This is a genomic window from Anabaena sphaerica FACHB-251 (genome assembly GCF_014696825.1).
Classification (GTDB): Bacteria; Cyanobacteriota; Cyanobacteriia; order Cyanobacteriales; family Nostocaceae; genus RDYJ01.
The window spans coordinates 1-57,671 of the sequence record NZ_JACJQU010000010.1; the positions used below are offsets into that span (position 1 = coordinate 1).

General features: G+C 37.7%; 52 protein-coding genes, 1 tRNA gene, 2 pseudogenes and 1 other annotated feature (1 of these 56 running past the window's edge). Of the genes and pseudogenes, 30 read left to right on the plus strand and 25 right to left on the minus strand.

All coding sequences use genetic code 11. The features are described 5' to 3' along the window. Together H6G06_RS16480 and H6G06_RS16485 are read left to right on the plus strand one after the other, a co-directional pair. Nucleotides 1-140 (plus strand): four helix bundle protein (locus H6G06_RS16480; protein WP_190562039.1); only part of this gene is annotated, 140 nt, incomplete at its 5' end. Between the two features lie 88 nt (nucleotides 141-228). Further along, nucleotides 229-465: a PIN domain-containing protein gene (locus H6G06_RS16485; RefSeq protein ID WP_190562311.1), complete on the plus strand. Its 237-nt coding sequence runs from the start codon at nucleotides 229-231 to the stop codon at nucleotides 463-465. 104 nt (nucleotides 466-569) lie between these two features. On the opposite strand, the gene H6G06_RS16490 is transcribed toward H6G06_RS16485, so the two are convergent. The 3 genes from H6G06_RS16490 to H6G06_RS16500 form a co-directional block, all read right to left on the minus strand. Further along, nucleotides 570-1,298: a hypothetical protein gene (locus H6G06_RS16490; protein ID WP_190562041.1), complete on the minus strand. Its 729-nt coding sequence runs from the start codon at nucleotides 1,296-1,298 to the stop codon at nucleotides 570-572. A 212-nt stretch (nucleotides 1,299-1,510) separates the two neighbouring features. Next, on the minus strand, nucleotides 1,511-3,442 hold the full coding sequence (locus tag H6G06_RS16495; protein ID WP_199306757.1) for a M23 family peptidase: 1,932 nt from the start codon (nucleotides 3,440-3,442) through the stop codon (nucleotides 1,511-1,513). A gap of 196 nt (nucleotides 3,443-3,638) precedes the next feature. After that, entirely contained in the window at nucleotides 3,639-3,944 is a 306-nt protein-coding gene (locus tag H6G06_RS16500) for a hypothetical protein (protein WP_190562043.1), read from the minus strand. Between the two features lie 384 nt (nucleotides 3,945-4,328). Between H6G06_RS16500 and H6G06_RS16505 the strand changes: the two genes are divergently transcribed. Continuing rightward, nucleotides 4,329-5,024, plus strand: a complete 696-nt coding sequence (locus H6G06_RS16505) for a hypothetical protein (RefSeq protein WP_190562045.1) — start codon at nucleotides 4,329-4,331, stop codon at nucleotides 5,022-5,024. 103 nt (nucleotides 5,025-5,127) lie between these two features. Here the strand turns inward: H6G06_RS16505 and H6G06_RS16510 are convergent, their stop codons facing one another. Then, nucleotides 5,128-5,580, minus strand: a complete 453-nt coding sequence (locus H6G06_RS16510) for a hypothetical protein (protein ID WP_190562047.1) — start codon at nucleotides 5,578-5,580, stop codon at nucleotides 5,128-5,130. A gap of 246 nt (nucleotides 5,581-5,826) precedes the next feature. On the opposite strand from H6G06_RS16510, the gene H6G06_RS16515 reads away from it, so the two are divergent. Next, nucleotides 5,827-6,639 carry a hypothetical protein gene (locus H6G06_RS16515; RefSeq protein ID WP_190562049.1) on the plus strand — a complete coding sequence of 271 codons (813 nt, stop codon included), beginning with the start codon at nucleotides 5,827-5,829 and terminating at the stop codon, nucleotides 6,637-6,639. A 266-nt stretch (nucleotides 6,640-6,905) separates the two neighbouring features. Next, entirely contained in the window at nucleotides 6,906-8,714 is a 1,809-nt protein-coding gene (locus H6G06_RS16520) for a bifunctional 3'-5' exonuclease/DNA polymerase (protein WP_190562051.1), read from the plus strand. Between the two features lie 39 nt (nucleotides 8,715-8,753). On the opposite strand, the gene H6G06_RS16525 is transcribed toward H6G06_RS16520, so the two are convergent. From H6G06_RS16525 to H6G06_RS16535, 3 genes are all read right to left on the minus strand, one after another. Continuing rightward, nucleotides 8,754-9,578: a M90 family metallopeptidase gene (locus H6G06_RS16525; protein ID WP_190562053.1), complete on the minus strand. Its 825-nt coding sequence runs from the start codon at nucleotides 9,576-9,578 to the stop codon at nucleotides 8,754-8,756. 118 nt (nucleotides 9,579-9,696) lie between these two features. Then, nucleotides 9,697-10,335, minus strand: a complete 639-nt coding sequence (locus H6G06_RS16530; protein ID WP_190562055.1) for a HesA/MoeB/ThiF family protein — start codon at nucleotides 10,333-10,335, stop codon at nucleotides 9,697-9,699. A 46-nt stretch (nucleotides 10,336-10,381) separates the two neighbouring features. Beyond that, nucleotides 10,382-11,212 (minus strand): hypothetical protein, encoded by an 831-nt coding sequence (locus tag H6G06_RS16535; RefSeq protein ID WP_190562057.1) that lies wholly within the window; start codon nucleotides 11,210-11,212, stop codon nucleotides 10,382-10,384. Nucleotides 11,213-11,359: 147 nt separating this feature from the next. Continuing rightward, nucleotides 11,360-11,415: a sequence feature (23S ribosomal RNA rRNA prediction is too short), on the minus strand. Nucleotides 11,416-11,805: 390 nt separating this feature from the next. Here H6G06_RS16535 and H6G06_RS16540 point away from each other — a divergent pair. Further along, entirely contained in the window at nucleotides 11,806-12,033 is a 228-nt protein-coding gene (locus tag H6G06_RS16540; protein WP_190562059.1) for a hypothetical protein, read from the plus strand. Nucleotides 12,034-12,161: 128 nt separating this feature from the next. Here the strand turns inward: H6G06_RS16540 and H6G06_RS16545 are convergent, their stop codons facing one another. The 3 genes and pseudogenes from H6G06_RS16545 to H6G06_RS16555 form a co-directional block, all read right to left on the minus strand. After that, nucleotides 12,162-13,127 (minus strand): HEPN domain-containing protein, encoded by a 966-nt coding sequence (locus H6G06_RS16545; protein WP_190562060.1) that lies wholly within the window; start codon nucleotides 13,125-13,127, stop codon nucleotides 12,162-12,164. A gap of 74 nt (nucleotides 13,128-13,201) precedes the next feature. Then, a pseudogene (locus H6G06_RS16550) lies at nucleotides 13,202-14,640 on the minus strand (vWA domain-containing protein). A 511-nt stretch (nucleotides 14,641-15,151) separates the two neighbouring features. After that, nucleotides 15,152-15,877, minus strand: coding sequence for a hypothetical protein (locus H6G06_RS16555; protein WP_190562062.1), 726 nt, complete (start codon nucleotides 15,875-15,877; stop codon nucleotides 15,152-15,154). A gap of 119 nt (nucleotides 15,878-15,996) precedes the next feature. Between H6G06_RS16555 and H6G06_RS27120 the strand changes: the two genes are divergently transcribed. After that, nucleotides 15,997-16,299: a hypothetical protein gene (locus tag H6G06_RS27120; RefSeq protein WP_206754716.1), complete on the plus strand. Its 303-nt coding sequence runs from the start codon at nucleotides 15,997-15,999 to the stop codon at nucleotides 16,297-16,299. Nucleotides 16,300-16,346: 47 nt separating this feature from the next. Here H6G06_RS27120 and H6G06_RS16560 read toward each other — a convergent pair whose 3' ends face one another. The 3 genes from H6G06_RS16560 to H6G06_RS16570 form a co-directional block, all read right to left on the minus strand. Further along, complete coding sequence (locus tag H6G06_RS16560) at nucleotides 16,347-16,547, minus strand: hypothetical protein (protein WP_190562064.1); 201 nt, start codon at nucleotides 16,545-16,547, stop codon at nucleotides 16,347-16,349. A 112-nt stretch (nucleotides 16,548-16,659) separates the two neighbouring features. Then, nucleotides 16,660-16,731 (minus strand) — tRNA-Cys (locus H6G06_RS16565). A gap of 235 nt (nucleotides 16,732-16,966) precedes the next feature. Continuing rightward, nucleotides 16,967-18,625, minus strand: a complete 1,659-nt coding sequence (locus tag H6G06_RS16570) for an ATP-binding protein (protein WP_190562066.1) — start codon at nucleotides 18,623-18,625, stop codon at nucleotides 16,967-16,969. Nucleotides 18,626-19,049: 424 nt separating this feature from the next. Here H6G06_RS16570 and tumA point away from each other — a divergent pair, with 424 nt between their 5' ends. The 6 genes from tumA (at nucleotide 19,050) to H6G06_RS16600 (ending at nucleotide 23,580) form a co-directional block, all read left to right on the plus strand. Further along, entirely contained in the window at nucleotides 19,050-19,280 is a 231-nt protein-coding gene (gene tumA, locus H6G06_RS16575) for an antitoxin TumA (RefSeq protein WP_190562068.1), read from the plus strand. After that, a complete protein-coding gene (gene tumE, locus H6G06_RS16580) occupies nucleotides 19,270-19,653 on the plus strand; it encodes a toxin TumE (protein WP_190562070.1) in 384 nt (127 codons plus the stop codon). Before tumA ends, tumE begins: the two co-directional genes overlap by 11 nt. Nucleotides 19,654-19,856: 203 nt before the next feature. Next, nucleotides 19,857-20,495 (plus strand): primosomal protein, encoded by a 639-nt coding sequence (locus tag H6G06_RS16585; protein WP_190562072.1) that lies wholly within the window; start codon nucleotides 19,857-19,859, stop codon nucleotides 20,493-20,495. Between the two features lie 349 nt (nucleotides 20,496-20,844). Then, a complete protein-coding gene (locus tag H6G06_RS16590) occupies nucleotides 20,845-21,372 on the plus strand; it encodes a hypothetical protein (protein WP_242039723.1) in 528 nt (175 codons plus the stop codon). Nucleotides 21,373-21,574: 202 nt separating this feature from the next. Next, nucleotides 21,575-21,964: a hypothetical protein gene (locus tag H6G06_RS16595; RefSeq protein ID WP_190562074.1), complete on the plus strand. Its 390-nt coding sequence runs from the start codon at nucleotides 21,575-21,577 to the stop codon at nucleotides 21,962-21,964. A gap of 491 nt (nucleotides 21,965-22,455) precedes the next feature. After that, nucleotides 22,456-23,580 carry a site-2 protease family protein gene (locus H6G06_RS16600; protein ID WP_190562076.1) on the plus strand — a complete coding sequence of 375 codons (1,125 nt, stop codon included), beginning with the start codon at nucleotides 22,456-22,458 and terminating at the stop codon, nucleotides 23,578-23,580. Nucleotides 23,581-23,819: 239 nt separating this feature from the next. On the opposite strand, the gene H6G06_RS16605 is transcribed toward H6G06_RS16600, so the two are convergent. The 5 genes from H6G06_RS16605 to H6G06_RS16625 all read right to left on the minus strand — a co-directional run bounded on the left by H6G06_RS16605 (nucleotide 23,820) and on the right by H6G06_RS16625 (nucleotide 27,793). Continuing rightward, nucleotides 23,820-24,365 carry a hypothetical protein gene (locus H6G06_RS16605; protein ID WP_190562078.1) on the minus strand — a complete coding sequence of 182 codons (546 nt, stop codon included), beginning with the start codon at nucleotides 24,363-24,365 and terminating at the stop codon, nucleotides 23,820-23,822. Between the two features lie 75 nt (nucleotides 24,366-24,440). Then, nucleotides 24,441-25,214, minus strand: a complete 774-nt coding sequence (locus H6G06_RS16610; protein WP_190562080.1) for a DUF6753 family protein — start codon at nucleotides 25,212-25,214, stop codon at nucleotides 24,441-24,443. Nucleotides 25,215-25,231: 17 nt separating this feature from the next. After that, on the minus strand, nucleotides 25,232-26,002 hold the full coding sequence (locus H6G06_RS16615) for a P-loop NTPase family protein (RefSeq protein ID WP_190562082.1): 771 nt from the start codon (nucleotides 26,000-26,002) through the stop codon (nucleotides 25,232-25,234). A 46-nt stretch (nucleotides 26,003-26,048) separates the two neighbouring features. Next, nucleotides 26,049-26,648: a hypothetical protein gene (locus H6G06_RS16620; RefSeq protein WP_190562084.1), complete on the minus strand. Its 600-nt coding sequence runs from the start codon at nucleotides 26,646-26,648 to the stop codon at nucleotides 26,049-26,051. Then, nucleotides 26,645-27,793, minus strand: a complete 1,149-nt coding sequence (locus H6G06_RS16625; RefSeq protein ID WP_190562086.1) for a ParM/StbA family protein — start codon at nucleotides 27,791-27,793, stop codon at nucleotides 26,645-26,647. The genes H6G06_RS16620 and H6G06_RS16625 overlap by 4 nt, the downstream gene beginning before the upstream one ends. A 690-nt stretch (nucleotides 27,794-28,483) precedes the next feature. Between H6G06_RS16625 and H6G06_RS16630 the strand changes: the two genes are divergently transcribed. Next, on the plus strand, nucleotides 28,484-28,846 hold the full coding sequence (locus H6G06_RS16630; protein ID WP_242039724.1) for a plasmid mobilization protein: 363 nt from the start codon (nucleotides 28,484-28,486) through the stop codon (nucleotides 28,844-28,846). A gap of 102 nt (nucleotides 28,847-28,948) precedes the next feature. Continuing rightward, nucleotides 28,949-30,469 carry a relaxase/mobilization nuclease domain-containing protein gene (locus H6G06_RS16635; protein ID WP_190562088.1) on the plus strand — a complete coding sequence of 507 codons (1,521 nt, stop codon included), beginning with the start codon at nucleotides 28,949-28,951 and terminating at the stop codon, nucleotides 30,467-30,469. A 215-nt stretch (nucleotides 30,470-30,684) separates the two neighbouring features. Here H6G06_RS16635 and H6G06_RS16640 read toward each other — a convergent pair whose 3' ends face one another. After that, nucleotides 30,685-31,161, minus strand: coding sequence for a helix-turn-helix domain-containing protein (locus H6G06_RS16640; protein WP_242039725.1), 477 nt, complete (start codon nucleotides 31,159-31,161; stop codon nucleotides 30,685-30,687). 940 nt (nucleotides 31,162-32,101) lie between these two features. Here H6G06_RS16640 and H6G06_RS16645 point away from each other — a divergent pair. The 4 genes and pseudogenes from H6G06_RS16645 to H6G06_RS16660 form a co-directional block, all read left to right on the plus strand. Beyond that, nucleotides 32,102-33,172, plus strand: a complete 1,071-nt coding sequence (locus H6G06_RS16645; protein WP_190562090.1) for a hypothetical protein — start codon at nucleotides 32,102-32,104, stop codon at nucleotides 33,170-33,172. 309 nt (nucleotides 33,173-33,481) lie between these two features. Then, nucleotides 33,482-34,198, plus strand: coding sequence for a hypothetical protein (locus tag H6G06_RS16650; protein ID WP_190562321.1), 717 nt, complete (start codon nucleotides 33,482-33,484; stop codon nucleotides 34,196-34,198). Between the two features lie 286 nt (nucleotides 34,199-34,484). Further along, entirely contained in the window at nucleotides 34,485-38,612 is a 4,128-nt protein-coding gene (locus H6G06_RS16655) for a PriCT-2 domain-containing protein (protein ID WP_190562092.1), read from the plus strand. An 82-nt stretch (nucleotides 38,613-38,694) separates the two neighbouring features. Then, nucleotides 38,695-38,934, plus strand: a pseudogene (locus tag H6G06_RS16660) (FGGY-family carbohydrate kinase); the annotation flags it as partial. A 200-nt stretch (nucleotides 38,935-39,134) separates the two neighbouring features. Here H6G06_RS16660 and H6G06_RS27835 read toward each other — a convergent pair. Further along, a complete protein-coding gene (locus tag H6G06_RS27835; RefSeq protein ID WP_277875206.1) occupies nucleotides 39,135-39,269 on the minus strand; it encodes a hypothetical protein in 135 nt (44 codons plus the stop codon). Nucleotides 39,270-39,734: 465 nt separating this feature from the next. On the opposite strand from H6G06_RS27835, the gene H6G06_RS16665 reads away from it, so the two are divergent. Continuing rightward, nucleotides 39,735-42,872, plus strand: a complete 3,138-nt coding sequence (locus H6G06_RS16665; RefSeq protein WP_190562094.1) for an NACHT domain-containing protein — start codon at nucleotides 39,735-39,737, stop codon at nucleotides 42,870-42,872. 153 nt (nucleotides 42,873-43,025) lie between these two features. On the opposite strand, the gene H6G06_RS16670 is transcribed toward H6G06_RS16665, so the two are convergent. Further along, nucleotides 43,026-43,646, minus strand: a complete 621-nt coding sequence (locus tag H6G06_RS16670; protein ID WP_190562096.1) for a hypothetical protein — start codon at nucleotides 43,644-43,646, stop codon at nucleotides 43,026-43,028. 57 nt (nucleotides 43,647-43,703) lie between these two features. Next, nucleotides 43,704-43,955 (minus strand): hypothetical protein, encoded by a 252-nt coding sequence (locus H6G06_RS16675; RefSeq protein ID WP_190562098.1) that lies wholly within the window; start codon nucleotides 43,953-43,955, stop codon nucleotides 43,704-43,706. A gap of 146 nt (nucleotides 43,956-44,101) precedes the next feature. On the opposite strand from H6G06_RS16675, the gene H6G06_RS16680 reads away from it, so the two are divergent. Beyond that, nucleotides 44,102-44,317, plus strand: a complete 216-nt coding sequence (locus H6G06_RS16680) for a hypothetical protein (protein ID WP_190562100.1) — start codon at nucleotides 44,102-44,104, stop codon at nucleotides 44,315-44,317. Nucleotides 44,318-44,319: 2 nt separating this feature from the next. Beyond that, nucleotides 44,320-44,892 (plus strand): siphovirus Gp157 family protein, encoded by a 573-nt coding sequence (locus tag H6G06_RS16685; RefSeq protein WP_190562102.1) that lies wholly within the window; start codon nucleotides 44,320-44,322, stop codon nucleotides 44,890-44,892. A 282-nt stretch (nucleotides 44,893-45,174) separates the two neighbouring features. Here the strand turns inward: H6G06_RS16685 and H6G06_RS16690 are convergent, their stop codons facing one another. Continuing rightward, nucleotides 45,175-45,882: a response regulator gene (locus tag H6G06_RS16690; protein ID WP_190562104.1), complete on the minus strand. Its 708-nt coding sequence runs from the start codon at nucleotides 45,880-45,882 to the stop codon at nucleotides 45,175-45,177. A 266-nt stretch (nucleotides 45,883-46,148) separates the two neighbouring features. Here H6G06_RS16690 and H6G06_RS16695 point away from each other — a divergent pair, with 266 nt between their 5' ends. After that, the gene (locus H6G06_RS16695) at nucleotides 46,149-47,252 is read left to right on the plus strand and encodes a hybrid sensor histidine kinase/response regulator (protein ID WP_190562106.1); all 1,104 of its coding nucleotides are present in this window, start codon (nucleotides 46,149-46,151) and stop codon (nucleotides 47,250-47,252) included. A gap of 148 nt (nucleotides 47,253-47,400) precedes the next feature. On the opposite strand, the gene H6G06_RS16700 is transcribed toward H6G06_RS16695, so the two are convergent. Further along, entirely contained in the window at nucleotides 47,401-48,348 is a 948-nt protein-coding gene (locus tag H6G06_RS16700; protein ID WP_242039727.1) for a hypothetical protein, read from the minus strand. 115 nt (nucleotides 48,349-48,463) lie between these two features. On the opposite strand from H6G06_RS16700, the gene H6G06_RS16705 reads away from it, so the two are divergent. From H6G06_RS16705 to H6G06_RS16730, 6 genes are all read left to right on the plus strand, one after another. Next, nucleotides 48,464-48,709 (plus strand): helix-turn-helix domain-containing protein, encoded by a 246-nt coding sequence (locus H6G06_RS16705; protein ID WP_307722533.1) that lies wholly within the window; start codon nucleotides 48,464-48,466, stop codon nucleotides 48,707-48,709. Between the two features lie 706 nt (nucleotides 48,710-49,415). Next, complete coding sequence (locus H6G06_RS16710; RefSeq protein ID WP_190562109.1) at nucleotides 49,416-50,168, plus strand: ParA family protein; 753 nt, start codon at nucleotides 49,416-49,418, stop codon at nucleotides 50,166-50,168. After that, nucleotides 50,165-51,079, plus strand: a complete 915-nt coding sequence (locus tag H6G06_RS16715; protein ID WP_190562111.1) for a ParB/RepB/Spo0J family partition protein — start codon at nucleotides 50,165-50,167, stop codon at nucleotides 51,077-51,079. The genes H6G06_RS16710 and H6G06_RS16715 overlap by 4 nt, the downstream gene beginning before the upstream one ends. 471 nt (nucleotides 51,080-51,550) lie before the next feature. Further along, nucleotides 51,551-52,804 carry an alpha-L-fucosidase gene (locus tag H6G06_RS16720; protein WP_190562113.1) on the plus strand — a complete coding sequence of 418 codons (1,254 nt, stop codon included), beginning with the start codon at nucleotides 51,551-51,553 and terminating at the stop codon, nucleotides 52,802-52,804. Nucleotides 52,805-53,376: 572 nt separating this feature from the next. Next, nucleotides 53,377-54,318 (plus strand): ParM/StbA family protein, encoded by a 942-nt coding sequence (locus tag H6G06_RS16725; protein ID WP_190562115.1) that lies wholly within the window; start codon nucleotides 53,377-53,379, stop codon nucleotides 54,316-54,318. Between the two features lie 83 nt (nucleotides 54,319-54,401). Continuing rightward, entirely contained in the window at nucleotides 54,402-54,689 is a 288-nt protein-coding gene (locus tag H6G06_RS16730; protein WP_190562117.1) for a hypothetical protein, read from the plus strand. 6 nt (nucleotides 54,690-54,695) lie between these two features. Here H6G06_RS16730 and H6G06_RS16735 read toward each other — a convergent pair whose 3' ends face one another. Next, complete coding sequence (locus H6G06_RS16735) at nucleotides 54,696-55,274, minus strand: Uma2 family endonuclease (RefSeq protein WP_190562119.1); 579 nt, start codon at nucleotides 55,272-55,274, stop codon at nucleotides 54,696-54,698. Between the two features lie 379 nt (nucleotides 55,275-55,653). Here H6G06_RS16735 and H6G06_RS27460 point away from each other — a divergent pair, with 379 nt between their 5' ends. After that, nucleotides 55,654-57,671, plus strand: the 5' portion of a protein-coding gene (locus H6G06_RS27460; protein ID WP_242039728.1) for a hypothetical protein. The gene runs 1,945 nt beyond the window's last position; only the first 2,018 of its 3,963 coding nucleotides appear in the window; the start codon lies at nucleotides 55,654-55,656; its stop codon lies beyond the right edge, outside the window.

Sequence of the window (57,671 nt, forward strand, 5' to 3'; positions counted from 1 at the left end):
CAGTTAATGAATTAGAAACTCACCTAATTTTATCTAAACGAGTAGGATTATGCTCAGAAAAAGACATTGAAGTAATTCTTAACTTATTACGAGAAGAAAGCCGAATGATTATTAGTCTTATCAAAAGACTAGAAAATTGAAATTTGTTCCCTGTTCCCTGTTCCCTGTTCCCTGTTCCCTCCTCTCAACTTGTCAGTTTAGCATAACAAGTACCGAAGAACCCTAAGAATTCAAAATTGGTTTGATAACTTTATTAAAAATGATTGCCAAATCTTACCTATTACGGTTGAGATTGCTAAACTTTGTGGTGAATTACGAGGTCAACAAAGGTTAAGCGGTAAAACAGTTACTCAAGCTGATATGATGATTGCAGCTACAGCCCAAATATATCAACTAACTTTAGTCACGCGCAATATTCGTGATTTTGATAGTTGTGCTATCCCCCTTCTTAACCCTTTCACTTAATCCCAAAGATTTTTATAATTTGAGATTTTCTTGAAATATAGATTAATGATACTACTGAATGAAGTGCTGGATATGGGTTATGGGTTATTGAATAATAAAAACTGTTATTTGGGTGATTTATTTATAGTTGCCAAAAGTTGACTATCTGCAACTTGATAACGATTACCATTAAAACAGTAATTTAATTGCCGTAACTGCTGTTTTTCTGTCTGCAATACCCGCATACAAGGTAAAGACTGATTCCTAGTTTCTCCTACTGCTAATAATTGCTTTCCTGGTGGTAAATTGGGATTTAGATAAGTCAAAAATACCTGTGTAATTTGTTGATTTGATTTGAACCAATAACCAGCATACAGACAACCCAAAGCACCACAAACTTCTGGAGTATTAAAATTAAAAAGTCTGAAATTCCCATCTTTTACTCCCACATCCCAAACCAGTATATTTTCAACAGCAGCTTTGGTATTTAATTCTGTATTATCTCTAATCACTTGTTGTAAAACAGGAGTAGAAATAACATTAACAGCTTTTTTCCAATTCAGAGTTGCAGCATTCAAACTACACCCTACCAAGCTCAAAATCATAGAAAGTAACAAAAAGATACTGAAACCAATGCGAAACCAATGCACTCCATAACGTATTCTCATAGAAGGTTCTGGTAATTGATATCCTGTTGTTTTCAGTGAGTTAGACTGAGGAGAAGATGCTGATAAAGAAACAACTTCTCTTTCTGCTATTGCTTGCTCAAATTGCTTTTCCGAATGTAAATTATTATCAGGGGTTTGCTTTGTGTTTAGTTCTGAAGATATAGATTTACTGGATAAATTAGTCATAAAACCACCTCACTCAGTGCAAAATTACCGTAAGTATTCAAGCAATCAATAAAGCTACGCTATTAAATATAGGATTGGTATTTGATTTTTGAAATTATCTATGTAGAGAGGGAACAGGGAAAGTGTACGGAGAGTTTGTCAAGAATCAAATATGATTCCTATATTAAGCGTCTTTATTTTCTGATTTGTGAATCCTGACCGTATTTCCTAATCTAATTAGCAATGTTTGGAGTATCATTCATGTATCTAAAAGTTAAACTAGGAATACAAGTCAAAGTTCCATTATCGCTGTTATTATTGCTATACAAAGCTAAAACAGTTCTGCCATAATCTTGAAGACTAAGACGACCAAAAGCATCGGAACTATTTGCATCAACTTTGCTATTATTACCACCAAAATGCTTTTGTGCTACTCGCTCAATCAATCGTTCACCAGTGAATAATTGTCCAGTAATAGGGTCAATTTCACCTTGAGTTACTTGAATTTTGTTAGCGATATCAGCCATAAAAGCCTTATCCTGATCCGCAGGAGGAAAAAACTCAAATAATTCAGCTTCAGTGGGTTGATAACCTTGTCTTACCTGATTAAGAAACTTTTCTCCTCCCGGTTTACCAGCTATCAAATTTACTGCATAGAGGTTATAACTCATGAACTGATACCGTCCCAAACCTCGACCACAATTTAACCCGTTATCCGCACAGGTATATACACCAACTGCTTGATAATCTCCACTACCAGCACGTTCAATTTCAGCAATTGCATTTCCCAGCAATTGCAAATTAACACCAGAAAAAGATTGATTGACTTTTGAGCGATTAATACTGGTAAATGGGCAAGGATTAATTTGACTTATTGTGCTATTTTGATTAGGGTTATTTCTGATTTCTCTTTTTGCACCTGTTGGTGTAGAAGTAGTATTTACACTCTGCTCATTCCCATTGTCCAATTTACCTACAAACATCAGCGCATTTACCTTATAACTGAAAAAAGGAATCGGTCCGATAAAATAAGGTGTGCAACCCATCCTCCAAGCACAGAAGCGAAAATATAACGCTGTATCTACGGTATCTGTGGTTTCATCTGCTTCCATTACCACCACTTTAAACGCTTTCCCAAAGGGTAAACGTCCGGTTGGTTCTCGTCCATTGTTAACTGCTTTGAGTATCCCCCAACCTCCCTCAACTTCTTGGTATTTACCGGATATCCATTGCTTACCTTCTAAAGATGAGCGATCGCTTGCACCAACATTCTCCAAATCATCCAATTCTACGTAAGCACAGTCTGTTTGAGTACAGGGTAGAGAAAATCCTTGCACGTCAGAACCAGAAATAGTGTTTTGACGGTGATTTTCTGCTGTTCCATAAACTGCATCAATTCGCATTACTAAATTACCAATTTCAATGATAGGATTAGGCATCAATCCTAAAGGTACTTGTCCCAGTCCAGGAACATTTTTAACGAAGCTATTCATCCAATTGGTTAAATCTTGAATTGGTACTGTTTCTAAGTTAGGAATTGAAGTTAGGGAAAACTTTGACAAGTCAATTTCTTTCAGTTGCATTTGTCCAATTTGGTACTGTTTAAGTACCTGAGATAATGTTAAATTTGCTGGGTTAATTCCCTTTGTTTCCAGTAAAGCAGTAACAGGTTGAATATCTTTGACTGGTGTTTGAGCTAATTGAGGAACAACGTTAGCTAAATGACTCAATGTTTGTTCTTCAATTAGAGGAAATTCGCTCAAAGCGATGTTGGTTAAATCAATAGATGTAATATCTGCAATAGCTTGTAAAGAAAATTGTTCTGCTTGCAATGCTTCACTGATATCTCCCATTTTTAAATATTCGTCGGGAGTCATTCCTACAGTCCAAGTTCGACTAATGTCATAACCTAAAATTTGATTATAGGGACTACCATCAATTGCACCAGATTGATTGATACCTGGTAGTTGACTAAGAGAAATTTGCTTCCAGTCTGGGAGTAAAAGTTTGTTGGTAGGTAATCGAGATTGAGCATTGGCAACTTCTACAATTCTAGTAGGTAAACTGCCATTGTTATATCTGCTATTGGCAGCTTGCGCGGTAATATTGTAGATAATGAAAGTGATGACAACTAGAACAAATATCCATTTTTTAGTAATGTTCATAATTTTAGTTTGAAAACATCACACAATAACCAATAATTCGCAATTATGTAGTTTGCTTTCGCGTCACATTAATATGAATTATTAATCACGAATTATTTCTATGGAAACTGAACTCTAATTAACAGGGGATTCGCTTTTTAAATGCAACAGAATTTTATTGTTATTTTTGGAGCATAAGTTGGAGTAAAAGCAAGGGTTACAACTCTAGTTCTGGTGATGTTGACTGCTGCTTTTTATTGGATTTATAACCCGAATCTGAACCATATCCTGGTAATTTGGGATTGGGATTAGCAGATGATTCTGTATATGCTGTATCGCCAAAGTTGATTTCAAAAACATTTTCTTGATAGCCATGTTCAAATATGTCTGTTTCCCAAGGATTACTATTATCTTCATCACCAGATTCCTCAATACTATAACCAGGAGACTGATAACCATTGACAGACTTTAATTGATTATTTTCATCTTCAAAATTTTGATTTAATGCGTGTTTTTTATTCATTGCTATTACCTGAACAACAATACTATTCAATAATGGACAATTAACAATTGATAATTGACAATTACCTCTTAATACTACTCGTTTAAGCCTTTTTTGGACATGACAAATAACGGTATTTCAAGGGTAAAAGCCTTATTTATTTCGTTAATAGAGCAGTATTGAATTACCTCTTACTAATTGGGAGAGGATTGAAAAATAGGGATTTTTGAAAAAAGAGGTTGAAAACCTTGAATGAAAGAATATTAATTGTCAATTATCAATGGTCAACTATCAACTAATTAATAACAGCATAAAAAATTAATTGAGTAACAGCAATAACCGATTGGCTAATTATTTATTAGCCGATTGGCTATTTTTGGTGATGCGCTCATATCGAGAAGACAAATGGAACAACTAAACTTGATTCCTGCGGAAGTAGTGACAAAATTAAAGAATCATAAAAATGCTAAACTGCCAGATAATACATTAAAGATGCTGCAAATCATGGCTAGTTTAGATACTCCTAAAGAATGGTTAGCAACTTTATTAGAAATAGCCGAATTTTCTATACACCATATTCGCTACCTGGCGGGTCCATTAGTGATTTACGGCAATTCTTGGAGTGATACAATTCCTCAATGGCTGAAGTTTGCTTGTATTCAAGACAGGTTAGAACTAATTTGCAATGAGTATGAACAAAATCAAGTTGGTGACTATGCTACACCTACAGAAGTTCTCACCTATATGATGCCAGCAACTTACGATGCACCTTTACATCGAGATTACGCTAACCTTTATCTTTGGGTAGGTAATGAAGTTTTGACTAAATACAATAAATTACCCAAAGATTGCCAGAGTTTTTATAAATTTATTGATGGAAATACCAGTAATAATGGCAGTAAATCCATTATTCATTTTCAGCAGGTAAAAAATGATTTTCACGATATTAGTCAATCAATTCGACGCAGCATAGTTAAACACGCAGCACAGCAAGGATGGGGTAAACGTCGTGTTAATGCTAAGTCTAAATTAGACGAACTTGAAAATACTAATTATGTGGAAACTTCAGTAAATTCATCTGTACAAATGAATTTGTTTTAAAGTTACCAAAAATCCTCAGTTTGAAACTTTTGATTTTAAACTGAGGAGAGGTGGCTACCCATATACTGCTTGCGGTTTGCCGGAAAGCATCACTCCAACTATTCTAATCGCAGCCACCATTAAACGAATTAGGGACAGGCTTAAGAGTCGCGCTTGCAGTAAGTTCAAATCTCTCGTTTGCACTTGGGGGGAAATACTGAACGTGTATCACCGTACCTACCGTCAAAGACTGACCACCATATCCACCACGAAATTCAGCATTAACCAGCCTGGCTCGGTCATCAGCAGAAACATTACATAAATCATCAATGCTTGTGATAGGCATGATCACCACCTCTGGGTCTGATGCTGATTCGTCTGCCTCCAGTGTCGCTTCATTCCGCAACGGCTCCACAAAACTACCTATAAAATTCCTCAGAAAATTATCCAAACACAACCCACTACAACTACGACTACCAATCACGCGAATAGTTTCCAGGTCTTGGGCGAACACAGGAGAAGCAACTGGTAGTAGCAATGCACAAGCAGTAGCCAATGAAAAGAATTTCAACATCATAAAATTACCGTAAAATCATTCAACTCCATTATTGATGTTTTTAAATACGAAAATGTTTCCTAAATTTTCCGTACCGCAATAATAGGGGTACAGCCGGGATACGGATACCGTTGACAAAATACTTATTAACGCTGGAAACCCTTATGCAATTGTTGAAAATAATCATCGAAATTTGGGAATTTGAAGCAAGTGAAAATGAAGCTATTGCTTCGTTGTTTTTGATAATCGAATCTCAATTGAATCACCATGAATATTCAACAAACTCAAGAAGTTTTAAATTATCTAATCCTGATAATTACAGCCTCTTTTACTACTGTAATGCTTGTTGACTTTGGATTAGGATTAGTGCATTTATGGCATGAAGTCTCTGCTCAAATTGAAGTTGGTACTACCAATAATACATCTGAAAAGTCAAACATTGAATTTTGTGACACAATCAATAGCAATCTTCATCTTGAAAAAGAAAATTATCATTCACCTGCAAATTCTAATTCTGTTGTTCATAGTTCTGCCAATATTGGACATAACAATGGTAATCAATCAGGTGGATCAGATGATGATTTTACCAAAGTTGAAGAAGTGAATCAATCTACTATTTCTACTAAGTTTGAAGATGACAATGGTAATCAACCAAGTGTCTCAGATGATGATTTAATAAAAGTTGAAGCAGTGAATCAATCTAATAATTCTAATACTTCAGAAAATGACAATAGTAATCAATCTAATGATAGCACTCCTTTACAAACACAACTCGAAAGCAACAATTCAATTACTGTTGACGTAGACAAAATTGATTTACGCACAGCCAGAAAAATTGCCAGCGCCATTAAAAAATCTACAAACCCTAAATCTGACTTAATTATCAAACAGAAGGTAAATGGTAAAAACGTTCCTTTAGCTTGGTTGCAAGCACAAATCAAAAATCGTTTAGAAATTGCACCAGAAATTGTTCAAACAATTATTCAAGAATTAGCTCCTAATGCAATTGATGATTTTGACGAAAATATCCAGACTCATCATATTTTACAGAAAGGTAAGCCTCAGCGTCAAGTTGGTTAGCGGGATTTTTGGCTTTTTCCTTCTTGAAAGGGGCGGTTTTAAACCTTGAATAAAACAATTATCAATTGATAATAGAGGGATTTTATATATAAATCTCTCTTTTTTTATCAAATAAATGTCAACTAAGTAAGTCGGATCAAAAAAACTAAACCAAGTACAAAACTTAAAATCTCTGAAAGTCTCTTTCATGTTGCCTTGTCATAATAACACTTTTCAACGCCTACCTACTTAATATTCATATCTAAAAAACCAAATCAATAAACTTTATGAACTATTCCCCAAAATACCCTGAATACCCAAAATACACTGTAGTCAAAGATATTCCAACTCTCAAAAGTGTTATCAAACCTTTGTTTAAATCAAAAGTTATAGCTTTAGATTGCGAAACTACAGGACTAGATCCTTTAACTGACAAAATTAGATTAATTCAAATAGCTGTACCTAATTATCCGGTTGTTATCATTGATTTACCAGCTATTTATAAACACAATAATGTGGAACATAATACTGGAGACAGGCGCACTAACATTAGTCGTTTACTACTTAACAAACTCTTCTGTAATTCCGCTTTGAAAATCGCTCATAATGCCAAATTTGAATGGCAATTTTTAAATCAAGCTGGACTACAAATTGCTGGACGTTTCTTTGATACTCAACTAGCTTACCAAGTTTTAAATGCCGGCATTAAAACCAGTGCATCTTTAGAAAATGCCACTCGTAAGCTGTTACGTATCCAACTAGATAAAACATTACAAACTAGCAATTGGCATCAACAACTAACTCCAGAACAATTACAATATGCTGCTACAGACGCTGCTATTTTACTTGACCTTTACCCGATTTTAGTCAAGAAATTAACACAGGTAAATTTGCTGAAAATTGCTCAACTTGAATTTCATTGTCTGCCTGTTGTTGCCCAAATGGAACTCAATGGAATGTTGTTTGATTTGTCTAAATGGCATAAGTTGGGTGCTTCTTTAGAAGCTGATAAAATAAATGCACTTCAACAACTTAAACAGTTGCGTTTGGTGGGTAAATCTCAATTATCTCTGTTACCAGAATTGACTGATACTGTTAATCCTAATTCTTCCCAACAAGTTTTAGCTGCTTTTCAAGCTATGGGTATTCCTGTCCAATCAACTAATCAAAAAGATTTAGTGCCTTTAGTAGCTCAATATCCTATTATTAAGGCTCTTTTGGACTATCGTCACCTTGCTAAAATTACTGCCACTTTTACTGATAGTTTACCTAAACATATTCACCCTAAAACTGGGAGAATTCACCCTAATTACTATCAATTAGGGGCGAGGTCTGGGAGATTTTCCTGTCGTCAACCACCTTTACAAACTATTCCTCGTGATGCTGCTGCTAGAAGTTGCTTTATTGCTGCACCTAACTATCAAATACTGAAAGCTGATTATTCGCAAATTGAGTTAAGAATTGTGGCGCGTTTAAGTGGTGATGCTAAGATGCGGCAAGCATACCGTCAAGGTGCTGATTTACACAAACTGACTGCTGCTTTGGTAACTGGTAAGCTGATCACGGAGGTGACAGAGGAAGACCGCAGACTGGCTAAAGCGATTAATTTTGGGCTGATTTACGGTATGGGTGCTGCTAAACTTCGCATCTATGCTGAAACTAAGTATGGTGTGACTATGACACTGGAGGAAGCGAAGGCTTTTAGAAGCAGGTTTTTTGATGCTTATTCTGGTGTGACTAAGTGGCATGAAACGATTAAGCAAGCATATTTGCGGGGTGTGAAAGAAAGTCGGACTTTGGCAGGGAGAAGACGGAGATGGGCTGATAAACCCAGGTTGGCTGAAATGCTTAATCATCCTGTGCAGGGGTTAAATGCTGATATTAATAAGTTGGCGATGGTGAAGCTTGTTAAGCCGTTAAGTAGGACTGGTGCAAGGTTGATTTGTGTTGTTCATGATGAAATTGTGCTGGAATGTCCGGAAAATGAGATTGAACAGGTTAGTAGGATTTTACACAGATGTATGGTTGCTGCGGCTGAAAAGTTTCTGAATCCTGTGCCTGTTGTGGTGGATGTTAGTGTGGGTAATAGCTGGTAAATTCTGTAAGAGTATTCCAAATAAAAAAATGCCCAATTGTTATTTCCACTGCACAGGATCTAATTGATAATAAGATTGTAATTGCTGATAAATCGCCGGATAATGAGATAACAATTGGTGTGGTTTTTCAAAGAAAGTTTCAGTCGCTACAGCAAAAAATTCTGCGGGATTCGTTGCACCATAACTATCTATGACATTATTTACACCTTGGAGAACATCGTTACAAAGGTGTTGATATGCTTCGCTCATTACTTTAGCCCAAATCGGATAGTCTGAACTGTGTTTTAAAATCGGCACACCTTCAGCTTTTCCATCTTCTTGATCTAACTGATGGGCAAATTCATGCAGGATCACATTATGTCCATCTTGCCAATTAAGAGTGTCCTGTTTTATCTGTTCCCAAGATAATATTACCTGATCTCTTGTCCATGATTCCCCTAGTCTTGCTACACGCCTTTCTTCAACAACATAATTATCAATAGCAGTCGTTTCTTTAACAATGTAAGCACTAGGATAAACCAAAATTGAACGCAGTTTAGGGAAATATTGTCCTCGTTCATTTAATAGAAGTAAACAGGCAACAGCAGCGATGATTATTTTCTTTTCTTCTGTTACCTGTAATCCTCTACATCCAATAAATTGCTTCTCTGTTAAAAATACTTGAATATGTCCTTGGAGTCGCTTTCTTTCATCATGATTCAGATAGAGATATATTGGCAGATTATTTTCAATAATGGCATTCCAAAGAGGAGGAAAAGGACGACGGTTGAGACGGTTTCTTCTCCTTTTCATGAGGATGGGATTAACTAAAATTCCCGTGATAATTAGCCCGATGATGAGAAAGACAATTATTGTTTGAATCATTCTGCGGAAAATCAGGGTATCAAATCATTTAATTTCTGATAAAAATCACACGCACCGCCCATTCCAAGAGCGATTACTACTAGGTCGTGCTGTACGCTATTGCTAAAGCTATGGAAACTCACTCAAAGAAAGATTGAACAGTCAAATCCTTGAGCGTAATAGTGAAGTTACGCTGTTCTGCTGTAGCAATGAATGAGATAATTGCCTCACAGGCCACAGCAACCGTTAACATCACTAGATTTCGTGCTAGGGGATAATCACAGACATCATCATTAACTCCAGAAGGAACACGATAAATATCATTCCAAATCACTTCTGCATAATCAGATGATAGCCCAGCATGAAGACAAGGAATGCTTTTTTGATCAGCATAATCTTTCACTGCTTGACGTGCCACACTATTGTCAAAGACATCGACAATTAGCTGGCTGTCTTGGAGTAATTGATTTGTATTTACTGGTGTCAACTCCTTTGTTTTAGCATCAACTTTAGTCCCAATTGCTCGATATAAATTGTTGGCTAAAATCTTCGCCTTAAATGCTCCCACATCAGAACGGTAGTAGGGTTGGGTGGAAAGATTACGTTCCTCAATGCGATCGCAATCAATGACAGTCAGTTTATCAAAACCAGAGCGAGCTAAGTTTTCTACAATGTTAGCTCCTAATGCACCCGCCCCACAAATTGTAATCCGATAATCTTTTAACTTTGTCATCACAGCATGGCTGCGGTAAAGCTGTTCATGAAAAAAGATACTCATAATGGGTAATAGGTAATGGGTAATTGGTAATTGAGATACACTTTTATTACTCTCGTTGTTCCATTACAGCTACTAAAGATTGCAAATCAAAATCGCGATCTCGTCCACTCAGACAAATACCAGAACTGATAACAGTTAAATCAGATTTAGCGATCGCACTACTGTGACGAACACCATCCGCAGTAGTCCAATCAACAGTCCAATAATCACCGCGATCATGGAATTGATTTAAAGAACCACCCCCCATTTTTAACGCCTTTCTCAATCGTCTTTCATCCTGTTGGGGTTGAGTAAAACCCTCAATTCTTTGACTTGCTAATTCATACACCGTGCGGATTTCTGGAGTAATACCTTTAAACTGTAATTCCTGTGAAGGAGTGAATTTTTTCACAGCAGTTTGCAGAGTTTCCACGATTTCAGGATCAGTACGGCGATCAACTTCCTCAAACCAGCAGGTTTGACCATCCCAACGAGCTATGATTTGCTCAAAGACAACACCCTCAGTTACTAAATGTAATGCGATCGGCTTCACCACCTTCAACCGTTGACGCATATCCGCTTCATTCACAGGGTATGCTAACCAAGTTTGTTTTTGCAGTTGGTATGCTAACCGCAGTCGGATTTGAGGAAAGTTTTGCAGGTATTCGGCAATTTGGGGTAAATCTGCCTCTTCTACCAGCTTTGCTGTCTTTTCATCCACAGCCTCAAAGATGCCCCAACCTGCAAATTTACTAGGCTTTGGTGTGAAGGTGTAAACCATCCCGGCTACCCTTGTGCGGACTCGTCCACCCTTGACACAGGGCGCAAGGAATTGAGTTTCAGATAACTGTGCTTCTGCATTAGCTATTTGGTTGATTAGGTTAAATATGTTAGTCATAACTAATACCAATTATTTAAAATCAGCTAAAAATTCAACCTGGAAACTCGCATAAAATCTAACTGTTTTAATTATGAATTAATATGAATATTTCCTGCGTGCAAGTTGGTGGAGCATTGCGCGTTCTCAGTTACTAGAGGGACTCCGCTGGTGAGTTGTTACACACTCTTTAAAAGATGGCTGCTTTCAAGCCTACTTCCCAGGTTCTTCGCACTCCCCGTTCACACACGCCCACTGCATTTGGCAGTGTTACTTTTCCTCTCGTACTAGTATGTAGGCTCACACGAGTTGGGTCACGCAAGAAATATATTACATCTATAATACAATAAAAGTTTGTTATTTTCCAGAAGACATAGCTTATTTGTTTGATTCCACACCCGCCCAGAAATGAATTTCCGGGCTAATAACTAAAGTTTACTAAAGTAAACTAGAGATTTTTTTGTATTTTTAGTCATCTTTAGATGACTTTTGCTATGAGGCTGGGAATTCATTCCCAGTCGGGTTATAGGTTTTAATGTTGATGCAAATAAAATCTTGAGAAGTACAATATAAATAATGTATTCTTATTTTTAATCATCGGAGTGATAACCAATATGACCACCGAACAAATGCTGGATAAATGGCAATCTTTAAACGCAGATGAACAAGAAAAAGTTTTAGCATTTATTGATTCACTTAAACGGCAAAAGCAGCAGCTAAAATCTGGCTCTAAGTTAGGTAAAAAATTAAGACAAATTCGACAAGAAATTATTGATTCTGGTCTTCCTTTGTTAACGGCTGAAGAAGCAGATAGAGAAAAAGCAGAACGTCAAGGTGGTTAGGTCGAAGACTTGATATGATTCGTACTTTCATTGATGCTGGTGTTTTAATTTATGCTGCTCGTTCTCATAATCCTTATATATCACTTATATATTAAAGTTTTCAACCTTGATAGGCTAACAAGATTAATTTAGCATTCTCTCAAATCTGTGTATAGCTGAGGCTCGATCAAAGAGTGTTGCAAAAGCATTTTTACAGCTAACTTTAGAAATTTTTTGACAGTCAAATCATCTTTTAAAACTGATAGCTCTTTTGCAAAATCTGATTGACCACCATGTGCTATATTACTTCTGTAAGCATAAAGTTTTTTCCAAATTGTATTTTGGGGTGTATTTCCAAAAAATTTAGAGTAGTCAAGTTCCTCACTAAAACGTTTCGACAATAAAGGTATTTTTGTAGTGACTTGTCGTATGATTGAATCTCCCGTATCAATTGGTTTGTGTGTAATTAAAAATTCAATAATAGTAAATAGTCCAAGAACTTTGAATTTAGAATGATTAGGAATATGCTTCAGATCCTCTAACATCTGAATAGCTTGTTTTATATCTGGATACCTGGTTTCATCTAATTGCTTATAATTTGAATATATTGATCCTATATCTTGCAATATTTTCTCATCAATATATTCAGCAGGTTCAGTTAAAAATGAATTTGTATTCATTTCATGAAAATAATTGAAGGAATGTATTGGATTTTTGAGAATTCCAAATCCTTCTGATTCTGGATGACGTATAAACTGTAATCCAAATTCAAGTTCTACTTTTGCTAAGTTGGCTGCTAATGATAAATCATAAATTATAGAGTTGTTACCATTAAAAGTTAGTATATAATATTTCCAATCTTCTTCAAGCTGCTGGCTTTTGAAACTTTTCTGGGTAGGTTTACTCAAATCTTCAATATAAACCAATTCATAAGGAGATAAATTGAATTTAGAAAGTCCATAAAGATATCCTGAGTCTGACAAATATTTTTTAATCTGGGCAATTTGGATAGAATTAGCTTTTTGAAAGTAGCAATTTTCAATAACGTTAAAAGGTAAATTACACTGAACATCGAGTAGGTTAGCTACAAAAGCAAAGCTAGTATTTTCTAACATATTGTTTCAAAACTTAGTTTTAATATTTTTATCTGGATGCGTTAGAAATAATCATAACGCACCCATTTTACATTCTACTTATCCACTCTTACAGGCAAAGGCATATCCAAAATCTCCATCAGCAAATCCAGACGAGAAGGGCGTATTAGGAGTGGGACAAGGTTCGGCAAACTGTAGTAATCACCCGCGAAAGTGAACGTATCTACAGGTGCTTGTTGCTGCTTCAGTTGAGTTCCACCCAGTTGTAATGACTACCCACACGGACAATCACTACATTCGGCATTACCCCAAACTCCCGGCAATAGCTCTTGTACACCTCACCGAAGTAAGGGGTAGCATTTTCACCTTCATCCGTTACCACAATAATCTGATCAACCACCTGCTTCTTCTTCCGCATTGCTTCCAATGCACAGCCGATGCTAGTACCACCACCTGCATTGATGTACTGGAAAGCACGTTCCCAGTCAGTCAACTCCTTACCCTTGGCTGTCACAGGATAGGGAATGGTATCAAAGGCATAGACAAACAATTCTGCCTGAGTGATACCAGAAATTAAAGCAGCAAGTTGTTTACCAACAGCGATCGCACTCTCCATTGAACCGGACTTATCCACTAATAAAGCAGTTGGCCGAGCAATTGTCCCCCGTCGCTTTACCTGCTCATTAGTGACTTTTTCCAACCGAGCAACGGTGTCTGCGTCGAAATCTGCTGTATCTGCGGCTACCTGGGCTTTGAAAGCTGAGACACGCCCACTTTTAGATGCTTCCTCTAGCTTGGAGTCAATCAACTTCTTGACTTCTGGGTGATCCATTGCCCCTCTAGCTTGGAGTGACTTGAGGTTATTGATCACTTCTTGAGGACTCATACTGTTGATTAACGCCACCAAAACAACAGGTGTAAGTTGTTTAATAGCACCAATGGCGATCGCATAAGGAATTTTGAACTCCACGATCAACTGAGCCTGTTCTGCTGCTTTTTCTGCCTTAGCAAGCTGCTTTAACACATTTGCTAAAGAACCTGCTGGTGGAGTATTTTTAAACAAAATCGCATTTGCCCGTTCATTGGGCTTGATATGCAGGGAAGCATACAGGTGTTTCATTGCCTTACGACCCCGCAAAGCAGCGCGATCGAATAAAGCCGGATTACTCTCCCGTGTCTTCAGATACAACCGCACCGCAGTCCGAGCCGAACGAGGCAACTTATTTTGTTGCTGCTTCATAAAATCCACCACACGAGCCACCTGATAGGGTGGAAACTCTTGCAGCATCACAAATCCAGCATCCCGGTGTTCAGTCAAATTGCTAGTGAGCAAATGAGCGAGAAACACTTCTTTGTGGTCACGAACATCACCATAATGCTGATACCAAACAGCTAGGTGTCCGTAAAATATAGGATCAAGTTCAACAATTAATTTATGGATTTCTGCGACTTGCTCAAGTTTGCGGTGAGGGGTTATTAGCAAACTATTGAGCATTTCTAAACGCAAGTCACGTTCTGCGGTATTAGTATTCATGATCACCTCCTCTAAGAATTTTGGATTGCGGATTTGCGATTTTGGATTGCAATCGAAAACCCAAAATCTAAAATCCAAAATTGCTGGAGGCAGTGTTGCACGCGGGGTGATCAAGTCACCGCACAAGTTGTGGAAGCATTGGATTTAACTTTAAAAGAGTTATGTAAGCTTCCAAGATCAGGGTGCGGCAACAACTGCCAATAAATTGGGTACTGAGTATTTGTAATTAAGGCTTATAATCCAATAGGGTTCAGTTTACGAAATCATAAAACTTTGAAACTATTTAAATTTCTTTATCTAGGTTTTGCTGAAAAACACTGAACCGAAAAGTATTGATTTATAATCCAAAATCCAAAATCTAAAATCCAAAATTGAATCACCTCGTACAAGTTAAAAAAGCTATTGATTCACACATGGGATTTGAACCCATAATTGCTTGAACCTAAATCAAGTGCCTATTCCAATTTGGCTAGTATGTAGGCTTTTTTGGTTAGGGTACGAAGTGAAAATTCTAAGTTTTAGCAAGTTGATTTAAAATCCATCGAATTTCTTTCTTGCTACATTGCTGTTTCTTGACAGCATAAGTTTTTTGACCTCTAGAAATTGCAGTTGAACAATGAATTACACCTTTGATAATATCCGTGACATAATCAGTTGGTGACGGTGGAAAATCTGCGAAGGTAATTAAATACCAAATCTCGTTTACCTTTTGATATTGATGATAATTATCAATGATGACAATATCGGTTGGTTTTTGCTGTCGCTTTTGCTTTCGATTTACTTTCTGAACTGCACAAAGAATTCCAGTTTCAGGATGGATGTAAAAACGGTCATAGTAACTTCCATCTAACCGAATTCGATTCCATCGGTAAGACTTGCTATAAACCTGACCATCAATGATTTCTACATGGCGTTCAACGTAGTCCCATAGATGACCAATTACGTGCTGTCCTGCCATTGTGCTGGTATCTAATTTTTGGCACAGTTCGCTGTAAATGTCGTTCCAAGGTTGTCCGACTTTTGAACGCAGAAACCGACGCAAAGGACCGAGATGATCTGAAAGATATTTGGATTTTTTTGTGGGTTTAATCAGGTAGGAATTAAATAATCCATCCTCAGTTGCTTCTTCGGTGATTTTTTGTAATTGCTTTTTAAAGCCACTCAACTTTTTGAGACTAATTCTTCTCCCACCACGAGGCCGCTCAATCACAATTTCGCTCAAACGATGTTCGCTCATATCTCACGTTGTTTAAATGCAAATGCAGTTGTAACGATTGGTTTTTGATTGCAAATGATTTAGCGAACATCATCGGTTTGACCTCCTTATACGTGATTGAGTTAAATACAATTTAAATAATGAGAATTCCGCACAAGTCAGCAAAGCGGTTTTCACAATTGCCTTTACCAATTAGGCTACGCTCCCATCAACGGGAGCGACAGGAATTGAACCTGCAAATCCGTTGCCGGATGGTGTGTAGGCTTTACAAATTGGGGCGCGGAATATTAAATGAATCCGTGCAAGTTCAAGAAACTTTTTACAGCTACGGTTGTTCTTACCAAATATTGGCAGTGGACACGCACGCTAAATCTGCGAGAGATTTAGTAATCATGCTTCGCTTGCTCGATTGCTCGAATTTTGCTACCTTAGAACCGTTATAAATGTGTATGTATGTTTCTTCTATCGGGGCGCGGAATACTAAAATACTTTAACCATAAACAGCTTCAGGACGGATGATTAAATCACCACTGGGACGACGATCAATTATGTAATTAGAAAGGCGATCGCTTTTCACATCTAAATGTCGAGCAACCTGTTCTTTAACTACTACATCATTCATCCCTGCTGTAATTCCCAGTTGTTTTTCTGTAACATCAACAGAACGTCCCTCAAATCGAATATGAACCATTGTCATCACCTCTTTTTAAATTACAAATTGTTATTCATGGATCTGATCGGGATTGAACCGATACCCTCCCTGTGAGAGTTGCACTCACACCTCGTGTAAGTTGAAAAAGCTGTGGTTACACCGCAGGAATTGAACCTGCACTTATCATTTTGCAGATGATCGCTCTACCAATTGAGCAAGTATGTAAGCTTTTTCTGTCAGGACACAAGTGAATCCAGGAACTCTACCATTAGAGCTACAGACCCAAGAAAAGCATGATTACATGGTTTTTGTTTTGCCTCTTGGGGAGGCGTTTGTGTTGATACTACATTTGTAATACAAATACTACTCGATGTCAAGAGCATACTACAAATTTTTGGGAAAGTCAGAAAACTGCACCATGAATTACTTCACGGTGCGTAACATTCTTTTGGACTGATTTACTCAAATAACTCCCGATGTTGATAAGCAAACCGTGAAACATCTTCACTCGAAACAGGTTGAGCGTAAATAGCCTGATTACGAATAGCTTGCATCTGCTCAGATTCTCGTTCCATTGCCGGGGTAAACTGCGATCGCTGTTTCAACAAATCCTCAAACTCAATTTGCCCTGGTTTACCTTGAGCAAAAGCCCTTTCAGCACAGCGCCGTACAGCATTACCAATTTCTGCGGGAGTACAAATTCTATACTCAGTTAACAACCTACGCCATTGCTCATCACTCCAAGGCGAATCATTACCTCGAAAACCTGGAAAATACTTAGCTAAATGCAAATTGAAAACTTCGTATCTTGCCCCCTCATGGGGTAAATCTACAAAAAACACATCATCAAAACGACGCACCAATTCCGCAGGTAGCATTTCCAAGCGGTTAATAGTAGCAACAGTATAAACAGGCTCTTGATGCTCCTGCATCCAAGTTAACAAAGCCGCAGATAAACGCCGTGCCACACCACCATCTGCATTCGAGTCCCAGCCAGCAAAACCCTTATCAAAATCATCCCAGTAGAGAACACAGGGAGCAAGGGATGTTACCAAAGCGATAAACTCCTTTAACGCTCGATCAGGATGAGGACTACCCAATAATACACCCCAATTAGCTGCTAACAACGGCAATCCCATTTTCTTAGCTGCTAACTTAGCCGATAAACTTTTACCTGTACCTGGTGATCCCCATAACAGCATTCCCGTGGGAAACTGCAAATTATATTTTTGTGCTTCTGGTTGTAGTAAACAGGTAATAGTTTCTAACCGTTTTGAGAGTAAATCTAAACCTCCGGCTGAAGGTACATCAGGTTGGGCAATATACTCTAAACCACGTCCCCGTAATTTGTTAACTTTATGATCTAGAACTAATTGGGCGATATCCTCAAGCTGCTCTGTAAAACCCAAACCTTGCTTTAGTAGCATCCTTATTTCACCTACAGGTAAACCCTGACAAGCACGAATAAGCATTTGCATTGTTTGGTTTCTTGAAACTTGAAAATTGGCATTACTCCCATCAAAACTTAAAACAGTGTTTGATGAAGGATGACTATTATCTAAAACCGAATGTGTATCTAAAACTGAATGTGTATTTAAAACCGAATGCGAACAACAATCAAAAAACTGTTGTACAATCAGTTCTACCTGCTCTTGATCTGGCAGTGGATGAGACAGCACCGGAATAAAAGGCTGTAATTCTAAAGGTAGCTGAACGTAAGTTTCTAATAATACCAAGTAAATATTCTGTTGACTCCACAAAGCTTGATAATAAGCATTTAGTAGTTGATAACTCAGTTTTTGACTAATTTTGTTACCTTCATTTTCCTGTAGCATCCCCTCCAATAAATAAATACCTGGTTGATAGTCTGTCAAAAGATACTCAAGAATATCCTGGTTTTTACCCCTGTCAGTTGGCTGTAAAATGTACTGACCTTGATGCTGAATTAACTGCTGTAGTTCACAGTAACCGGGATTCCAAAGAAAAACTGACAAAGACCTCTCCTCACCCCAGTCGTAAAACTGCTGTAAAATCTGCATTCTGTCAGGTGTATGATATTCCACAGCTACAATTGCCGTATTTTGGTGAGCTAAGGTAGGCCAGTCTGTCAATTTCATGAGTTTGATTTGAATGACTTATTTTCTCTTGTAGAGTAAATTGATTGCTGATGCCTTAGCCTTTTGGATAATTATCAGTATCCAGCAGACTATATTTTTTATTTGAGCAATAGCGATATATTCAGCGCAACGTAGGGGCTTAAATAAGCCTAGTCCCTGTGATTCTTCTTTAGCGAGGATAATATCTTCAGTTTCCCCGATACCACTTTCTGCCAATATGCTTTCTAGTTCTGATAGATACGATGGAGTCAGTTGTTTGTTGGTTCTGAGTTTGAAAATAAAAATAACTATATTATCCTGATGCGAATCGCAAAAACGCCCATGCGTTACCCGGATTTCTCAAAGTTATCCGATGATGTAAAGCCAGACATTCGGCACTAGATTTACAATATAATTAAGTTAATCAAATTAAACAGATAAATGAATGCGTAAACAAGTTATCGAATATACATCTCCACTAGATGCGTTGATTGCCCTTACCAAACAGTTAAATGTTTATGAAATCAAGTACCAAATGAGTTCAGAAGATTTTTTTGCCAAATATAGCCAAGGAGAAACTTCTGATGATGAAGAGTTTGTCGAATGGGCAGGAAATTATCAGCATTATCTGGCTTTACACCAAGAAATAACCAGCAAACTCAAAGATGTCGCGTAAAATTATCCAAGGGTATTTAGATGAAGTTGAGCAACTTTTAATTAATTGCTCTAACGCATACATTGAGGAGTATAGTGCGGTAATTTTAACGCCGGAGCGTGCTAATCTCCGTATTAGAATACGTTTTGCAATTAAATATTTACTAGCAGTTAGTGAAGCCTTTGTTGTTGTAAATAATCAGATTGAATATGTTGATTACCGCTATCACTTTCAAGATGAGCAAAATAGTCTGATTTTTCGTTATGACAGTACACCACACTTTCCCAACTTGCCTAGTTTCCCCCACCATAAACATCTTTTTGACAATGTAATTGCTTGCGAAAAGCCACATATAGCTGATGTTTTACAAGAAGTGATGGAGTTTTTAAAGTAGGAATACTATTGTCAATTATTCATTGTTAATTGTCCATTATTGAAAATAACTAAAATAATCCAGTTACTTAAAAAGTATAAATTCTTATCAGAATAAACTTGGATTTAAAATTAAAGAAAGTAAAATAGGAAGTAAATAAATTATGAAAGCCGCGATTGCGGCCAGGAAGTGAAAAATTCACTTCATGAAAGGAAGAAAGTAAAATGGCAACAGCCAAAACTCGTACTAACGGCAACACTCGCAGTACAACTAACGGTAAAGCATCAGCGAAAACAAATAATGCAGCTTCCGCAACTAAATCTAAGGCAGTAAATGCTTCACCACAACAAGAAGCATTAGCTTTATTGAAAGAATTGCGAAATTTAATCTTCAAAGAATACGGGATTAAATTACAGCTACGAGACTCAAGAATTTCTACTAAAATCGGTCATGCAGCCCGTGAAAAACTCGGACTTGATATTGCAGCACAAGTAAAAAAGAAAGGCGGTAATAAAAAGTTTGATTGGCAGAAATGGAATAGCAAATTATTTCCTAAATTGTTTGGACAACCGGATGCTCTGAAATATCCACCAGAAGTAGTTGCTATTTTCATGAGTATGCTATACGACACAATTAGCACCGACCCAGAACAAGGAATAGCTGATTTAGTCGAATTCAACCGTGCATCTTTGGAACGTCGCAATTCATTCCAAGAACAAGAAGAGGAAGAATTGGATGATTTAGATGATGAACTTGATGAGGACTTAGACGAAGATGAAGATTTAGATGAGGATGACGAAGAAGAACTCGACGAAGATTTGGACGAAGATGACGACTTAGATGAGGATGATGACGACGAATAATTGATTCTCAGAAATTGACAGAATAATTATATAAAATAGCCATGTATTGCCACCAACAATACAGGTTATTTTTTTATTTGTATTTGAAAATGTAATCAGTAACCAGCTAATAACAACAAGAGTAAAGATTATTAATTACAGCAGATTGCAGATCAATCAGGTACAGAATCTAACTTGAAACCTAGACAGAAACAGAGTTTTACTCCTGATTACTGCTGTATTAATTTCAGACAAGTTACACTCTCCTGATTTTTTACTTTTCTTTGTATTTCAATCTTTAAAGATGTTAACTGACGACTGAATACTTATTTGAAAACACCAAAAGTTCTCTTCATGAAATCTACTTTGTATGATCAAAGCTGTAACACATTATGGAATAATTATGAATTTTAATGGCATCTTTCGATGCGGTTTCTATGAGAAAAATAGAAAATATCAAAGAGTATTTCTCATGGTAAACGCTCGCAAAGTATCCAAAACAGTACGGAAAATTGAAAAGCACATTCCAGCCTTAGAACGAGTAACTACCTATCAGGAAAAAGTACACCTGATGGTAATTGAAGTATTACGAGAAGAATCGGGTAGAGAATTAGCAGCCGCAGCCCGATTTAATGGACAAGAATTTGATTGGGAGAAACATAATTACCAATTCCGCAAAGATTATGCAAACACACCATTAAAAGAATTAGGTAATTATGCACGCAAACTTTACGGATTGAATAATTTGGATGAAATTCGAGATAGACGTGCTGCTCATAAAGCTGCTCGCTCTAAACGTATCGAAGGATTAAATAGCTTAAACGGCAATTTTGATGATGTGGATGATGAGGATTTTGAATCAGACGAGTATGAAGAAGATTTAGAAATCGAAGATTAATTATCATGCCCCGAATTATCTGAATCGGGGCATTTTATTTGAGCGCATAGTTAATACAACAAACAGAATTAAAGACAATAATTGCAACTATAATTGCAACTGAATTTTAGCAATCAAAAAGTGAATCTTAATTCAGAAGGCATCTGTCGATGCTATCTATGCGAGATACAAGTAAGTAATTCGTTAATCAAAGGACAATTTTATGAAACGTAATCAGCAACAAACTAAAACTTTAGAAAAAGCTATGGAATATCAAGGTAAGGAAAATACAATCAAACGAAAAAGTAATCAACAAGAAACCAAAGCTTTGGAAAAAGTTATAGGATATCAAGATAAATTACGATTAATGGTACTCGAAGTTTTGCGAGAGGAAAGTGGACGAGAACTCGCTGCTAAAGCCCGATTTAATCAAGAAGAGTTTGATTGGAACGAACACAACACAGAGTTTCGCCAGGACTATACTGATACTCCTATTAATGAACTGTTAGCTTACGCTAAACGTTTCTATGGATTGAAAGATTTGGACGCAGTACGCGAGCGACGCAAGGCTCACAAACAACAACGTGCAGCTAGATTTGCTGAAGCATCTTAAGTATCTACTGGTGAAAACAGCAGCCCCACATTCAAGTGGGGTAGCTTTTTGCCCACCCACCCTTACCTTTCAAGAAACAAATTTTATAATCCTTACACAGCAATGCTTTACGAGAATCAATAAAAATGTGTATCTTTCATTTGTGGCGATCGCGTAAACCTCACCTGTGGGCGGCTCATATCTGGTACTTCACCGTATAAGCCCAGTTAATATAAAAAGATGCGCGATAATACTACCTTGCTTTTCTTGGATTTTATCGCTAAATCAAGGGCTAGAGATTACTAGTGAGTATTAAAAATACATCAAATTGTATTGGTAGAAGATGTTAATCACCGTAAAATGGAGTTTTTAGAAGCTAAATTCGTCTAACCACACCTTAATGGACGGACACCACTACCGTTACAAAGATTAAATTTACTTAATATTTCGTTACGATAAGGGCATTGAGAGAAACAACAAACTTCTCAATGCTCATATCACAGGTGAACACCATGAATAGCACAATTCGGGTTGGCAACCTTTTCGGAATACCTTTTTATGTACATCCTTCCTGGTTTTTAGTTCTAGGTTTGGTAACTTGGAGCTACAGCAGTGGACTAGCAACACAATTTCCCCAATTAGGTGGGGGATTACCTTTGGTACTAGGATTGATCACGGCACTGTTGTTATTTGGCTCAGTTGTCGCCCATGAATTAGGACACAGCTTTGTTGCTATTCGCCAAGGAATTGATGTCAAATCAATTACACTATTTATATTTGGTGGACTGGCAAGCTTAGAAAAAGAATCGCCAACTCCAGGAGCAGCTTTTTGGGTAGCTATTGCAGGTCCCATAGTTAGTTTGATGCTATTTGCTACAGCGACCGCAGTTGGTATTGCGACTGCTGCATCTGGACCATTGGCTGCTATCCTTGGTCTACTAGCTTCTGTTAATTTGACATTAGCTCTGTTTAACCTCATTCCTGGCTTGCCTTTGGACGGAGGAAATATACTTAAAGCAATAGTTTGGAAAATCACTGGTAAATCCTATAAAGGAGTGGTTGTTGCCAGCCGAATTGGACAAATCTTTGGTTGGTTGGCGATCGCCTCTGGTTTAATTCCTCTACTATTGTTTGGTAGTTTTGCTAACTTCTGGAACTTGTTAATTGGCTTCTTTTTACTACAAAATGCTGGTAATGCTGCCCAATTTGCTAGAGTGCAAGAAAAACTCACAGGTTTAACAGCAGCGGATGCTGTAAATAACGATAGCCCAATTGTCAAAGCGAATTTGAGTTTAAGAGAGTTTGCAGATCAACGGCTTTTAAATGCTCAAGAATACCGTCGTTTCTTGGTGACAGACGAACAAGGACAATTGTTAGGAGCGATATCAGTTGATGACTTGCGAACTATCCCGAATATATTGTGGGCAGAAACTCAAGTTATCAAAGTGATGAAACCAATCGAGCAGTCTACCACTGTACAATCGGATCAACCGTTGCTAGAAGTAGTACAGTTACTCGAAACACAAAAATTATCCGCACTGACTGTAATTCGTGACAATGGGTTGTTAGTCGGAATTTTAGAAAAAGCTGCAATTATCAACTTACTTCAGAACAAAGTACAAACAAAATTTGCATAATCTCTTCAATTCTCCCAATAAAAACTCAAAATTGCCTTGAAAAGAAAGCATTTTTGAGTTTTGATGTTTTTTGGCAAGTATTCAAAATACAGGATATCCTGCTACAAGTTCGAACAAACTTATTGCTATAAAATACAGCCTTCCCGATGTAATGAGGTACACTTTATTTTCAGACAGAAGGTAGAAGTAAAAAACCAAAAAGATGAGACTATAGCTCATAACAAAGGAATCCGCTGTAACTATTTTTTAACAGGTAGAGGCTCACAACCAACACCACCAAACGTAGCAATTGTTGGACTAGAAAACCGACTATTTATTAAACTGAAAATTTCTTGGTTTGACAGTTGAGTTTTGTTTACTTCAATTGTTGGTTTCTTTCCTGCTTTATTCACATAAATCAGGAGATCCGCCCAATAAAACTGCTGATCAGAAGGTTGAGAATATTCAGGATAACAGCCTTTAGAGCTAATTGCTAATTGATGATCTACAGCAGACATTGCTGCCAGAGGAATACCTGTCTGAACCAATTTCGCTTCTTCTACTGGTCCCCACAAACGCAGATTGTGCTTGATACAACGTTTCCCGTCTTTAACTGGGGCAAGGATATTACCACAAACCTTTACTTCAACATTATACATTGGTGGATATTCGGGGATAGAAGGAGCTTGTGCTTTGGCAATATTGCTTTCGCTTTTGCTATTTGTATCTACAGTATCAGGAGTACAAGCTGCTAGAATTATTCCTGTTATCATTAACCAAAAACAGTTGACTTTTCTCTTCAACATTGATTTACTCCTATTTTACAATTGAACAACTAATATCAAATACGTTGAAAAACAAGATTGCTGACAGATGAATACTTACTGAGAAATAAACTTTCGTTGATTAGGAGGTTGTACCCAAAGAGTACAAAAACCTGATACAGCTTTCCTGTTACTTTGTCCTATTTCTAATGTCACTCCCAAACGTTTTACTTCTCTAGTACAGGCAAGTTGACCGGTACTATCTCTGCTCAATAAATCTCGATTCCATGCCATAAAATTGCGAGCAAATTTACCTTCATTAGTAGTTGCCCATGCCAAAGTATTAGCTTCTTGTTGAGTCAGTTGACGTGGACCAGTTGGATCTAAATTACTAGATTGATACCCAAGCATTGCACCTATACCCAGGAGTCCACCCACACCAGATGCAATTAATAACAAAACACCAGCTGCAATTAATGATGGAACTGAATGAATGGCACGCTCAAATTCTGTACGTTTGATTAATGCTGTGACTGCGTGAGCGATCGCCTTCTGTTGACCTTTGACTGCTGCTTTTTCGTAGCTTTGAAGATGGTCATAAAGTTGGGTTTGCCATTGATCAAACATGGCCTCCATTTCTTGAGGACTGTCTTCTAACAGCACTTGCAGTCTCCCAGTAGCAATCATCATTAAAAATGCTGGATCATCAGGATCTAGTCCAGTTTGAACAACTATTTCCCAAACTCTAGCTTTGAAATTATCATCTTTACCGCGAATGGCTAAATCTAATAAAGTAGGGTAAGGAATGCGACTTAAACCTTTACCTCTAGCTGCTACTGAATCCAAAAAATCATCATCTAAATCGAGTTCTTCAGTTTGATAATTAGTCATAATCTTTTGGCTTTACTTTACTTCTTGGTAGCGACTTTCCCATTACTATTAGCACTATCAACTTTTTCGGATGGGGGAGTAATTGAAGCTGCTGGTGGATTCCAAATCTTAGCTTTTTCAATTTCCTCAAAAGCCTGTTTGAGAAACCTATGCAATCTCTGTTTACCTAATATTCCTAAATCTTTATAATTTTTAGCTTCAGAAAAGTTTATCCGTTTGGCATCAAGGATATTTCTTTCTCGGTAGCTAAACTTAGGAAAATCAATTACTGGGACTTTGTAAGTCTTGATTAAATCCTTTAATTCCTCATTTTCATCTATGTGTTTCCAGTCATCACATAAACCAAAATTACGGACAAAGATATGTTTAATTTTCTTTTCAAATCTTTCTAAAGACTGCATGAATAACTGTAAACTGTCATATCCTCCACTACAAACAAACCATTTATGTATCTTGACCTTGTTTTTACCAATAATTTCTAAAATTTGATTACGCTCAATCCAATCTGTTACTGCTGGGTATACTTGAGCAGGTAAATTAACAATCACAGAATTTTCCAGTGCTAAATCAAAGATTTCATCTGCTTCATAAGCTTTACGTTCTGATTCACTAAAAACGGCTGTTTTATGATTGTCAGGGTAAAATGCACCGACATCTGGATTACTTTGATCAGCTTCTACCAATTCATAAAGTAATTTATTATCAATGCAATATTGCACCATTACCCGTGCAAACAAAGACTTACCAACACCACCCTTTTCACCGTCAATAAAGTGAATTGCAGCCATTTTATTTGCTCCTTTGTTATTTAGCTAATCTTGCATTAATGGATAATTAAATATCTGCGAACATATCATCATTGTCATCATGAAATGACCCTTTTCCGGGAATGAAATAGTCCGAATCAATTATTTGTGATTCACTACCACTATTACTATTGGTACTATCTTGATTTTTATTAGTGGTATCTTCATGACTACTAGAATCACCAGCATCTAAACCAAACATAGCAGCAAGAGTTTGAGGATTAGTCATTGTACTTAGAGGTATAGGCAAAGCATCACTTGATCTGAGTGGTAATCCTAATTCGATTCGTAAATAAGTTAAATGTTGCTCCAACGCATGACAACACATCAACCCTACCTGACGCAGTTCTTGTTCACTAATACCTGCATCTTCTTGTGCTTTGTATGCTAATGGCAACCAGCACATTCTTAATGCCTGCAATATCATTTCTTTGGTGGTACTAAGTCCATTACCTTGTTGTAAGTATGTAATTAACTTACCATCGGAAGTATTTGAGTAAGCACGAAACCGATAATTCAAATCTTTATATTGTTTGTCAGTATCAGGTTCTTGAGGCAATCTACCCTTACCATTAGTGCTGCGTTCTCTGTGATTACCATTATTTTTTCCTTGTTTCTTGTTAGTCATGCTACTTTCTCCATTTGCGCTCTAAATCGCATAAATAAACCAAAAGCATCAATTAACCTAAAGGACAAAGTTTCCTGCTCTCGAAATGTATGGTAATAATCATTACTGGCATTATTAAATGCTTCTTGTACCTGCTGTTGTAAATCTGTACCCCAGTAAGTGGAAATCTCTTCAAAACATTCCTGTAACTCTTGCTCTAAGTACAAAGCTGCACCACCACTCAAAATCACTTCATTCACCGCAGGTAAAGTGGATTCCAGCCAGTCGTAAAGCCTAGACCAATACTCTGCTTTGGCAGTAGCAATGGCATTAACAATCATCTGCAACTCATAATTAATGTTTTTTGGGTCTTTGCTTTTGACCAAAGCGCGAATTGCTTGGTTATCTGCTGTGATATCTGCACCGGCTGCATAGATAGCAGCAGTTAAAGTAGTGGCATCTTGTCCAGATGTGCGCTCAATAACTCGTTTCACCATTTGGTGAAAGCCCAGCCCATTCGTATAACCCGCCGTCATCTTGCCCCTTTCAAATAAGAGAAGGCTGCTATTGCGATGTCCAAACATCAGCACCGCAATGGTTTGAGCGTTGAACCATGCTTTACCGTTCTGGCGTTGGCGAATCATTGCCAATCCCGCACCTTCAGGTAAACACTCGAATCGTTCCAACTTCACCCGCAACCTTTGACCACGAAATCTAAAATCCTTGAGTGCAACCCGCAACTGTTCTTCAAAGGCTTGGCGATTTTGATATTCACCATACGGTAGTAGTGAAGTCAGTGATAGAGAAAACCTATTGGGTAATTTATTGTGTTGAGCGATCGCGCCGATTACAGCTAGGGCTTTGTCAATTGAAGTTTCGTACTTGAGCTTATCTAGTCTGGCGGATGCTGAAAACTGACGTGCCAAAAATCCCACTACTGTACATTGTGTATCACCATCTGCTGTACAAGATACCCAAGCTTCATCTACTGGATGAGAAGATTCTAGACCCTTGCGACTTGACATATAAGCGTCAATCGAACTTTGCGGCAACCTCAGCATTTCTGGTTCCATTGTCATCAAACATGGTTTGCCCTCAGTTGCTAGTTCATAAACTATTTTGGTCAAGGAAGCACCAGGGTCAAAACTGACGATCAAGTTTGACATTGATTCTGGTTTGCCTAACAACTTCTTTTTAAGTTAAGTGCAAATAAAAATTATGCCTATCTACCTACTGACTATTTTTTTGCCAAAATTTTTATCCAGTTGGCTATTTTTTTCACAACCGTTGGTCAACGAATTATTTTTATGTTATTGAATTCAATTTGAAAAATGTGCCATTTCAACGCCAATACTACGCCATGTACACGCCAATATTACGCCAACTGAACGCCATTTCAACGCCAATACTACATAAATAAGTACACTATGTATATAATTTACTTGCAATAAAACAGCTTATTGACAAAATACTACGCCATGTACACGCCAATAGTACGCCACCTGAACGCCAATTCAACGCCACTCAATTTTTTGATTTGAGTAGCCCAAAAAAACGTTTGGGGCATAGCAAGCCATGTCGCAATGTGCATCATAGAGATGCAAAAAGGTTGTACTTTTCAGAGAAACAGCGACAGACTTGCCCTCCTTTTACGGTTCCCCTACCTCAGTAGGTAAACCACCGTAACGGAGGGGGAGACGATACGAAAAAAATCAAACTCAATGAAAACAAGATTCACTTTTTACATGACTTGTAAAACGCAAAGAAAAAATATCCACTTGGCTAATGACTGATTGGTTTACATATTTAAAACTAGAAATACAACATACAACATAATCTTTGTAAGAAATTAAGCTATGCCTCCAAAAGAGCGCACAATCAGGTTTCATATCTGCCTCACACCAGAAGAAAAAGAACAGGTGCGACGAATGGCAGAGGAAAACAGCTTGACAATGGCAGAGTTATTCCGTGCCAAGACTATCAAACATAGATTACCCAGGCGTGTCACTAAAGTGGCAGGTGAAACTTACTGGGAATTGGGGAAAATAGGCGACAATCTCAACCAAATCGCCAAAGCTATCAATACATCGGTACTTATGGGTGAGCCAGTGGTTGTAGATCGAGCATTACTAGAAGAGGTGAGAAATTTGGTCAGACAAGTGCGACGAGAAATTACGGAAGTTGATTTAATTACTGATTTACAAGACGAGGAAGATTAATTTTTCAAATAAGTGCGGCAAGAAATTATCAAAATCTGCGGAATTCCCCATCGCGTAAGCAGGGCGGGGTAGCTTACTCACCGATTTACAAGACGAGGAAAATTGATTGCTAAACAGGTTAAAGGTAAAAGCTTTATCAAATTGCTCAAATACCTTTTTGGTAAGGAAGGAGCAAGACAAATTGGTGGCAATATGGACGAAACAACTCCTCGTTCATTAGCTGCTGAATTACATTTGTCTAAGCGTATTAACCCAAAAGTTAGTAGAACTGTTTATCATGCTTCCCTGAGTTTGCCTCACAATGAGGGTTTAGATGATGACACTTGGCATGAAATCGCCCTGAAATATTTACGAGCAATGGGCTTTACCATGAATCAATATATTGTTGTGCGACACACTGACCGGACTCATGATCATGCACATATTGTTGCTAGTCGCATTCGCTTAGATGGAACTACGGTTTCCGATAGCTGGGACTATACCAGAAGCGAAGCTGTTATTCGTAGGTTAGAGAAAGAATATAATTTACAATCAGTAAAACCAAGTAAGAAAAAAGAGGATCGTAGTCCTACTACTGGTGAACGCAGACAACTTGCTAGAACTGGGGAAGAAAGCGTTAGAGTCAAACTTCAGTATTCTCTAGATAAAGCAACCCATGACCATCCAACTATGCCAGAGTTAATAGAAAGAGCGCAACAACAAGGTATTAATGTCTGTGTTGGTTATACTCGTACAGGTAAAGTCAAAGGTATTAGCTACCAATTTGATGGCGTGGCTTTCAGTGGTACACACCTGGGTAAAGCATATACTTTTCCTGGGTTACAAAAGCATCGTGGTGTAAATTATGTTTCCAAACGGGATGATCAACTCATCCAAAAATTGATAGAGCGAAATGTAAAAAATGCTACATCTAGTCATGCTGAACGCAATGCTCAACACATCCAACTACTGACTAATCAAACTGCTATAAATGCTACAACAATTGATAATTCAATACATCCTCTAAATCAATCAAATTCTTTACCTACACCAAAACCCGCAAACTGGAAACAAATACGCCAAAACTTAAACCAGCAGTACAATTTACCCGTTTCTCTGCTCAATGAACTGTATCAAAAGGGTTGGCTGTATCCCAGTCAAACTGGTCAACCAGTATTTATAGAACGCACGCTTGACGATGTTCCAACTCTTGCCAAACAGTTAGAACCTACTGGTGATTTTACTGCTATTCCTCTCAACTCTGAAACAACAAAAAACGGTAGTTTTTGGATTGCTACAGATACCACAGTTACAAGAGCAGTGTTACTCAGTGACCCTATTGAAGTTCTTTCTGTTATTGCCTTAGAATCAACTGTTGACAAGAGAAAACGACAACCGACATTGTATTGGAGTGTAGGCGATCGCTCTCAAATACCTTTAGAATTTTTGGACTCGCTTGATACAGTGGTCATCGCTTTTAAAGATAATGAAAAAGTTGAAGACTTGATATCTGACCTATTGACTGAACTCCCCCAATCCAAAAGAGTGTCTCCCGGTCAAGCTGGTTGGAATCAACTGTTAAGTGACAGGAAACAACCAGTCAAAAAGCAGCAATTTACACAAACCCTAGATTGGGAAATTTAAATCTATACGAGGAGAATTATTGTGCGACACCGTTTCACCAAGAACTACTTTTGACCACACCGGTTTTAACCTGCTATAGTTAATGTCCCAATCTTGATGGCTACAGCTATAACATCAAATTCTGGTTTATCAGATTTTGATACCTTTTTTATATCTTTTGGTAGTGGTACAACCAACAGCAGAAGCTATACTAATGATAGTTGTAATTCTACATCTTATCTTATAGCTGCTTTCCGGCTTTCTGCTAGAAATGCCACACTTGTGGAAATTATATCAGCAATATCTACTGGATCTAAGGTATAAATTCGTGCTAAAACCTCCTCTTTAATTTGCTCAACAGGATATTTAGTATCGACTGTAGCATTATTTAGCGAGTTTTCAGCTAAATCAAAATTTTTAAGGTAAGTAGATAGAGATATATAACCATCCAAGTATTGTTTTAAAGTTTCACTATCACCACCACTCAATTTTGCTAAACACAAGAAATTTTTAGAGTCAGTTTCGGGAATGGCTTTACCTTTCAACCACCTATATACAGTTGAAAAATCAACACCAATTTCTACAGATAACGTTGTTTGAGTCCAGCCAGCTTGCAATAAATATTCAATTAACTCAACTAATCGTTTTTGACGTTTTTGCATAGTAGAAAGCCTGGTTCTACCAGTTATAAAATTTACTTTTGCCTCTTCCATCAGTACAACCTTTTGATTTTTATCGCACTTTTTACTCAACCTATAGGATTAGTGAAGAAAAATGATGTTCGAGTAACACAGGTAATAGACAAATCATAATGAGAACATGATATGTTTCTTTTATTCCTAACAGATGTGGTAAGTAAAGCAGCGAATTAAATAGCATTTTATCACCCTTGTATCTGCTGAAAAGGGAGTATAAAGCCCCTTTGATGACAGGGTAAAGGTTTGAAGAGAGGTTTTTTATTAAATTGTGCCTAGCTACTCAGTTGTAGTTGGGCTGTTCTTTAAGAAATACATTTTATCATCTTTATTCAGTAAGCGATTTAAATTTTCTGTCTGCTCAATAATTAGGGAAGGACTACCGTATCCCACTCTCCCAGAATCTCAACCAAGTATTACACAGGAAAAGGAGTCTCATCAGACACTAAGGCTTTCAGAACTAGAAATTTTACGTGACCGTGTTTTGTCTGAACTAAAGCTGGGTAAGCAAGCCTCTGGGTATAAAACTGCTCATAAGGCTCTCAATCGTTTCATCACTGAACCAACCAGCTAGTATCCTGCTTCCCTGAATTCACCAACGGTATCACTGGCGTAGCCAATCGCCAATTTTCGTTGTGTGACAGCTTAGGGGTAATCTTTTACTCTTTTCTAGTCCAATCTAACCCAAAAACCTAAAATCGCTGATAATTGCTAGTTTTATACCTTTTTCTGCCTGTAAGTATCGGTAATATTCAATCCACAGACAAAAACGGACAATTTAAATCACGGAAATTAGTACAGGTCAAATTTAAATTGTTAAGAAATTATAAATAAAGGTGCAAATTATATTGCATCATGCAAGCATTATTTATATTGCAAGTCGCAAGGTTACAAAATCTACCTGAGAAAGCATCCGTCAATAAACAAGGTGTCATCCATCGCTTTCAAAGCTAAAGTTATGACGTACACAACGGCATTAGAACGAGTTTCTTTTAATGAAAAAGAGAACTTTGCAAGGTCATCCTCTAATTCTACCGTTTTTTTGGCTACACAAAATCTTACTTTTGCTCAAGATAGTGAGCCAATAGGGTTAAAGAATAACTCTGAACCAGATCAAGCTAATAATAAAAACCTATCAAATACCGAAAATCATCTAAATGAGGATGATAACTGGTGTGACGTAAATCCCTGCGGGGATAGCTGCACTTACGACGGTAGCGTGCTAGAGGCATCAGCTATAGCAAACAACCTACATAGGTTAGAGAGCAGAATTGAAAAGGGTTTAAAAGCTTTTTGGGAAATAGGACAGTCTTTGAGTGAAATTCGAGATCAACGACTTTATCGGCAAAACTACAAAACCTTTGACGAATATTGTCTAGAACGTTGGGAAATGTCCCGGCGTTCTGTTTACCAACTAATTGATGCAGCTTCGGTTTATGAAAATGTGCGCCATGGCGCACAAATTTTGCCGGCAAATGAGCGCCAAGTTAGACCTTTAGTAAACCTACCTCCAGAAAAACAGCGCGAAGCTTGGGCTAAAGCTGTTTCTACAGCCCCCAATGGAAAAGTTACAGCTAGTCACGTCGCCCAAGTAGCCAGAGAGTACCATCACGAAAACTCAACCAAAAAATCCAGGCAAAAGGACTCTTTTGAGCAACAACATCAATCAACTGAGGATTCTCAGCAGTCATTGATTCATAGCTGCTGGAATTGTCTGTATTGCAGTTGGGAGTCGGTAAAAGATGATCCACAAAGTTTTTATTGCGATCGCCTGGGTAAATTAAGCTTTGTTGAGAAAGACGGCAACCAACGGGGTGCAGAATGCGAATACTGGACTTACCGCTTTGGAGAATCTTCTCAAGTCAGAAAAAATGTCATCCCATTACGAAAAACTTTTAACCTTACCTTACAACTTCCAGCACGATTACAACCATTAATACAAGACGCTGCTAAACAGTCGGATTTAGCGGTAATAGAATGGGTAGCAAAACTTGTGGAAGATGCAATTTGTAAAAATAATGACAAGTAGGTCGGCGTTAAAAATTGTCGTTATGACAGACAAGAGGTGAAAAGCAAAAGGGAAGAGGATTTTGGTGAATTTACTTTTTTGTAATTAGGTTGGTTTTTCCCACCGACTTACTTAGTTAAAACATAAATATTCAGCAAAAATCCATAGATATTGCAGTTTCAAAAGTTACTTGATATCCAGAAGTTAAAAGCTAAACAATATTTTTAAGGAAAATAACCATTCATTACCTATTGGTTCAAAATGCCGTGTCAGGCATTAGGATTTGTAAAGAGAGTGCTATTTTCACATCATTAATTGTTAATGTCGCCAATGTTAACCGTGAAAGACCCACCTACTGATTTTCAGCTACCGCCGCACAACGAAGCGGCTTTAGAGGGACTTAGGGAGGCAAAAAACGTTGACCCTGCTGTTCTAGCTGCTAGTGATTCAGAAATCGCTACAGACACAAGTCCAGCTGGTTGGTCACGTTTTAGCTTGGCCTACAAGCCATCGGTCAGGGTTGAAAAAATTGCACGACTGGAAAAATTAACAACCATACTTTTAGAGGAGTTTAAAAGCAAAGGAATACAAGTCTTTCCTGTGCTTCAGGTTGAAGACAAGAACCCTATTGACTTGTTTATCAGGTTTCCGCGCACAACTCACCTGTTTATCTCTATTCGTTCCCAAGGAAATAGAGAAATTGTCTACAACGAAGCGAGGGAGGTTTTGCAGGTCAAACGCAAAGACAAGAATGCGCTCAAAATCTGGAAACCTTGCCCATTAGTTGAATTGGCAGATTATGAAAGGTGGCTCAACAAGAATAGAGATTTATTTGGGATGTCCTCCCGTGAGGCGCAAAAAACTCCCACAGCCAAAGTTCTGGTTTTATGGTCTCCTACCAAGGCAATTGAACATCACAGGGAACATCTTTATTCTGAAGTAGGAAACATGAAAATTCTGGCTTTCAGAAGAAAAGGTACTGCTTTTGTGATTCAAAAGGAGGAAGTCATCGAGTTTATCAAGACTTGGTTAGCAAAGTACGAGTAGATTAAAAGGCGAAAACTACGTGTCCCGTTGGGATACCGAGGTTTTCAAAATACATTCCATCATCGGAATTGGAGCAGGGTATTGGGTTTCGCCGCCTAATATATATATCCCTATTAGTGATCTTATCTCAAAAAAGTTGAGATGTAAAACCAGAAAACACTGATTTTACAGATAAAAAAGCGATTCAGGATCTTTATCTTCTTACATTTCTGAGTATTCGTTTAAAAGATTACTAATGCTGGATAGCTCCAATTCCTCCAACACACTTACAGGAGGATTGGCTCTCATGTCACAACAGCAATTTAACAATCAGTCAGAATTACAGCATCCAACCGAGCAACAACAGTTTAATAATCAGTCAGAATCACAGCATCCAACCGAGCAACAACAGTTTAATAATCAGTCAGAATCACAACATCCAACCGAGCAACAACATTTTTACAACCAGTCCGAAACGCAACACCCAACTGAACAAAAACAGTTTAACAACGAGTCTAACCTTCAACAAACAAGCACTCGACAGCAGTTTAACAATCAGTGGAAGCAACACCTAACTGATCAACAAACTCAATTTTCCAGTGAAATCGAACAAGAACCGCAACACCTAAGCAGTCCACAGCATTTTTACAACTCGTTAGAAACACAGCATCAAACCGAACAACAACAATTTAACAACCAGTCAGAACTCCAATACCCAACTGATCAACAGCAATTTCATAACCAGTCAGAACTACAACCACCAACCAGTCAACAAGTTAAACCTACCACCGAGTTCAAACAGCAACCAGAACTACAAAAACCAACCGTACAACAGCCTCAATTTACACCACAGTTAGAACCAGAGCCTATACAGAACAACAAAATCAGATTTGCTTTTAACGCCACTGGTAAAAATAAAGACTGGGATTTTCGTAAACTAGCAGCCAACTTCCAAGATACAACAGGCACTATTTGGGACATTATCAGCCATGTAAAAGCAGGACACGCCTTATGTGCTGGTTTACTGGGTGGTCAATGGCGAAGCAAAGCAAATATTATTGGTTCTCAATGGGTACTACTAGATATTGACAACTCCACAACTTGGACAGATGAAAATAATAATCCACTCGATGAAAATGGTAGACCAATCAAAATTAATCGAGCTTGGGTAGATATTAACGGTAATGTCATTGAAAAATCAGATGGTAGACAAGCAAAGAAAATCTATCAACATCAGCTAAATTTAGACGAAGCATTAGAGCATCCATTTATTAAGCAATATTGCGCTTTAATTTACACAACAGCTAGTCATCAACCAGACTGGCATAAATTCCGGTTAGTATTCGTACTACCTGAATACGTTCAGGGTGCAGATACGGTAGAAGTGCTAACACGCTACTTAATGAAACATCTGCCTCATGACCCCGCTTGTAAAGATGCTTCACGGGTGTTTTACGGGTCAACTGAGGCCACATTTCCACTGATCAACCCTAACGCTAGACTACCGCAATCTTGGATAGCTGAAGCTGTCACCACCGCTTATCAAGAAAAAATTGAGTACGAAAAACGCATAGCTGAAATTACAGCCCGTCGGATACAATTTCAAGAGCGTGCAGAAGCTAATAACTGGGATATTGACCAGCTAATTCAACAAGCATTAACTTACATTCCTTCCCGTAGTCCTGGTAGCAATAATTATCATGAGTGCTTACAGGTATTAATGGCACTCAATTCTCATTATGGACCTGTAGATGCAGAAATTATCGCAGAACAGTGGAGTCCATCAATTAAAGGAACTACTTGGAATATTAGAGCTAAAATTAAGAGTTTTCGCGGTCGTTCTGGTATATCCATTGGTACTCTATTTCACATCGCTAAACAGTATGGGTTTAGATTTCCAACCGTTGAACAGAAAAAGCACTGGGGAAGGGAGCAGGGAGCAGGACAAATATCTACTTTCCTTCTCCCTATACAAGATCCCATTATCAGTAAACAGGAATGGCAAGCTAAACACGGTATAAACAGAGACGCTCAAGAGTTTATTCAAACCTTAATCACTATTACTAATAAAGCCAAACGATTTATAGGTAACATTGTTTACCAACCTAAACCCATAACACTTCCAAGAAAAACCCATGTAGATGCTGATATCTGGTTTGGAGCAAAGGAACGTAAACAGACTTATATTGATGCTATTAAATCTGGTAAAAAATTTATTTTAGATTTATCACACGCAGGTGCAGGTAAATCTCACACAGTAGGAGAGTTTACATCAAAACAGTTGGAAGCAAAAACACTTTTCTACCTGAGCAATGAACACCGTAACCCCACTGTAGCGACTATTGAACAGTGGACAGATTTAACAGTCCGTCATAATGGATTAGTAGCAGATTATTCTAAACTTACCCCATTAGGAAACCCAGAGATACACTGGCCTAAACCTGGGGAAAAAACAAACATTGAAGGAAATTGTCCTCTCACACATATTTTTCATATTTTAAGAGAAAAAGGATACAAGGCAGAATCAACAGCAGAAGCTAGTTTTAACCCTGTTTGCAACGGTTGTAGATCCAGAGCTAATTGTGCGGGTACTGATAGCGAAGGTAACAAATTACCGAGAATATCTGGTTCTACTTTCCGAGATGATAGAAGAAAAGCACTCGCATCGGATCGTATTCGTGCCAATATTAACTCTTTACCCCAACCTGAAGATATTACAGAAATGAAAGCGATCGCTTTTGTTGATGAAGTATCCAGACAATTAAAACCGGTTGATTTTATCGAAGCTGGTTTAAAAGATTTTGATTTTGCACTTATGGAGGTGCAAACTAGGCTACCCGCAGTATACGATAAAATTAAGGGTTTAATTTTGCCACTGCGGGCGCTGCTAACTGGTCAAGTTCCGGTACTTCAGGAGACATACTACGGATATAATGATGAATTGATCAGGGAATTGTTAGGGGAAGTTCCTACTAATTTATCGGAAATTATTGCTGAACTGGAAACTATTGCTCCAGATATTGAAGAACTGGTACAACAGGCTGATAGTGTGACATTAGATGGTGTTGATAAGAGCGAGCGCGAATCTTTCAACAGAAAAACTTTAAAGTTTATTCGTAGTTACCTGAATAAACAAGCTACAAAGGAAACTTACAGAAATATCAACGACTTACCTGTGAGATGGTTGATTCCCCTTTTAGAAGTCATTGGTGGTATGAAAGCGGGAGCATTACGGGTAAAAAATAAACGTTTAATTATTGCTACTAAGAACACTCATCAAATTGATGTACTTAAAGCTTTTGACTTTGTTTTCTTGATGGATGCTACTGCTTCCCGTGAAAATATAGCGATGCAATTGGGTATTAACCCAGATGAGATACTGGTTATATGTGAAATTCCCCCAGATTATAGCAATCTCACCATCCACCAAATTATAGGTTTTGGGTTGCTGGGTAAGGAACGCAGTGAACCTTTAAAGAAACGCCTTGCAGCACTCCGAAAAGAATTAGACAAGCGTCATGATGGCAATATTGCATACATAGACCATTTAGCACATAAGAATCAGGGTGATGGACATTGGTTTGCGGATAATCGTGGTAGTAATGCGTATCAAGATAAGCAAGCTATTTGTAGTTTTGGTACTCCTTACCAGGATGTTGGGGCATCTGAGCAAGTTTATATAACTTTGACAGGAGATAGAAATGTTGGGAGGCAGAATATATGTTTACAAGATTTTATTAATGATTTAGTCAAGAATGAGGTGGTTCAGTGTGCGGGTAGGACTAGAGCTAATAGGAGAGAGGAGGAAAAAGTAATTTATTATATTGTCAGTGACAAGAATTTATCCTATTTAGCGGATTATTACCCTGGTGCTAAGTTGATTAAGTCTGATGCTTTTGATATCTGTCCAGAAGCAGGAACTCAGATACAGCAAACACGCCGGGGTATTTTTGAAGGGTTTAAGCAATTGGTAGCAGATGGGGTAACAGAGTGGGAGAAAGTTACTCAGGAGATGCTGGGTAAGGCGGCTGGTATTTCTCAAGAATGGATCAGTAAAATTGCTAAAAAGTATTTTGGTGGGTGGAAAAGTTTCAGAAAATTATTACTGCTCCTATATAACTCTTTATATAGGGGTAGTAATAATTCTCTAGAGATTTTGACTCAAGAGCAACGTTGGTTGATTGATGAGTATTTACCTGTTCTTAAACAGGATAGGGAAGTGGGTAATGAATCGGCGGAAGTGGTGATTGAACAGGTGATCACGTTTGCTGAACATCTTGGCTGGAAGGGGTTTTCTCAGGCTGTGAATGCAGCTTGTCGAGAAATCAAAGCTTTTTTAATGGATTGTTTGATATCTGTGTTGCCGAAAGAAATTCATGATGAGGTTAAGCGCAGTTTGGTTTTGTACTTGGCTAAAGTAGAACCGGAATACTGAGTTTAAACTCAAAAAACCTGATTTTTTATAGTTCAAGTAAAGCAATCCAATATTGCGATATAGCTTGCTGCTTTTTTTAGGAATGGAGTTTCAAAGTGATGTGTTAGGTGTGCCTGTGATTCGTCCGCAGGTAGCAGAAACTACAGCGTTGGGGGCTGCTTATGCTGCTAGATTAGCGACTGGTTTCTGGGGGAGTTTGGAGGAGTTGTCTGAGAATTGGCTTTTAGATCAGACTTGGGAGGCGAAGATGGATGAGGTGGAGAGGGAAGGTTGTTATCGGTTGTGGAAGAAGGCGGTTAGTAGGACTTTTGATTGGGTATAATTAACATATATGCTTTTGACAGTTTTCTTAGAAAAATTACGAGATAAATGGTGGGTTAATTTCACCCACCCTGCTGTGTACTCAATTAGAGAAATCGAAAGCTAAAATTGTGATTTGAGTGATTTCTTTTATCCCCTCTAAGTTAGTTGGTAAAGTATTGGCACAATCAAATCACATCTAAATGGTGAGTTAGAAGAGCTTTATTGCTGGTTATCCTCCTTGTTATTGGAAGATTTTTCTTTGATATTTTTCATCACCCAAAATAAAACTGCATCAGAAGATTTTTCAATTGCCCAAGTCATTAAAGCTGTGACAATAATAGTTAAAAAATCCATTATAAATCCCTCCTATTGTTTTGTTTGTTGGATTTTTTATATCAAATCAAATAAAAAATAGAGAAAAAAGATCCAGAAAATAGAATTTACTAGAATTTAATATAAATCTTGCTCATCATGATTGATGATGTTATTTTGGAAATATCATAAAACCTACACCAAAAACTCTCAAACTCTTATTCCTCTGTGTTTTCTGTGGTATGTCTTCGACACGCTACGCGAATGTTATTCCCTAACTCCTGCGTAAGTCCTATATCAAACTCCAATAAATAAACGCGCCCGAAACCGCCTCAGAATAAATTCTGAGTCTGATAACAAAAGTCGTCTAAAGACGACTAACTAAAAATTAATAGTCCGTTTTAACGGACTTTGGCTATTAGACTGGGAATTCATTCCCTGGCGGGTTATGAGGCTAATTGAAAATAGTAAACTCACCATATATAATTAATTAGCAAAGTGCAATCTATGACATTCCCAGAAGAAACAACATTACAACAAGAATTTTTACAAGAGATTTCCAGAAAATTTGAATTTACTGGAGATACATATCAAGTATTTATAGTCAGATTTGACCCGAATAATGATACTATTGATGATGATCAGCAACTTGCTAATCAAATTAATTTTAGAAGTGAAGATATCAATAAAATTCAGAAAATAAAAGATGAGTTAAAAAATAATATTTACCCTATTCTTAGAAAAAACGAATGTGTTATAGAATCAAAACCAGGCAGGCCAGAAAAAGGAAATGAACCTTGGAAACAGGCTTATAAATGGCTTTGGAAAAACAAATATCCTGAATGGCTTGCACAACAGCAAACCCAAAATAATCAACCTGAACCCCAACCCGAAACCCTACAAATCAACTGGCGCGAAATATGCCAGAAAATGCTACAAAGTCAGCAAGAACAACAACGATTAAGACGACAAATCACCGAATTAAAACACGAAATAGAAATCTTTGTAGAATTAGGCTTGGTTCAACCCAAACCCGCACGACGTAAAGAAGAAATACCCTTTCCCGATGCGGCTGAGGGTATGCGGCAATATGAATTAAAATCAGAAGAAATTACCAAACAATACGAATATCAGCAATTTATTGATGAAGTCATAGGCCAGCAAACCAAAAATTTAGCCATTATTGGAGAACCAGGGGCAGGAAAAACCACTTGGTTAAGCAAAATTGCCGAATATTTAGCCAATAATCCTGATTATCCTAGCCCTATTTGTATTAATCTCAGTCGCTTAGAAAATAGAACCTTAGAAGACTATTTACTGCATATTTGGCTACAAGAGGCTTTAAAGTTTATTCCCTCCCAAGTTACCGTTACACAGACTTTAGAAGAAAATTTTAAGCAACAGTTTAAGGATAAGCGAGTATGGTTGTTGTTGGATGGGGTAGATGAGATGAAAACCACCGAAAACTCTCCTTTATCCCAACTCAATAGCCAATTAGAAGGATGGGTAACTTGGACTAGGGTAATTCTCACCTGTCGTCTCAATGTTTGGCAACCTAACCCCATAGCTAATTTTGAATACTATCGCACTCTGCCTTTTAGTGATGCCGAGTTGGGAAATTTTATTCAGCAGTGGTATGAAAAGGAGAAAAAACCGGAGTTAGGGGAACAGTTACAGCAAAAGTTAACCGCACCCCAACACAGCCGCATTTTTAATTTAGTCAAAAACCCTTTGCGGTTGGCAATGTTGTGTCAGATTTGGTGTTTTTTGCCAGGGGAATTACCGGAAACCAAAGCAAATTTGTATCAGCGTTTTGTGAATGAAACTTATGAATGGAAAAAAGGGGAATTTGGCACTACAGCAACGCAAATACAACAGTTAAATCAGGCTTTGGGAAAATTGGCTTTGAAGATGATTGATGAACAAATCAGTCTCAAGGAATCTGTAATTAAAAATGTCATGAGTTTAAAGAAGTTTACATTAGCAAAAAAGTTAGGTTGGTTAAATGAGATTTATCGTGACCAAAAAACTAATGAAAGTGTTTATGCTTTCTTTCACCTGACTTTTGCTGAATATTTTGCAGCTTGTGTGATTGATGATTGGGATTATTTTTTACCTAAAAATCATGTAAATAAACCTGTTGAGGGTAAGAAATATCGCATTTTTGAGAATGAATGGAATGAGATATTTTTATTGTGGATGGGGAGAACAAATATTGATGATAAGAAGGAAGAGTTTATTAAAAAATTAGTTAATTTTAAAGATGGTGTAAATAATTTTTATAGTAATCTAGCTTATGTTCAATCTGGTATAGCCCTTGTTGAGTTTAAAAGTTGTTCGCTTGCTGATACAATTATAGAGCAACTTATCAAATGGGGATTTGGTTATTTTGATAGTAAAGAAAAAGTATGGCTAAATTTTATTGATCCTATTCCAGAAGATGCAAGAAAAATTTTATTATTGACTGATAAAGAAAGAGTAATTCCGGCTTTAATATCCCTTTTTCATAACATTCAGTCTGAAGATACCCGTAGGAAAGCTGATTTAATATCTCTTCTTCATGACATTCAGTCTGAAGATACTCATAGGAAAGTTGCTAAGAGTTTAGGAAAGATAGAGGCATGGGATGAACAAACGATTGGTGCTTTAATTCCCTTCTTGAACAATATTCAGGATGAATTTACCCGTTGGAGTGTTGCTGATAAGTTAGGAAAGATAGATGTGGGGAATGAACAGGCAATCAGTGCTTTAATTCCCTTCCTCAAAGACACTCGGAATGAAGATATCCGTTGGAGAGTTGCTGAGATTTTAGGAAACATAGCAGTAGGGAATGAACAGGCGATTGCTGCTTTAATTTCCCTCCTCAAAGACTCTAAGTTTGAACCTACCCGTTGGATAGTTGCTGATAGTTTAGGAAAGATAGCAGTGGGAAATGAACAGGTGATTGCTGCTTTCATCTGCCTTCTTCATAACACTCAGGATAGAGATATCCGTTGGAGTGCTGCTTATATTTTAGGAAAAATTCTAAAAACAGAAAATAACTATTTAATGACAGTCTCAGCATTAAACAAACATCTCACCAATGAAGTCGAAACTAATTTTGACCTCTACGAGAAATGTTTCAAAATCCTCTGGCAATGTACAAAACACCTTACCTATCCCCAATTCTACAAAACATGGCACGCCACCGACACCACCACCCTTAATCAACTCGAACAACAATACACCGATATTTATACCCAATTAAAGCAACTGCAACCAACCTCCACCACCTATCCCATCCCTCTCAACGCTGCCAACCTGGAAGGTAAAACCGCAGAAAAAGCCATAGCCAAAGGTATATTAATCAAAATTTATGGCGAAATATTTCCCAAACAAAAAGCCAACAGCATAGAAGATATATTCGACTTAGAAAACGAACTCCAACCCCTGAGAGAACATCTAAAAACAGATAAAATCGCCCTCATATTCTGTAACATTAATCCTCACCCAGAATTAATTAATTTCTGTCAGCAATTACAGAACAACTGGTTAAAAATCGCCTTGATTACCGATACACCAATAGCATCTCCCTTGAGTGGTTTTCCGCCTCAACAAGATAATCTATTAGGCGTGCTTCAAACTTGGTTACAGGAATTGGGGTAATACTATCCTAGAGTTCTAAAATGGCTATTACCTGAACTACGTAAAATTTGTACAGCCATGTTATAATTTAATATAAAGATGATGCGTAAAGAGATTTTAACCAAATGTCTCTGAAATATAAATGTTTTTGTACTAGACCGATAATATATCGCTTTATTTTAACATTTTTGGCAGATAAGACTGACGATAATTATTCTTAGCCATCAACCTAGCCTCACGCCTTGTCCAGCGTTTTTGTAAAGGTACATCAGCCAATCTTTGCAACACCATGAACACACTATTATCCCCTGTCAACTTAGCAATTGTTTGAGCAATTACCTTACAACAACTCCAAGGATGACGCACCACCTGAATTTCTGCAAATCTAACTACACCCCAATTCCGTTCCAAGAAAAAACGGTTACGAATCCTATCATCATTAACATCAATACAATGATGAGGTTTACCCGTATTTCCAATATAAGGTTCATCAATTTCAATATCTAAAGCTAACCCAGATGAGTGATTATAAAAAATAAAGTCAGTCGAGTAACGGAGAGGATAACCTGGAATTTCAAACTCAACCGCTTGACAAATTAGATTTTCAGGAAAAGCCGCCAGTAGATGCCGAAAAAACTCTTTTTCACTTACTCCTTGTTTGGCTGTACTCTTATCATCTGGTAATGCAATGCAGCCTTGAAAAGAAGCTTTTAGATACTTCTGTTCTGAATTACCATTTCTTAACCGCCTTACTAAAGGTGGATAAAGAATTATTGGATAATAAGCACCAGACATAAATTCATTTTTTTATTACATAAGAAAAAGTTGTTATATTAAATAATCAAGTAACAATTAAAATTTATCCAATCTAATATCTTTCCAAATCTCAGACACCTGCCATCCTGTATTACCTACAGATAAAACAATAGGATTGTCACGTATTGGAATATAGTTAGGTTCTTGATACTTTATATCTTGTTTTAACTGTTCCTCACCTGTTGGGTTTTCTATATTACTGACATTACCTTGCAGATTTGGCTCTTTTGTTTCCTCTATTATTTGTGTTTCTTGTCCGAGCTTATCAGATTTTTTGATGAGTTTCATATCTGGTATTAGGTTGGAATTGAGATATTTACGAACTAATAAATAGTTGACACCAAGTGAACTCAAAAATTTGAATTGTCACTGGGGAAACAACATAATTATATGCGCTAACGCGCTCAAATTAATGGCGTTATGCAACCTAAACAATGCAACAACCAACAATAATTGTAACCGAAAGTGTCACAATACAGAAACCTAAACTTACTGCCATTCCTGAACCAAATAATCAACATACACAAAAACGAACTGCAAATTTATCTCTAGATCATGATTTCGATAACGATTTAGACATAGGTACTTTAGCTATTTTAAATCAAATTGAAGCTGAAAAAGAATACTATCAAACTTGTGGAAAGTGGTAATTATGACTATAACACTAGCTCAACAATCCTTAGCCGGACTATCCCAAACTGCTGCTCATCTTTGGGAACAATTAATCAATTGTCAAACTTCTGAAGAAGAAGCTGATATCATCAATGCGATTTGGGAAACTCAAGAAGAACAATCAGAAGCAGTTGATATTCAAGCCGAATTAGCATTACAACTAGATGCAGAAATAACAGCTATTAAGCAACGACTAGAACATTTGAAAACCGTACATCAATCAGCACTATTAAGACTAGAAAGGTGGCGACAGAAATTAGATGAAACAATTTTAGAACAAAATGCCACAGGAATTTTACCTGAAAAAATGATTGGTAATTCACTACGGATTACAATTAAAGAAAATCCACCCAGTTGTGACTTACTGGTAGATGCAGAAAAATTACCAGCAAAATATCGCCGAGAAAAAATAGTTTACTCAGCAGATAAGAAAGCGATTATCGCTGCTTGGAAGAAAGGAATTCCTGTGGATGGTACTCAAGTTGAACGTAAACGTCGGGTTGTTTATGCTTTGACAGCAACAGCAATTCAAGATTTCAAAGATTCACTGTAAGTATTCAGCTATCAGTAATCAGTAATCAGTAAATGGCTACGCCACGCTACGCTAACAGCTATTCTCTAGAGAGAGATTCAGTTAATAATAACAATGCTCCCGTTTTAGTAAGCATTCAGCCGTCAGCCGTGTACATGAAAGAGTGAAATTCAAGGAATGAAAAGAAACAGATGCAATCACATTTCTGAAATCAAAACTTCTGAATCTTTGCTACTGCTACTATTTGTTGATAGCTGATAGCTGATTACTAATTACTGATAGCTGATAGCTTACAATTTACTTTTAATTGAGTAAACCAGACCGCAATGCTAGAACAGCAGCTTGAGTGCGATCGCTAACATAAAGTTTGCTCAAAATACCCCGTACATATACTTTTACACTTCCCAAACTAATATACAGTTGATCAGCAATCTCTTGATTGCCAAATCCTTGAACAATTAACTCTAATACTTGCATTTCCCTATCTGTCAGTGGGTTTGCTTCTAGAATACTTACTTGCTCCGGTTCAATAGCAGAAATAATCCCTTTGGAAGTAATATTTTGTTTTGTATTCACTGAGCGACGAATATGCTTGAGAATGATCCGCGCAATTACTGGGTCAATCCAAGAATATCCTTCATAAGTCATGTACAGTGCTTCTAACAGTAACTCAAACTTAATGGTCTTGATACAGTAAGAATCTGCTCCAGCTGCAAACGCCGCTAAAACCGTTTGCTCTTTAGCAAAAGAAGTCAACATAATGATTTTTGTTTCTTTTGCTGATGGCACAGATTGCCTGAACTGCTGTACCAGTCCTATCCCATCCATGTCCGGTAAACCAATATCAACAATGGCAATATCTGGCTTTGTATCTTGAAGCAGTTTTAGCCCAGCAGCAGCATTTTCAGCATCTCCCACAACTTGAATATTCTTTTGTTCGTTTAAACAACTACTGATACCTACCCTGGTCAAATTATGGTCTTCGATAATTGCTGCTCTAATGTTTTCCATGACCTACCTCAATAACTGGCTAAATTTACTCTTTCTAATGTCGGAAATAATTGACTAAAAATGGATCAGCCTATCGGTCAAAAATTGTTCGCCTCTTAGCCAAAATTTATCTATAGAGGTATAAAAATCAAATAGTTTTCTCAAAAAATCTATCTATAGAGGTATGCCAAATTTAAAGTTTTGGTAAAATACTTTATTTAAGTATTAAGATTTGTTAAAGCCAAAGACATAGCAAACCAAACTTAGATAAATCTACTGATACCTGTATGACTCCTTTCTTTTGGAATCCAAGCTCAACAGAAAGTATCCTTTGGGTAGATGACTCAACCAAAAACTTTTGCTCGCTCAAATCTATACTCAAGCAACAAGGATACAGGTTAACACTAGCAAACAATGATACAGAAGCCTTAACCAAGATTGCAGAATCTCCACCTGACTTGGTAATTTTAAATACCTTCATATCCAATATCAATGGATGTAGAATCACTCAACAAATTAAGCAGAATTGTGATCTACCTTTCATACCTGTGTTGCTGATTGCAAATTGTGATCAGTCTAGTTTGATTCGCGGTTTACAAGCTAGTGCTGATGAATTTTTGATGAAACCTGTAGAACAAAAAGAATTGTTAGCAAGAGTGCGTTCGCTCCTACGGTTAAAACATAGTATCAATCAAAGATATCAACTTGCTCGACAGCGATGCGAAGATTTTATGATCAAGTTGACTCACGATTTACGCACTCCTTTGACCTCAACAATTCAACTTTTGCAAATGATTCAAAAAGGGAATTTTGGTCATAATTTTTCAGAAATACGGAAACATTTGCAACTACTGACTGAGAGTAATCAAACGTTACTGTCAATGGTGGAAAATGTGCTAGAGGTTTATCAGTATGAAGCTGGATGTAAGGACTTGGAATTTTTTCCCGTTGACTTGTGGGAATTAGCTCAAAAGGTAGTTCAGGAACTCAAACCTTTAGCTGTTGTCAAAAACGTAGCTCTGAATGTCAAATTAAACAATACACAACCATCTGCGGTGAAAGTGCGGGGCGATAGAATAGAACTTTACCGACTGCTAACTAACTTAGTAGGTAATGCTATTCGTTTTACAGATCAGGGTTCAGTAGATGTTTACCTTAGTTCCCAGGATCAACGGGTAACAATTACTGTGAAAGATACAGGAATTGGCATTAGTAAAATAGAACAATTATGCTTATTTGAACGTTTTCGACAAGGCAAACATCAACGTCAAGGGAATGGTCTAGGATTATGTTTGTGCCGTCAGATTGTAGAAGCCCATCAAGGAAGTATTTCTGTGTCATCAACTTTAGGTAAAGGTAGCATTTTTACTGTTTCTTTACCCGCGTTATAACAGAGGGCAAGAGGCTGTCTTGCAATAGACAAGAGTAAAACCCTTGCTCTTCTTAGATTTTAAGGACTAATCATTGTCCTAATCTGAATGGCTACAGCTATAACACCTGTAGGGTAGTGTTAACTTTTGTTCAAGTTTTAGGTTTTTGTTACGTTAGCGTCAGTCCGTATTCTTGTTCGACAAGATTTAACAATTTTGACTGCAAAGGTGAAAGGTACGGTTTTGGTTGTTTCCCTAATCCTGAACAAAGCCAATCAACGGCACTATCTCGGTTTTCAATTTGATGCAGTCGTCGCAGTCTCAAGCATAGCTGTTGCATGAACTGGCATTCTTCATCCAACAGTTCTAAGGATTTGAGATGTTCTATTTTTACTGTGTACTCAGTATCCCAAGTCTCAATAGTGCAACTATAGTCTCCAACATGGGTAATAACACCCCAACAACCACTTTTGCCTTTTAGTTCTGGGTTTTCTTTAGGCAGTAGAATACATACTTCCCCAACATGGTAGGGGTTCGGTACTTTGGTTCTTTCTCGGATTTTGTCCACAATATCTTTAACTTGACGACCTGAAGGAATTTTACCACCCGCTTGCTCTACTGCCTGTTGCCAAGCCAAACGTTGTTCTTCTGGTTCTAAGGAAACCAAAGGTCTAACCTGGCGTTCGCTTGTTGGTAAGATTTGAGAACCATTGGTTCTCTTTTCCTCTGGGATTTCAATTTGGGAACCATTGGTTCTTGTTTGGTCTTGGGTTTTAATTTGGGAATTATTAGTTCCCATTAAATTTTCAACTACCAATGAACCAGCTATCAAGTAGTTCACATGACGATTAGTAAAGCCAAATCGGGAACGACAGTAATTTTCAAAGGTTGAGTGAGTGGAACGGTACAAACGTCTGTCTCGTATTTCTTTCAATGCTTTAGCAGCTGCGTAAAAAGCTTTTTCAACTTGTCTCTCTAAAAATATGCGATCGCGCCATTCGTCTGTACTAAGTTCAGTTAGTTCGGAGCTAACAGCTATTTCTGCATGGCTAGTTGCAGAATCGTTCTGATTGGGTAGCAATTTTTCATCAGTAGAGATGTTTGATATCTCACTCATAATTTCTACCCCCCTAGCTCCCAAAAAAATTTGCTATTAATTGATACATCATCAACTGTAAATTTATGATTTATATTCAATGATAAACTGATAGTTTATATTTGAGGGTAGTGGAATGGCTGAAAAATGGATGAAAGTTAGAAGAACGATAGATATAGAAATACCCGGTTTGGGAAAGAGAATTAGACAAGCCAGAGAAGCGGATAGACGCTCTTTAGCTGAAATATGTCGTCAAATTCCCATGACGACTATGAATTGGTATAAAATAGAATCCGAAGAAACCAAAGCTTTGCCAATTGAAACTTTACAGCGCATTGAAGAGGTGCTGAATGTTGATTTTGGTATTAAATTTTATGAATAACTCAGAATAAATGCTTATGCTTGACAATTAATAAATTTGTCAAAACTAATATTTCTACGATTAAATTTTAAATTTAAACTTAATTTATAACTCATTAGGGTATATATTGCGGCAGTTTTCATGTATTTAGATCACATTCCAAATAAATCTTTTTTCTTCCTTTGTACCTACTCTGCGAATGGCCGCTCACTCTTATATATTCTTTGTCTCTACCCTATGTTTATATCACGCTACGCAAACGCCTAACGGCGATTGTGCGAAACTTTTATAATCGCTGTAACCTAGCAAAAGCAGTGATACTATGAAAGGAAATTAACACACAAAAAAGCGAAATTTTCTAGTTGATTATCTGCTGAATTGAAATTGCAATAATACTTGAGTTCGATGTCAGAAAATCCGCTAAAAATCAGTTTTTCAAAGAGTTGTTACCAAGTTTTACCGCTAAATCCGCCACAAACTCAATACCTTCGCCAAAACGCTGAAACCCTATTGATATCGTCACGATTTTATTGGGTTTCAGACCTATATTTGGAAAATTGGCATAGGTATTGAAACTAGAACTTAATTAACGTTTATTTCGATAGGATAGGGCTGTAAAAAAGGACACACTTTTGATGATAACTTGTAGAAAACTTTGAAATTCTGCGTCCATTCTTCTTGAAAAACTCCACTTCTCCATTTAATAAGATTCTCAGGGGGCAAAAATTTGACACGCATAATTACACTTTTTAATCAGTCTGGTGGTGTAGGTAAATCGAGTTTAGCCATGAATCTTGCCTACCATTTGCAGGAGCGTAAACATCGCGTACTGCTGATAGATATGGACCCTCAAGGGTCGCTTACAACTTTCATGGGGCTAGATCCAACAGCACTAGAGCAAACTGTTTATGACTCCATTTTGCATTCTGTCCCATTACCAATTCAAACTCAAGTTCATGGTATAGATTTAGCTCCTGCCAATATTAATTTGAGTGCTGCCGAATTAGAATTAGTGGTAGCAGATATGCGAGATATCCGACTCAAAGAAGCTTTAGAACCAATAGCTAATCAATATGATTTTATATTGATAGATTGTCCACCTAGTTTGGGATTACTCAGTTACATCAGTTTGGTAGCAGCTACTCACGTTTTAGTTCCAATTCAAACTCAATACAAGGCATTTTGTGGAACTGAGTTATTGTTAAATACGGTTGCCAGAGTGCGATCGCGTCCCAATCGTAAACTAGCGATCGCTGGGTTTATTCCCACTATGTACGATGGTCGTAATATTCAGGATGCCCGAACTTTAGAAGCTATCCAACAACAATTAGCAGCAGTGGGTGTGGTTTACCCAGCTATTCCTCGTTCTACAGCTTTTGCTGACGCATCTGAAGATCATGTACCTTTAGCAGTCTATAATCCCAGACACCCTGCTGTGCCTATTCTCAAGAAAATTGCACAAGGTTTAGAAAAATTATGAATAGTAGGCGCGATCGCCCATATCAACAAATGAAACCCTTGGATATCCTGTTTGGGGAATCTCAATCTGTAGCTGAAATAGTTGCTATTGAATCAATTTGTCTCCCACCGCAGCAACCAAGGCGTTACTTCGACCCACAAGCAATGCAGGAATTAGTAGAGTCCGTGCGGCAACATGGGATTCTACAACCACTGCTGGTGCGTTCTCGTCCAGATAATAAACATGAACTGGTAGCCGGAGAAAGACGTTATCGAGCAGCAACAGAAGTTGGTCTGGCTGAAGTGCCAGTTGTAATTCGAGAACTCACCGATGAAGAAGCTATGCAGCTTTCTTTAATTGAGAACCTCTGCCGTGAGGATTTGAACCCAGTTGAGGAAACTGAGGGCATCTTGCAACTTTTAGCCATTCGTTTAGGAAGTGAAGTTGCCGATATTACTCCTTTGTTGTATAGAATGAAAAATGCAGCAGACAAGCAAGAAGAATCTAGGCATAACGTTATGCCTAACCCAGAAGTTCAAGTAGTGGAAGAAGTGTTTACCAGCTTGGGGTTAATGACTTGGGAATCCTTTGTCAAAAATCGTCTGCCATTATTAAACTTGTCGGAGGATGTGTTAACAGCACTGCGTGAAGGAAAAATTGCTTACACAAAAGCGAAAGTCATAGCTCGAATTAAAGACGAGACTGCACGCCAAGAATTACTAGCAGTAGCAATTGCAGAAAACCTTTCTCTAACTCAAATCCAGTCACGGATTAAAGCTATACAACCCTCTTCTGATCCTGATCAACGTAAAGAACGGATAGAAGGAACAATGAAGCGAGTGAAACAGGCAAAGGTTTGGGAAGACCAACAGAAATGGAGTCGTTTAGAAACACTCTTAGCACAAATAGAAGAATTGCTTGGTGAAGAATAATCTTGAACTTATCCCACTAATCCAAAAATGCCTATTTTTTCAATTTAGGTGTGTTGTCAAATCTGGATCAGGACTTACGCAAAATATCCCTCAAACCCTCATTCCTCCGCGTTCTCTGTGCCTCTGTGGTTTGTTTATTCCATAGCTCGTGCGTAAGTCCTATTGATTTTTCGTTTTTGATGTGCAAAAAAATAAAGATTTTTACCGCAAATCAGATTAGTGGGATAGATTCTTGTAACTTAAAAGCCGATAGCAATAAAAACATAACCGGCATCACCATAACTACCAAGCTGTTAGTGTGAACTAAAACGACTCTTAGATCATACTTTTACAAGTTTTCCGGTAGGCGTAAAACGAGCGTGTCTTTAAACCTTGGATATAAGCGACTCGTGCAGTTTGGCGAGTTTACCTGGTTATGTCAAATTTGCTGAATACCATTCAATGTAGAAAACTAATTTAAATTTAATCATCATGAGTACATGGTTTGATACAGCACGACTGGGGATGTTTATTCATTGGGGTCATAGTTCCCAACAGGGACGTGAGTTATCTTGGCCTATGGTTGGAGGTGTATTCAGTCTTCCCTTCTGCAAAGATATTCCGGTTGAAGAATATTACCGTACAGTCAATACTTTCAATCCTCAAGATTACAATCCTCAAGAATGGGCATATTTAGCAAAAAATTTAGGAGTAGAGTATGCCATATTAACTACCAAGCATCATGATGGTTTTGCTCTATTCCATACTCAAGAATCAGATTTTTCTATTGCATCTACACCTTATAAAAAAGATATTGTCCGTGAATATATTGAAGCTATGCGCTCTGTAGGATTGCGTATTGGGCTTTATTTTTCGCTTTCAGACTGGCATCACCCTGATTATCCGGCTTTTACGGAAGCTGATAAACCTTATCGGTTTGAGCAACTGCCTCAACCCACACAGCAACAGTGGGAGCGATATATTCAGTTTATGTTCAATCAAATCCGAGAATTATTGACCAACTACGGTCAAATTGACATCTTATGGTTTGATGGGAGTTGGGAAAGGACTCCAGAGCAATGGCAGGTTCAAGAATTGGCAAAAATGATTCGTGATTTACAACCCCATATTCTCATTAATGACCGCTTACCCAATTGTGGAGACTTTGCAACTCCTGAGCAATTTATTCCCCCCCAACCTCCGGCTCATCTGTGGGAAACCTGTCTGACTATTAACGAGAGTTGGGGATATAACCCAGATGATTATCACTTCAAATCCTCTCGGAAACTGATTCATACATTGTGCGAAGTGGCAGCTAAAGGCGGTAAACTGTTACTGAATATTAGTCCAATGGGCAATGGACAAATTCCACCTGAGCAGTTAGAGCGTCTAAAAGATATAGCTGAATGGATGTCTCAGCATTCTGAAAGTATACTCGATACAACACCAGGACTAGAACCTTGGCAATTTTATGGTTCTTCTACTTGTAAGGGCGACCGTATTTATCTACACCTATTAATGAAACCTTACGAAACAATATCGGTTAGAGGAGTGCCAATAAAACGAGTGAAATCAGTATCTATTCTTGCTGACGGTACACCACTTACCTATACAAGTCGCTGTGCAATTATGGATTCTCTTTTTAATTCCGACCCGCTGGGTGAATTAACAATTTGTGTACCTGAATCAGTAATCAATTCTTTCGCTACAGTGATTGCTATTGATATCAACTCCTCTTTAACCTAAAAGGCAGTCCAGTAGTCCACTACTCCACGAGTGTCTCAAGGATGCAGAATTTCTTTAAGTCTGCGCTCTTTCCTGGGCAATGAAAAGGTATTGTCCATAATCAGCGAATCGCACTTCCATAATTTATGTGATTGGGTGGTAGAGTCCATCTTTGCTGTGACTTGAAGAAGATTTTGGATAGGTTGTCCAACTTTACCTTCCAAAAATGGATGTCCAGCTTCTCTTTCTAAAAACGTCCAAAAAATAGGCTTCTGCTGTTTTAGCTAAAATTCAGTTAGGGTATATACAGGGGTTTTATAGGGGCTATATATACCCCAAGAAGAAAATTGAGAATTCTGGCTATTCCCTTTAGCCCTTAAATATCACCTACATAGGGTATACATGGGTAACACTTAGGGTATCTTTTGCTAAAATAAAATAATTTGGGGTATATGTAGGGGTTACTTATGGGCTAAGTATACCCTAACGCGAAAATTGAAAATAATTGAACATTTAGCACCTATATAGGGTATATATAGGTGATGCTTAGGGTATTTTTGTGTTACCCTTCTTTTGTATCCCACTTGACCCCCATGCCCAACATTCACGCTTTGCAAAAAATTTTTCCAGCAGGATTCGATAACGGTTACGGTAGTCTGAAACTTTTCGTTGATGGATTTAAAGTTGTTCGTATCCCCAGCTATATTTCCACAGCCGAGATGGAAGATGTACCAGGAAGAATCGTCTTAGATGGTGTAGCTTACACAGTAGGAGAATCTGCCTTTCGTACAGGTTATCATTTTGACCGCAACACAGACCACAACGAAAACAAAATTAAAAATGCACTGTTGATGTTATTTGGTGGATTAGCACATCTGCCACATCGTAAAGCTTGGCATTTAAAATTAGTCGTCAGTTTACACGACATAGGACTAGCAGAAGATTTAAAACAAGAACTCAACGGAGAATATCAACCAATACTTGCGGGCAGAAAATCAGATGTCACCCTAGAAATAATCAAAGTCGTCCCAGAAGGAATGGGTGCATTGTTTGGGCATCAACTTCCACCCAAGCTCACCGTCCTAGATTTTGGTAATGGAACTACGCTTTATTCTCGTTACAACCAGGGAAAGCGAGAAGTCCATACTCCCTACCCCGCAGGTGTAGAAGTTCTCATCGAAGACATTGCCGAAAAAATGAAACGTCTCAACGGGGGGAAAATCGGCAACACTTCCCAGATTCGATTTTGTTTGGAAAAGGGACATACCAGATACAGTCGTGACATTGATATTAAAGATATCTACACCAGTTGTTTGAAAGATTGGTATGAAAAATTCTTAAAGAAACCCGTAAACCTGACACTAGATGCCAAGCACCAGGGGGATGAAATTTGGGCAATTGGTGGTGGCTGTTTGTTACCTGGATTTAAGAAGCTATTGGAGAAGAACGGGTTTAAAATTCTGGATAATCCCGTAGAAGCTAATGCCTGTGGATTGCTAGAGATGGCAAAAGCCATGATGAACAAGAATCTGTAGCACTCCTGACCGCCTCTGGCTTGAGCTTGAGGGGTAATAATGCGCGAATTTTGAATCAACCAATTTGAATAGGAACGAAGCCAATGACACCGGAAAAAGTTCGGATTAAAGATAGCTACCGAGAACGTATATTTGCCGAATCACAGCAACTAGATAAAAGTTACTTAGAGACGCTTTACTTTATCATTGATTGTTATTTTGCTTTCAAAAAGGGTGCATTCCCCATGCAACAAGTAGTTACACATACCCCAGCTTTCACCCCGATTGCTACAAACCCAAGTCAACAAGACCAGCCCCCTTCAACTCCATCATCACCAGAAAATCCCAAAGATGCTGATGGCGAAACATTTACCCTTGATTTTGATTTGTAACTGTTATCAAACTAATTCCTCAAAAACAATATCCTCATAAACCGACTCAATGGGAAAACTTAAATCAATACTTCGTAGCTCGATATTATCCCCCGACTGATAATTAAAAATCTCCCAATTACCGCGATCATTTTTGCGGTATAAATCAATCGCTATTTTCTCAGCATCAACCAAAACATAATCTTGCAAACTAGGATTGCGACGATACAATCTAAATTTATCCCCTCGGTCATAACTGGCTGTACTGGGAGATAAAACCTCAACAATTAGACAGGGATATTGAATTGCTTGGATTGCAGTGCGATCGCGCTCGTCGCAAGTAACGCTCACATCAGGATAAACATAATCCTTCGTTTCCAAAATATTTACACGACAATCGGAATTACCAACCTGACAACCACTACCCCGTAAATGACCTTTAACAATGAAAATAATATTACTAGCAATTCGGCCATGATTTTGAGTTCCCCCACTCATAGCGTAAACTTCACCATTAATATACTCATGACGAAGCAGTTGTTTTTCTTCCCAGACAAAATATTCTTCGGGTGTTAACTTAGGAAACTTATCTTTTACAGCAATCATTTTTTGTTACCTCATCTATGCTTGACCAAATTAAAATCGCTTTTATCAACAATACCTTGTCCATTTTTTGTAGCGACAGCAGAACTCAACGCATTTGTTGGGTTTGTAGGAGTATGTTACCTAACTGTATTTTAATCTCAACATCCAGAGCCAAACCCTCATTCATCTGAGCCGCCAAATCTGCCGTTAAAGCCCCTATCTTCTCCTCAAAGCTTACCCCATCCTCCACCTCTTCCACTCATTTTCGCTAGATTTACCCTTAGTAACCGCGCCAAGAGTAAAATATCCACTTGGATGATTTTGCTGAGTGTAAATCCATGCCAAGATAAAAACCAGAATCTCAAGCTTGCTAGATCCGCTATCTAAAAGATTACTGGCAATGGATTTAACCACAAGAATTATAGAAAATTCAGGACTGAGTATACCTATCTTCGATGGTGCTTACAACAACGGCAAAGGAAGATATCTATCAGAACCAGAAATCATCAAAAATTCCCTATTAGCACAAATATTTGAGCCAGAAGAATTACAATCATTACTCCTGGTAAAAATTGACAGTAAAAATCCAGACGCAAATCATCTTAAAACCAGAACATTTAAAGATGGTATTAAACGCAAATTAGCCTTTAGTTCAGGCGATAACTATTACTTCGCTGATGATACATTGCGGAAGAAAATTAGACAGTTATTTGCCACAGAACCCGATACCGCTTGTCGTTATGGTTCATTATTAGTTAGTAATTGCTACAAAGGAACAGAAACATTTACTAACTTACGAGTTAAAATCGTAGACTTTGCAGACCCACAATATGCTGATTATAAAACCGGAGACTGTCACGGCAAGATTTCACCGCGACTAGCCAAACAACTTGGAGGAGAACGCAACTGTCCATTACAATTTCGATTTGCATGGATGAAATCTTGGGGTGAAATTACTGATAAATCGGAATCTCAGGACGTAAACACAAGTAATGGAATATCTAACCACAGAGGACACAGAGGTCACGGAGGAATAAGAGTAGAAGAAAATGATGGTGTAAGTCCGAAATCTTCAAATTTAACTAAAAGAAGTTTTTTAACAGATGAACAAAGTGATGAGATAAATTCAACATCTTCAAATTTAAACACAGGAAATTTACCAGATCAAGAAAATGATTGTGTAAATTCAACATCTCCCAATTTACCTAAAACAACTTTTGCACCAAAAGAAGAAAAAGATTGTGTAAATTCAAAAACTAAAAATTCATCCACAGGAAATTTTTCACAAGACAAAGAAAGCGATTGTATAAATTCAAAATATCCAAAAACCAGCTTTTTAGCCAAAGGAACTTTCTTACCAGATGCCAAATTAACAGATGCCCAAGATTACGACATCATTATGGACATTTCCTCAATCAAAGGCATCAAAAAATCCCATCTAAAAAAAATAATCCCTTGTGGTGAATATAACTTTCCCCAAGCAGTAATAGGTAATCGAGGTAATGCCAAAGCCACCAGCTACGATAACAGTTGGCAGTTTACCATTTGGTACTCAGAAGCAGCAATCAAACAAGATTTAACTCAACCAACCCAAGAAAAAGCCCAACAACTAGCCGAATTACAACGCCATCCATTAGCACTAGCAAAATACATCATTCAACAATACGACAAACAACAGCGAGCGCAACAAGAACAAACAGAAGAAACAATTAATGAAATAGACCATAATACCAACAATCAAGTACAAGAATCTCGCTGGATTTCCCTACTCCGTAGCGATAAATACGGTCAATTAATTGAAACACCCAAATTTCGGAAATTTGCCACCGATTATATCGCCAATCAATGGCGTGACTTAGCCATTAAAAGTGGATACAGCCATAGTTCAGGAATGGCCATGCCATGCGATCGCCTAACTCGTGGCACAATTTGCGTCCCCCACCTACCAGAAGGAGAAGTCATTCTCACCCGTTACCCAATCGTCAACTCAGACAACATCCGCCTTTACAGTAACATCCATGACCCAGAACTCAAGAAAACTCGTAACGTAGTTTGGATTCACCCCAAAGACGCTGAAGAATACCACCAAGCAGACTTTGACGGCGACCAATTAATGGTTAGTCCAGCTAGTAAACTACCCAATATTGCCAAAGAAACACTCCGCGCAGGAGAACCAGGCAGATTTGAACCAGTTAAACAACGTCCTAAACTAGCATATACAGAAATTACAGATGAACAAGGCAACTTAAAATACCGTGACTTAGCGCAAATAGCCGCCGTTGCCAACCAAAATAAAGTAGGATTAGTAGCAACAAACATTGGAAGAGTACAGTCATCAACGCCCCGTGAAGGTGAAAATATTGAACGATTTACCAGACGACAAAGAAAACTGCTAAATCGTCTATTTCAAGCACTACA

Coding starts and splice junctions, on each gene's coding strand:
- H6G06_RS16490 (WP_190562041.1), bottom strand. CDS start 1,298: ATGACTAATTTATCCAGTAAATCTATATCTTCAGAACTAAACACAAAG.
- H6G06_RS16495 (WP_199306757.1), bottom strand. CDS start 3,442: ATGAACATTACTAAAAAATGGATATTTGTTCTAGTTGTCATCACTTTC.
- H6G06_RS16500 (WP_190562043.1), bottom strand. CDS start 3,944: ATGAATAAAAAACACGCATTAAATCAAAATTTTGAAGATGAAAATAAT.
- H6G06_RS16505 (WP_190562045.1), top strand. CDS start 4,329: ATGGAACAACTAAACTTGATTCCTGCGGAAGTAGTGACAAAATTAAAG.
- H6G06_RS16510 (WP_190562047.1), bottom strand. CDS start 5,580: ATGATGTTGAAATTCTTTTCATTGGCTACTGCTTGTGCATTGCTACTA.
- H6G06_RS16515 (WP_190562049.1), top strand. CDS start 5,827: ATGAATATTCAACAAACTCAAGAAGTTTTAAATTATCTAATCCTGATA.
- H6G06_RS16520 (WP_190562051.1), top strand. CDS start 6,906: ATGAACTATTCCCCAAAATACCCTGAATACCCAAAATACACTGTAGTC.
- H6G06_RS16525 (WP_190562053.1), bottom strand. CDS start 9,578: ATGATTCAAACAATAATTGTCTTTCTCATCATCGGGCTAATTATCACG.
- H6G06_RS16530 (WP_190562055.1), bottom strand. CDS start 10,335: ATGAGTATCTTTTTTCATGAACAGCTTTACCGCAGCCATGCTGTGATG.
- H6G06_RS16535 (WP_190562057.1), bottom strand. CDS start 11,212: ATGACTAACATATTTAACCTAATCAACCAAATAGCTAATGCAGAAGCA.
- H6G06_RS16540 (WP_190562059.1), top strand. CDS start 11,806: ATGACCACCGAACAAATGCTGGATAAATGGCAATCTTTAAACGCAGAT.
- H6G06_RS16545 (WP_190562060.1), bottom strand. CDS start 13,127: ATGTTAGAAAATACTAGCTTTGCTTTTGTAGCTAACCTACTCGATGTT.
- H6G06_RS16555 (WP_190562062.1), bottom strand. CDS start 15,877: ATGAGCGAACATCGTTTGAGCGAAATTGTGATTGAGCGGCCTCGTGGT.
- H6G06_RS27120 (WP_206754716.1), top strand. CDS start 15,997: ATGAGAATTCCGCACAAGTCAGCAAAGCGGTTTTCACAATTGCCTTTA.
- H6G06_RS16560 (WP_190562064.1), bottom strand. CDS start 16,547: ATGGTTCATATTCGATTTGAGGGACGTTCTGTTGATGTTACAGAAAAA.
- H6G06_RS16570 (WP_190562066.1), bottom strand. CDS start 18,625: ATGAAATTGACAGACTGGCCTACCTTAGCTCACCAAAATACGGCAATT.
- tumA (WP_190562068.1), top strand. CDS start 19,050: ATGCGTAAACAAGTTATCGAATATACATCTCCACTAGATGCGTTGATT.
- tumE (WP_190562070.1), top strand. CDS start 19,270: ATGTCGCGTAAAATTATCCAAGGGTATTTAGATGAAGTTGAGCAACTT.
- H6G06_RS16585 (WP_190562072.1), top strand. CDS start 19,857: ATGGCAACAGCCAAAACTCGTACTAACGGCAACACTCGCAGTACAACT.
- H6G06_RS16590 (WP_242039723.1), top strand. CDS start 20,845: ATGATCAAAGCTGTAACACATTATGGAATAATTATGAATTTTAATGGC.
- H6G06_RS16595 (WP_190562074.1), top strand. CDS start 21,575: ATGAAACGTAATCAGCAACAAACTAAAACTTTAGAAAAAGCTATGGAA.
- H6G06_RS16600 (WP_190562076.1), top strand. CDS start 22,456: ATGAATAGCACAATTCGGGTTGGCAACCTTTTCGGAATACCTTTTTAT.
- H6G06_RS16605 (WP_190562078.1), bottom strand. CDS start 24,365: ATGTTGAAGAGAAAAGTCAACTGTTTTTGGTTAATGATAACAGGAATA.
- H6G06_RS16610 (WP_190562080.1), bottom strand. CDS start 25,214: ATGACTAATTATCAAACTGAAGAACTCGATTTAGATGATGATTTTTTG.
- H6G06_RS16615 (WP_190562082.1), bottom strand. CDS start 26,002: ATGGCTGCAATTCACTTTATTGACGGTGAAAAGGGTGGTGTTGGTAAG.
- H6G06_RS16620 (WP_190562084.1), bottom strand. CDS start 26,648: ATGACTAACAAGAAACAAGGAAAAAATAATGGTAATCACAGAGAACGC.
- H6G06_RS16625 (WP_190562086.1), bottom strand. CDS start 27,793: ATGTCAAACTTGATCGTCAGTTTTGACCCTGGTGCTTCCTTGACCAAA.
- H6G06_RS16630 (WP_242039724.1), top strand. CDS start 28,484: ATGCCTCCAAAAGAGCGCACAATCAGGTTTCATATCTGCCTCACACCA.
- H6G06_RS16640 (WP_242039725.1), bottom strand. CDS start 31,161: ATGGAAGAGGCAAAAGTAAATTTTATAACTGGTAGAACCAGGCTTTCT.
- H6G06_RS16645 (WP_190562090.1), top strand. CDS start 32,102: ATGACGTACACAACGGCATTAGAACGAGTTTCTTTTAATGAAAAAGAG.
- H6G06_RS16650 (WP_190562321.1), top strand. CDS start 33,482: ATGTTAACCGTGAAAGACCCACCTACTGATTTTCAGCTACCGCCGCAC.
- H6G06_RS16655 (WP_190562092.1), top strand. CDS start 34,485: ATGTCACAACAGCAATTTAACAATCAGTCAGAATTACAGCATCCAACC.
- H6G06_RS27835 (WP_277875206.1), bottom strand. CDS start 39,269: ATGGATTTTTTAACTATTATTGTCACAGCTTTAATGACTTGGGCAATT.
- H6G06_RS16665 (WP_190562094.1), top strand. CDS start 39,735: ATGACATTCCCAGAAGAAACAACATTACAACAAGAATTTTTACAAGAG.
- H6G06_RS16670 (WP_190562096.1), bottom strand. CDS start 43,646: ATGTCTGGTGCTTATTATCCAATAATTCTTTATCCACCTTTAGTAAGG.
- H6G06_RS16675 (WP_190562098.1), bottom strand. CDS start 43,955: ATGAAACTCATCAAAAAATCTGATAAGCTCGGACAAGAAACACAAATA.
- H6G06_RS16680 (WP_190562100.1), top strand. CDS start 44,102: ATGCAACAACCAACAATAATTGTAACCGAAAGTGTCACAATACAGAAA.
- H6G06_RS16685 (WP_190562102.1), top strand. CDS start 44,320: ATGACTATAACACTAGCTCAACAATCCTTAGCCGGACTATCCCAAACT.
- H6G06_RS16690 (WP_190562104.1), bottom strand. CDS start 45,882: ATGGAAAACATTAGAGCAGCAATTATCGAAGACCATAATTTGACCAGG.
- H6G06_RS16695 (WP_190562106.1), top strand. CDS start 46,149: ATGACTCCTTTCTTTTGGAATCCAAGCTCAACAGAAAGTATCCTTTGG.
- H6G06_RS16700 (WP_242039727.1), bottom strand. CDS start 48,348: ATGAGTGAGATATCAAACATCTCTACTGATGAAAAATTGCTACCCAAT.
- H6G06_RS16705 (WP_307722533.1), top strand. CDS start 48,464: ATGGCTGAAAAATGGATGAAAGTTAGAAGAACGATAGATATAGAAATA.
- H6G06_RS16715 (WP_190562111.1), top strand. CDS start 50,165: ATGAATAGTAGGCGCGATCGCCCATATCAACAAATGAAACCCTTGGAT.
- H6G06_RS16720 (WP_190562113.1), top strand. CDS start 51,551: ATGAGTACATGGTTTGATACAGCACGACTGGGGATGTTTATTCATTGG.
- H6G06_RS16725 (WP_190562115.1), top strand. CDS start 53,377: ATGCCCAACATTCACGCTTTGCAAAAAATTTTTCCAGCAGGATTCGAT.
- H6G06_RS16730 (WP_190562117.1), top strand. CDS start 54,402: ATGACACCGGAAAAAGTTCGGATTAAAGATAGCTACCGAGAACGTATA.
- H6G06_RS16735 (WP_190562119.1), bottom strand. CDS start 55,274: ATGATTGCTGTAAAAGATAAGTTTCCTAAGTTAACACCCGAAGAATAT.